This is a genomic window from Rhizobacter sp. Root1238 (assembly GCF_001425825.1).
Taxonomy (GTDB): Bacteria; Pseudomonadota; Gammaproteobacteria; order Burkholderiales; family Burkholderiaceae_C; genus Rhizobacter.
Genome location: NZ_LMDM01000047.1, coordinates 1 through 57,010, shown reverse-complemented (window position 1 = coordinate 57,010; position 57,010 = coordinate 1). Strand labels below are relative to the sequence as shown.

Sequence of the window (57,010 nt, the reverse complement as noted above, 5' to 3'; positions counted from 1 at the left end):
AAAGTGAGCGCCGGAGCTGCCGTCGTCCATCAGTTCGACCTGGCCGCCATGGGCCGTGACGTACTCGTGCACGATGGACAGGCCGATGCCGCTGCCGCGCACCGCGTCGCCCGGCTGGCGTTCGCCGCGGTAGAAAGGCTCGAACACGCGGGCCCGGTCGGCAGCCGCAACGCCCGGGCCCTGGTCGACGATGTCGATGCAGGCACGGCCGGGCACGCGGGTCACGGAAAAACGGATGGTAGCGCCGAGCGGGCTGAAGCGTATCGCGTTCGACAAAAGGTTACCCAGCGCCGTGCCGAGCTTGTCGGCGTCGACCTCGGCGCTCAGCGGTTCGCCCTCGACGACCACCGCGAGCTGGCGGGCCTGCCACTGCAGCCGCTGCTGTGCGACCAGGTTCCTGATCAGCGCGGTCAGCTCGGTCTTGCGGCGCACCAGCTGGCGCGCTTCGAACGCGGCCGCGTTGAAGCGCAGCAGGTCCTCGATCTGGCTCTGCAGCACGTGGGTGTTCTGGCGCAGGATGCGCGCGACCTCGCGCTGGTTCTCGCTGAGCTCGCCGGTGACGCCGTCCTCGAGCAGCGAGACGCCTTCGCGCAGCGCGGCCAGCGGCGTCTTCAGCTCGTGCGAGACATGGCGCAGGAAGCGCGACTTGTCGGAATCGAGTTCGGCCAGCCGCAGCCGCAGCCATTCGAGGCGGCGGCCGAGCAGGCGCACGTCGGTCGGACCCTGGATGTCGATCGGCTGGTCGAGCCGGTTCTCGCCGAGGCTCACCACGGCGCGCTCCAGGCGCTTCAGCGGGCGCGCGAGCCACAGGCCGAAGCCGAGCGCGAGCACGATCGAGATGCCGATCGCCGCGAGGATCTGCCGGCCGAGCTGGGTGCGGCCGACCTCGAGCTCGTTCATCAGCACCTGGTTGCGCGCCTCGGTGGCCAGGCGCACCTGTTCGGCGATCGCGGCGTTGATGGATTCGAGTTCGCGGAACGCGGTGGTGACGGTGACCTCGCGCAGCCGGATCGCCGGCTCGGGGCCGCTCAGCTGGGCCTCGATGTCGGCCTCGGTGGCGCGCCAGTCGGCAGCCAGGTTCGACGGGATGCGGTTGTCGGCCAGCCGGGCGAGTGCCGAGGTGGCGTCGCGCGCGGCCTCTTCGAAGCGCTGGCGCAGCACCGGGTCGTCGAGCACCAGGTACTGGCGCGCGGCGCGCTCCATCGCGACGGTGCGCTCGGCCAGCACCTGCGCATCGGCGGTGTGAGCGACGGCCTGGCGCGCGCCCTCGCTGCTCTGGCGCAGCAGGCCTTCGAGCTGGAACAGGCCGCGCAGCGAGGCCGCGCTGAGCAGCGCGGCGATCAGCAGGAAGGCGACGAGCAGCAGCTGGCGAAAAGAGTAGCGGTTGAGGCTGAACATCAGCGGGGGATTGTGCCCGCCCTGCTCAGTCGAACACCGGCAGCACGTCGTCCTTCAGCGTGCCGCGCACCTGCTCGAAATCCGGCATCACCGAGCGCACGACATCCCAGAAGCGCGGGCTGTGGTTCATCTCGCGCAGGTGCGCCAGCTCGTGCGCAACGACGTAGTCGATGCTGGGCATCGCGAAGTGGATCAGCCGCCAGTTCAGCCGGATGCGGCCGTCGGCGCTCGCGCTGCCCCAGCGCGTCTGCGCCGACGACAGGCTCAGCCGCGTGTAGCGCACGTTCAGCTGCGCCGCGAAATGCCGGCAGCGGTCTTCGAAGATGCGCCGCGCCTGGCGCTGCAGCCAGCTCTGCACCGCATCGCGGATCTGCTCGGGCGCGGCCGTCTGCGGCAGCCCCACATGCAGCGTCAGCCGCGGCACGCCGGGCAGCGCCGCGGCATCGGTGTTCAGGATCGCCCCGGTGGCGCGCGAATCGAGCACGATGATCACCGTCTCGCCGAGGAACGGGATGCCGGTGCCGTCGCGCCAGTCGACCTTGGCCGCCTGCAGCCGCTGCCCGCGCTGCTGCTGCTCGACCAGCTTGCGCAGGATCCAGCCGGCCTTTTCGCGCAGCGCGGCCTCGATGTCCTGCTGGCCGACCCACTTCGGCGCCGCGACGCTCAGGCCTTCGGTGCCGACGACGAAGCCGATGCTGGTGCGGCGCGCACGCCGCAGCGCATAGCCGACCAGGTGATCGTTCAGGCGGATCTCGCGCTGCGCCTGCGGATGGCGGAAGACGGCGGGCTGCAGGCTGGACACCGCAGGAGCGGCGACCGGCGCAGGCGCCGGAGAGACATCGGCCACCGGTGGGCGCAACGGCGTGCGCGGCAGCGAGGGCCAGAGGGAAGGGGATGCCAACGAGAGCGAAGACGACGACACCGGCGGCGGCTCATCAAACAGCGACAGCTGCGATATTTCGGGGCCCGGCACAGGTCGAGTCATGGGCCGCGATTGTAAGAGCGGCTCCTCGACTTTTTGCTACTGCGTCGAATAGGCCTCGGGATCGATGCGCCGCATCTCCGCCTCGATCCAGGTCTCGACCTCGCGCATCAGCTCGTCGGCCTGGCGCCCGGCCGGCGCGATCGGCTTGCCGATCGACACCGTGACCAGGCCCGGCCGGATCAGGAACGACTTGCGCGGCCAGCAGCGCGCCGAGTTGACGGCGATCGGCACCACCGAGGCGCCGGTGGCCACCGCCAGCCGCGTGGCGCCGGTCTTGTAGGTGCCTTGCTGGCCGCGCGCGATGCGCGTGCCCTCGGGGAACATGATCACCCAGTTGCCCTGCGACATGAAGCGCTGGCCCTGCTCGGCCACGCGCGACCAGGCCTCGGTGCGCTTGCTGCGGTCGATGTGCACCATGTCGAGCCGCGCCATCGCCCAGCCGAAGAACGGGATGTACAGCAGCTCGCGCTTGAACACATAACACAGCGGGCGCGGCATCAGCGTCGGGAACGCAAAGGTCTCCCAGGTCGACTGGTGCTTGGGGCACAGGATGGCCGGGCCGTCGGGCAGGTTCTCCATGCCCTGCACCTGGTAGCGCACGCCGCAGATGAAGCGGCAGCCGGTGATCGCGATGCGCAGCCAGAAGGTGGTGAACCAGAACAGCGGCGTGCCGCGCATGAAGATCGACGCGATCAGCGAGAACACCGCCCACGGGATCACGGTGGCGGCCATCCACAGCACGAACAGCAGCGAACGCAGCGCCGCAATGAATTTCGACATCAATCGAGCCTTCCGAATCCGGAGTCGGTCTTGCCGGAGGCGCCGCGCAGCGTGCGCTCCTGCTGGATCATGTATTCGGCGAACGCCGTCAGGTCGTCATGCACCTGCAGGCCGGGCACCTTCTCGTGCAGTTGCGCCAGCTGAGCGTCGTCGAGCGCGCCGCTCTTGCCGGTGCGCACCAGGTGCGGCGGGCAGCCGGCCGCGACCGCCGCTTCGAGGTCGCGCAGCGAATCGCCGACCACCGGCACGTTCTTCAGGTCGACGCCGAAGCGCTCGCCGATCTGCAGGTACAGGCCGGGCAGCGGCTTGCGGCAATCGCACTGGTCCTCGGGCGTGTGCGGGCAGAAGAACACCGCGCTGATGCGCCCGCCGACGCGTGCGAGCTGCACGTTCATCTTCGCGTGCATCAGGTTCAGCGTGGCCATGTCGAACAGCCCGCGGCCGAGGCCCGACTGGTTGGTCGCGACCACCGTCTGCCAGCCGGCATGGTTGAGCCGCGCGATCGCCTCGAGCGTGCCCGGCATCGGCACCCATTCGTCGACCGTCTTGACGAAGTCGTCGCGGTCTTCGTTGATGGTGCCGTCGCGGTCGAGGATGATCAGGTTCATGGCGTCGGACCTCGGGAGGCGTGCTTCGCGCGGCATGGGTCAGGCGGCGAGGCGGGAGAGGTCGGCGACGCGGTTCATCGCGCTGCGCAAGGTGGCGAGCAGGCCAAGCCGGTTCGCGCGAATCTTCGGGTCGTCGGCATTGACCATCACCTGGTCGAAGAAGGCGTCGACCGGCGCCTTCAAGGCCGCCAGCGCCTGCAGCGACGCGGTGAAGTCGCGGCGGTCGAATGCCGGCCGGGCGATCCGTTCGATGTCGACCAGCGCGGCGTGCAGCGCCTTCTCGGCCGGGTCGGCCAGCAACGCCGCGTCGACCTGCTCGATCACCTCGCCGTCGGCCTTCTTCAGGATGTTGCTGACCCGCTTGTTGGCGGCCGCCAGCGATTCGGACTCGGGCAGCGCGGCGAACGCTCGCACGGCGGCCAACTTCTTGCCGACGTCGTCGAGTTCCTTCGGGCGCAGCGACAGCACGGCGTCGACCTGCTGCGCGGTCGCGCCCTGCTCGCGCAGCACGCCGGCCAGGCGCTCGTAGATGAAGTCGCTCAGCGCGGCGCTGGCATCGGTGATCCTGTCGCCGAAAGCCTGCGCCGCATCGTGCAGCAGCGTGTCGAGCGGGAGCGCGAGCTGGCGCTCGGTCAGCAGCCGGATCACGCCCAGCGCATGGCGGCGCAGCGCGAACGGGTCCTTGTCGCCGGTGGGCAGCTGGCCGATGCCGAACAGGCCGACCAGCGTCTCGAGCTTGTCGGCCAGCGCGACGATCTCGCCGACCTGGCCGCGCGGCAGCTCGTCGCCGGCGAAGCGCGGCTTGTAGTGGTCCTCGACCGCCAGCGCCACGTCGTTCGTCTCGCCGTCGTGGCGCGCGTAGTAGCCGCCCATGATCCCTTGCAGCTCGGGGAACTCGCCGACCATGTCGGTCAGCAGGTCGGCCTTGGCGAGCAGTGCGGCGCGGTCGGCCTGCACCGCATCGGCGCCCACCTGCTTCGCGATGCCAGCGGCAATGGCCCGCACCCGCTGCACCCGCTCGCCTTGCGAGCCGAGCTTGCCGTGATAGACCACCTTGTCGAGCCCGCCGACGCGGTCGGCCAGCGACTTCTTGCGATCCTGGTCGAAGAAGAACTTCGCATCGGCCAGCCGCGGGCGCACGACGCGCTCGTTGCCGCCGGTCACCCGGCTCGCATCGGCCGGGCGGATGTTGCTGACGACCAGGAACTGGTTGGTCAGCTTGCCGGCCGCGTCGAGCAGCGGGAAGTACTTCTGGTTGGCCTTCATCGTCAGGATCAGGCATTCCTGCGGCACGTCGAGGAACTCCGGCTCGAAGCGGCACAGCAGCACGTTCGGCCGCTCGACCAGCGCGGTCACCTCGTCGAGCAGCGCGGCATCGTCGATCGGCTGCAGCCCCTGCTGCTTCGCCGCATGGTCGAGCTGGCGAACGATCTCGGCATGGCGGGCCGCGAAGCTCGCGATCACCGCGCCCTGCTCTTCGAGCTGGCGCGCGTAGTGGTCGGCATCCAGCAGCACCACCGGCTCGACCGCCGCCTCGAAGCGGTGGCCGCGCGTCTCGCGGCCCGACGTCAGGCCCAGCGCCTGCAGCGGCACCACGTCGGCGCCGTGCAGCGCGACCAGGCCATGCGCCGGGCGCACGAAGTTCACGCTGCTCCAGCCATCGGCCAGCTGGTACTGCATCACCTTGCGGATTGGCAGGCCGGCCAGCGCTTCATCGAGCGCCTGCTGCAACCCTTCGGCCAGCATCGGGCCCTTGACGAGGCTGTCGTAGAACAGCGCCTCGGCCTTGCCGTCGGGCTGGCGTTTCAGCTGCGGCAGCACCGATGCATCGGCACCGACGCTCGCGAGCTTCTTCAGCAGCGCCGGCGTGGCCTGGCCGTCAGGCGTGAGGCCCACGCTGACCGGCATCAGCTTCAGCGACACCGCGCGGTCGTCGGCCTGCGCGCGCACCGCGCTGACATGGGCGGCCAGCCGGCGCGGCGTCGCGTAGGCGGTCACCGCGGAGTGGTCGGTGGCGAGGCCGCGCGCCTTCAACCCGGCGAACAGCGTCGCGGAGAACGACTCGCCGAAGCGCTTCAGGTCCTTCGGCGGCAGTTCCTCGACGAACAGCTCGACCAGCAGGTTCTTGTGGCTCATCGCTCAGGCCGCCTTCTTCTTGTTCAGTTGCTCGATCACTTCGTCGGCCCAGTCCTTGGGTGCCATCGGGAACCCGAGGCGGGCCCGGCTGTCGAGGTAGGCCTTCGCGACGGCGCGCGCCAGGTTGCGGATGCGGCCGATGTAGGCGGCGCGCTCGGTGACGCTGATCGCACCGCGCGCGTCCAGCAGGTTGAAGGTGTGGCCGGCCTTCAGCACCTGTTCATAGGCCGGCAGCGCGAGCTGCTGCGCCATCAGGTAGGTGGCCTGCTTCTCGTGCGCGGCAAAGGCCTGCAGCAGGAAGTCGACGTCGCTGTGCTCGAAGTTGTAGGTGCTCTGCTCGATCTCGTTCTGCAGGTAGACGTCGCCATAGCTCAGCGTGTCGGTCCACTGCAGGTTGTAGACGTTGTCGACGCCTTGCAGGTACATCGCCAGGCGCTCCAGCCCGTAGGTGATCTCGCCGGTGATCGGCTTGCAGTCGATGCCGCCGACCTGCTGGAAGTAGGTGAACTGCGTGACCTCCATGCCGTTCAGCCAGACCTCCCAGCCGAGCCCCCAGCAGCCGAGCGTCGGGTTCTCCCAGTCGTCCTCGACGAAGCGCACGTCGTTGGCCTTCAGGTCGAAGCCGAGCGTTTCGAGCGAGCCGAGGTACAACTCGAGGATGTTGGCCGGCGCCGGCTTCAGCACGACCTGGTATTGGTAGTAGTGCTGCAGGCGGTTCGGGTTCTGACCGTAGCGGCCGTCCTTCGGGCGGCGGCTGGGCTGCACGTAGGCAGCCTTCCACGGTTCGGGGCCCAGCGCGCGCAGGAAGGTGGCAGTGTGGCTCGTGCCGGCGCCGACCTCCATGTCGTACGGCTGCAGCAGCGCACAGCCCTGGCGGTCCCAGTAGTCTTGCAGGCGCAGGATGATTTGCTGGAAGGTCAGCATAGGGGTTCGAAGATGGAAGATGCGTCACGCCGGGTGAACGCGGAACTGGCGATTCTAGGGGGCGCGTCCTGGGGCTCGTTCGCTCGTTGGTGCGGAAGGCGCGTGCGGGGAGGCTGTGGCGCGCCGTCGGGGGCGGTCCTCGGCCCCCCGGGGGCCGAGGACTTCCCTCCGCTGACTGGCTTCATGGCCCGTCGCCGAAACTCCCTCCGCTCACTTCGTTCGCTGTGGTCAAACAGTCGGCGACAGTCAGTTGGCCCGTCGCCGAAACTCCCTCCGCTCACTTCGTTCGCTGTGGTCAAACAGTCGGCGACAGTCAGTYCACGAAGCGTGCTGCGCACGCGGGCCACGAAYCCAGCCAGCTCCGGCGCCCCCTCCTTATTGGCGCGCCACAGCCTCCCCSCACGCGCCTTCTGCCACCGCCCTGCCTTGGGRAGGTGACAAGCGAACAAGTGAAGGTTGATCCCCGGGTTGCACCCGRGCGCGCCATGCGTGTTTTGTGCGCRTCGAGCCACCGCTTCGGCAAAGGCGCGGGYGGGGGGTGTGGGGAGCGCCAATCAGGACGGGGCGCCGGAGCTGTGCAGTTTGATGGCCCCGCGCGCAGCGCGTTCGTCAACTGACTGTCGCCGACTGTTTGACCACACGTGTGGGGAGCGCCAATCAGGACGGGGCGCCGGAGCTGTGCAGTTTGATGGCCCCGCGCGCAGCGCGTTCGTCAACTGACTGTCGCCGACTGTTTGACCACAACGAACGAAGTGAGTGGAGGGAGTTTCGGCGACGGGCCATCCAACTGCGCAGCGGAGGGGAGTCAGCATCCCGCCAGGGATGGTGACCGCCCCGTCCGGCGCGCCCCACACCCCCCGCCCGCGCCTTTGCTCGCGCCAATCAAAGCCAGCCAGTACCTAAGAACGACGCAGCGGCACAACGATCAGCAACGACAGCAGCGCACCAACGAACAGCGGCCACAGCCACCAACGCGCCGCCCAGCTCGCATACGGCGTCATGCCCTGGCGGCCTTCGACCGGCGCTTCCAGCACCGCCATCGCGAGCGGCGGCAACTGGTGCGTGACCCGCCCGGTGTGGTCGATCACCCCGGTCACGCCGGTGTTGGTCGCACGCAGCATCGGCCGCTGGAACTCGAGCGAGCGCATGCGCGAGATGTTCAGGTGCTGCGCCAGCGCGATGGTGTCGCCGAACCAGCCGATGTTGCTGAGGTTCGCGAACACCGTCGGCGCCCGCTCGGGCTCGCGGAAGTGCGCCGCCAACTCCTCGCCGAACAGGTCTTCGTAGCAGATGTTCGGCGCGATGCGCTGGCCCTTGACTTCGAACGACGGCGCGCCGACCGGCCCGCGGTTGAAGTCGCCGAGCGGGATGTTCATCAGCTCGGTGAACCAGCGGAAACCGGTCGGGATGAACTCGCCGAACGGCACCAGGTGGTGCTTGTCGTAGCGGTAGAAGCCGCCCGGCCACTTCGCGGTCTCGCGCGACAGCCCGACCGCCGAGTTGGTGTAGCCAGCCTCGAAGCTGCCGAGCGGCACGCCGATCAGCGCCGCCCGGTCCCCCCGCTGGAAGCCGGCCGCCAGCGCCGCCCAGTAGCCCTCGGGCAGCTGGTCGGGCAGCAGCGGCACGATGGTCTCGGGCGCGAGCACCAGGTCGCCGCGCGCCGATTGCAAGGTCGTCGCGGCCCAGGCCAGCGCCTGCGGCAGCTTCTCTTCGGCGAACTTCTCGTCCTGCGCGACATTGGATTGAAGCAGCGTCAGCTGCAGGCTGCCATTGCCGCGGGTGAAACTGACCGGCTGCATCGCGGCCAGCCCGCCCACCACCGCGATCGCGGTGATGGCGCCCAGCCCGCCGGGCCCGACGCCGCTGCGAAAGCCGATCACCGCCAGCGCGCCCAGCAGCGCCGCCACCCAGCCGATGCCGTAGACGCCGACCCACGGCGCCAGTTGCGCGAGCGGGCTGTCGACGTGCGAATAGCCCGAGGCCGCCCACGGGAAGCCGGTGAACAGCAGCCCGCGCGCCAGCTCGGCCAGCAACCAGCAGGCGGCGAACACCAGCGTGTCGACGACCAGGTGGTTGCGCCGCAGCACGCCGAACAGCGCCATCGCCGCCGCGAAGTACAGCGCCAGGAAGGCCGACAACGCCAACACCGCGGCACCGGCCATCCAGCCCGGCAGGCCGCCATAGCGGTGCATGCTGATGTAGAGCCAGAACGTGCCGGCCACGAACCAGGCGGTGGCGAACGCCCAGCCGAGCAGCGCCGCCCGGCGCGGCGAGGCCCGGCTGACGCGGAACGCCAGCCCGGCAACCGCCAGCAGCTGCAGCACCCACGCGTGCGTCCAGGTGGCGGCCAGGCTGTGCACCCCGCCGAGCACCAGCACCAGCAGCAGGTCCAGCCCGAGGAACATGGTGTCGGCCGCTCCGGTGTCGCGGTGGGCGCCACGGCGGCCCGAGCCCGGGCGAGGCGCCGGCGCCGGCGGCACCGGCTTACGCACCGTCTTCACCGATGGCGGCCTCGGGCGCGCGCGTCACCTTGAACCAGCGCACCGCGCCACCGCGCGTCAGCATCACCGTGAAGATCAGGCTGCCGACCGTCACCGCCTCGCCGCGGCGCGGCACCCGGCCCAGTTCCTGGGCGACTAGGCCGCCGATGGTGTCGAAATCCTCGAGCGGCAGCATCACGCCGAAATCGTCGTTGACGGCCTCGATCGTCGTGTCGCCGGCCACCCGGTGGCTGCCGTCGGCCAGCGTGTAGATGCCCGATTCGCCGTCTTTCTCGTCGAATTCGTCCTCGATCTCGCCGACGATCTCTTCCAGCACGTCTTCGATCGTGATCAGCCCGGCGGTGTTGCCGAACTCGTCGATCACGATCGCCAGGTGGTTGCGGTTGGAGCGGAAATCGCGCAACAGCTCGTTCAGCCCCTTCGATTCGGGCACGAACACCGCCGGGCGCAGCAGCGTGCGCAGGTTCAGCTCGGGCGCGCGCTGCAGCTTCAGCAGGTCTTTCGCCATCAGCGTGCCGACGATGTTGTCGCGCTGGCCCTCGAAAACCGGAAAACGGGAGTGGCCGGTGTCGATCACCAGCCCCAGCAACTCGTCGTACGGGGCCTCGATGTCGAGCAGGTCCATGCGCGGGGCGGCCACCATCGCGTCGCCGGCAGTCAGGTCGGCCATGCGGATCACGCCCTCGAGCATCATCCGCGACTCGGGCGCGATCAGCTCGCGGTTCTCCGCATCGGCCAGCGTGGAGATCAGCTCGTCCTTGGAGTCGGGGCCGGGGGACATGAACTCCATCAGCCGCTCGAACAGGCCGCGCTTGTCCGGGTGGGCGGGGTGCTTGTCAGCGCCTCTGGAAGATCGACTCGGGTGGGGGTCTGACATCGCGCCGGGGGCGAAGAGTGGGGCAGGGGCAAAAGCTTACTCGAAGCAGGGAGTCACACGGGGTTGACACATCTGATACCTTGAACAAAAGTTTTTCGGCCGCATCTGGCCCGCTTCCTCGTCAAGGACCGACATTCCATGAGCCTCATCCCCGCCACCATCCTGACCGGCTTCCTCGGCTCGGGCAAGACCACGCTGCTGAAGCGCGTGCTGACCGAAGCGCACGGCCAGAAGATCGCCGTGATCGAGAACGAGTTCGGCGACGAGAACATCGACAACGACATCCTGGTGCAGGACACGAAGGAGCAGATCATCCAGCTGAACAACGGCTGCGTCTGCTGCACGATCCGCGAGGACCTGCGCACCACGCTGAACGACCTGGCCGAGAAGCGCCGCAAGGGCGAACTGAGCTTCGACCGCGTCGTGATCGAGACCACCGGCCTGGCCGATCCCGGCCCGGTCGCGCAGACCTTCTTCATGGACGACGAGATCGCCGAGAGCTACCTGCTGGACTCGATCCTGACCCTGGTCGACGCCAAGCACGCCGAATCGCAGCTCGACACCCGCCAGGAGGCGCGCCGGCAGATCGGCTTCGCCGACCAGATCTTCATCAGCAAGACCGACCTGGTCGACGCCCCGGCGGTCGAGGCGCTGATCCACCGCATCAAGCACATGAACCCGCGCGCGCCGCAGCGCAAGGTCCACTTCGGCGAGGTGCCGCTGGCCGAGGTGTTCGACCTGCGCGGCTTCAACCTGAACGCCAAGCTCGACATCGACCCCGATTTCCTGAAGGCCGACGAGCACGACCACCATCACCACCATGGCCACGATCACGACCATGACCACGAGCACGGCGAGCACTGCGACCACCCGCACCACCACGCCCATGACGACGACGTGAAGTCGTTCGTGTTCCGCTCCGACCGGGCGTTCAACCCGGCCAAGCTGGAGGACTTCCTGGGCGCGATCGTGCAGGTCTACGGCCCGAAGATGCTTCGTTACAAGGGCGTGCTGAACATGAAGGGCAGCGACAAGAAGGTGATCTTCCAGGGCGTGCACCAGCTGATGGGCAGCGACCTGGGCCCGGCGTGGGCGAAGGGCGAGAAGAAGACCAGCAAGATGGTGTTCATCGGCCTGGACCTGCCGCGGGAAATCTTTCTGCAAGGGCTGGAGCAGTGTCTCGTGTGATTCCGCCGAAAAACCCGTGGAGCCGGAAAACAACGTGGCTACAATCCGCGGCGCCCAAGTTTGGCTGCGGGGTGATTGCCCACCCCACAGAGCGGGTATAACCGCCGTTGCGAGGAGATCTCAGTGACAAAGACCACGGTCCAGCGAGCAACACCATCCAAGCCAGCCGCCAAGAAGCCGACGACACCGGTCGCCAAGACCCCCGTGAAGCCGGCCGCCAAGGCACCGGCCAAGGCGGCCCCTGCGTCGAAGGCGGCCGCCGCCAAGGCTGCACCGGCCGCCAAACCGGCAGCGAAGGCGGTGCATGCACCGGCTGCCGCGCCGGCCAGGCCGGCCGCCAAGGCCGCTCCGGCGCCTGAGGTGGTGGCGCCGAAGCCGGCGGCCGTGAAGCCGCCGCCCGCTCCCAAGCTTTCCGCCGCCGCCCGGGCTTCGGCTGCGGCATCCTCCCCGGCCCCGATTCCGCCGGCCACGTCCCGTTTTGCAGACCGCTTCGCGCCCCCGAGGCCGCCCACCCGACAGATGAATTCCCTCGTGACCGACATTTCCAAGCACGAACACAAAGCCGATCCGAAGCTCGCCAACGCCTGGAAGACCAAGCCCGGCCACGCGTTGACCGACGAAGAGCTGCAGGCCATGCCTGACAGCGAGTACATGAACGAGAAGCAGCTGGCCTTCTTCAAGGCGCGGCTGCAGCAGCTGAAAGACGACCTGCTCAGCAACGCCGGCGAAACCACCGAGCATCTGCGCGAAGACACCTCGATCGTCCCCGATCCCGCCGATCGCGCCACCATCGAGGAAGAGCACGCGCTCGAGCTGCGCACCCGCGACCGTGAGCGCAAGCTTCTGAAGAAAATCTCACAGTCGCTGGGCCGCATCGAGGCGGGCGACTATGGTTTCTGCGACGAAACTGGCGAACCGATCGGATTGGGGCGCCTGATCGCACGCCCGACCGCTACACTGTCCCTCGAAGCCCAGCAACGGCGCGAGCTGAAGCAGAAGATGTTCGGCGACTGACACCCCTTCGCGCACCCCGTCACCCGACATGTCGGACCAGAAAGACAACACCAGCTTCTTCCGTAAGGTTGTCAAGTTCGTCGCCAACCCGGCCACGGACTGGGCTCAGCTCGGCACGCCCACGGAAGAAGCCCGCGAGAGCGAGTACGCCAAGTCCGAACTGAAGGCGATGATCGAGCGCAAGCGGCGCAACGATTTCGTCCGCAAGCGCGAATTCGACATGCTGCGCAAGGTGCGCCGCGAAGGCCTGACCAGCGAGCAGCTGGCAGCGCTCGGCGGCTCCTCCCGCCTCGACGACTCCGAAGCCCGCATGCAGGACAGCGGCGCGAAGCCGGATGTCGGCGTCAAGGCCAAGATCGACGAGATCGAGCAGCAGATGGTCGGCGACGGCCTCGCATCGCCGTCGCGCCGCCCGCCCTCGTTCTATGAAGCGCCGACGCAGCCCGCAGCGATCGGCTATGCGGCCACCGAGCCCGACACCAGCCGCATCCGTCCCGAGCCGGCGGCCCGCACGAACGGCGCGAACGCCGCCCATGCGGCCCCGGTGAAGCCGGCGCGCCCGCCGGCCGGCGCGCCTGCCACCGTCGTGATGGGCGCCGGGCTGTCGCCGTTGTCGCCGCTGAACCTCGACATCAACGGCAGCGACCTGGGCAGCCCGTATGCGGTCGAGGTGACCGAAGTCGCCCACGACCCCGAGCTCGACGAGGCGGTGATCGCTTTCGCGAACGCCGACTTCGAAAGCTGCGAATCGTCGCTGGCCGCGCTCACCGGCCAGGGCGGCCCGCGCGCCCAGCATGCCGAAACCTGGCTCGCGCTGTTCGACCTGTACCGCGCCATCGGCCAGCACCACAAATTCGAGAGCCTCGCGATCGACTACGCCCAGCAGTTCGGCTGGTCGGCGCCGCAGTGGTTCTCGATGCCGAAGCTGGTGGCCGAAGCCGCCGGCGAAGAACGCCGCCCGAGTTCGCGCATCGACGGCCAGGTCGGCTGGGTGTGCCCGAGCATCGTCGATGCCGACGCGGTCGCGCGGCTGCGCTCGCAGTCGCTGCAGATGCCGCTGCCGTGGGTGTTCGACTGGAGCGCGCTGCAGAGCATCGATGCCGAGGCCTGCGCGCGCATGAGCGAGCTGTTCCGCGGCTGGATCAACGAGCCGCTCGACATGCGCTGGCTCGGCGGCGACCGCCTGATGCAGGTGCTGCAAGACGCCGCCCCCACCGGCGTGCGCGATGCCGACCCGGTGTTCTGGCAGCTGCGCCTCGACGCGCTGCGCATGGCCAACCGCGCCGACCAGTTCGACGAAGCCGCCATCGACTACTGCGTGACCTACGAGGTGTCGCCGCCGTCGTGGGAGAGCGCGAAGTGCCAGGTGCGCATCAGCGGCTCCAACATGAGCACGCAATCGCCGCCGATGTCGGTGGTGAGCGACGTCTCCACCAGCTTCCTCGAGTCGCAGATGCCCGACGAACCGGGCGTGCAGGTCGCGGGGGTCGAGCTGTCCGGCCAGCTGGTCGGCGACATCGGTGCCACGCTGAACAAGATGAACGATGAGCTGGGCAATGCCGAGGTCGTCAACGTCTCCTGCGCGCGCCTGATCCGCGTCGACTTCATCGCGGCCGGCGACCTGCTGAACTGGGTGCTGGCACGGCGCGGCGAGAACCGCTCGGTGACCTTCTCCGAATCGCACCGGCTGGTGGCGCTGTTCTTCGGCGCGATGGGCATCAACGAGCACGCGAAAGTCAAGGTGCGGGTGGTCTGAATCCCGGGTCACAATCTTCGGCTTGAAGCCTGCGGCTTCGCCCGAATCTGAGACCCCATGGACCAATACCACGGCACCACCATCCTGAGCGTGCGGCGCGGCAATGTTGTCGCGCTCGGCGGCGACGGCCAGGTCACGCTGGGCAACGTCGTTGTCAAAGCCACCGCCCGCAAGGTGCGCAAGCTGTACCGCGACCAGGTGCTCGCCGGCTTCGCCGGGGCCACCGCCGACGCCTTCACCCTCTTCGAACGCTTCGAGGCCAAGCTCGAGAAGCACCAGGGTCACCTGGTGCGCGCCGCGATCGAGCTGACCAAGGACTGGCGCACCGACCGCGTGCTGCGCCGCCTGGAAGCGATGCTGGCGGTGGCCGACAAGGAAGCCTCGCTGATCATCACCGGCAACGGCGACGTGCTGGAGCCCGAGAAAGGCATCGTCGCGATCGGCTCCGGCGGTTCCTATGCGCAAGCCGCCGCCATCGCGCTGCTGGAGCACACCGCGTTGCCGCCGCAGGACATCGTCAAGCGCTCGCTCGAGATCGCCGGCGACCTGTGCATCTACACGAACCAGAACCACACGATCGAGACGCTGGGCTGACATGAGCGCGATGACCCCCCAAGAGATCGTGTCCGAGCTGGACAAGCACATCGTCGGCCAGGCCGGCGCCAAGCGCGCGGTCGCGATCGCGCTGCGCAACCGCTGGCGCCGCCAGCAGGTCGACAGCGCGCTGCGCGGCGAGATCACGCCGAAGAACATCCTGATGATCGGCCCGACCGGCGTCGGCAAGACCGAGATCGCGCGCCGGCTGGCCAAGCTGGCCGATGCGCCGTTCATCAAGGTCGAGGCGACCAAGTTCACCGAGGTCGGCTACGTCGGCAAGGACGTCGACACCATCATCCGCGACCTGGTCGACATGGCCGTCAAGCAGGAACGCGAGACGCAGATCAAGCGCCAGCGCGTGCGCGCCGAAGACGCCGCCGAAGACCGGGTGCTCGACATCCTGGTGCCGCCGCCGCGCGCCGCCAGCAGCGATTTCGGCCTGGCACCGCCGACGCCCGCCGCACCGGCCGCCGACAACACCGCCCGCCAGGTGATGCGCAAGCGGCTGCGCGAAGGCGCGCTCGACGACAAGGAGATCGAGATCGAGGTGGCCGACACCAAGCCGACGCTCGACATCATCGGCCCGCCCGGCATGGACGAGATGGCCGAGCAGCTGAAGGGCATGTTCGCGAACCTCGGCAGCGCCAAGCGCAAGCTGCGCAAGCTGAAGATCGGCGAGGCGCTGAAGCTGCTGGTCGACGACGAGGCGGCCAAGCTGGTCAACGAGGACGAGATCAAGACCGCGGCGCTGCACAACACCGAGCAGAACGGCATCGTGTTCCTCGACGAGATCGACAAGGTCGCGTCGCGCCAGGAATCGAGCGGCGCCGACGTGTCGCGCCAGGGCGTGCAGCGCGACCTGCTGCCGCTGGTCGAGGGCACGACGGTGAACACCAAGTACGGCATGGTGAAGACCGACCACATCCTGTTCATCGCGTCGGGCGCGTTCCACCTGAGCAAGCCGAGCGACCTGATCCCCGAGCTGCAGGGGCGATTCCCGATCCGCGTCGAACTCGGCTCGCTGAGCGTCGACGATTTCGAGGCCATCCTGACGCAGACGCACGCGAGCCTGGTCAAGCAATACCAGGCGCTGCTGGCGACCGAAGGCGTCACGCTCGAACTGCGGACCGACGGCATCCGCCGCCTGGCGCAGATCGCGTTCGACGTCAACGAGCGCACCGAGAACATCGGCGCGCGCCGGCTGTCGACGGTGATGGAGCGCCTGCTCGACGAGGTGAGTTTCGACGCGCCGAAGCTGTCGGGCCAGACGGTGTCGATCGGCGCCGCCGAGGTCGACGCGAAGCTCGGCGAGCTGGCGAAGAACGAAGACCTCTCGCGCTACATTCTTTGAGGCTGCGCTACATCCCCTGAGCCTGCGCGGCCGCCTCGCGCCGCCAGGCGCCGGGCGGCCGGCCGGTGATGCGCTTGAAGGCCTTGTTGAAGGCCGGCTCGGAGTCGTAGCCCACCTGGGCCGCGATGCCTGCGAGCGGCGCGTCGCCGGCGCGCATCAGGCAACCGGCGCGGAACATGCGCCAGCGCGTCAGGTACTCGAGCGGCGGTTCGCCGACCTTCTGCTTGAAGCGCAGCGCGAAGGCCGAGCGCGACAGGCCCGCCGCGGCCGCCAGCTCGTCCACCGTCCACGCCCGCGCCAGCTCGTGGTGCATGCGGCGCAGGGCCGCGCCGATGCGGCGGTCGGCCAATGCACTCAACCAGTTCGCGTCGCCGGCCTCGTCGCTCGCGACCGCCTGCGCATGCGACCTGACCGCATGCACGAACAGGATGTCGGCGAGCCGGCTGATCACGGTGCCCGAACCGAGCCCCGGCGTGCCGGTCTCGACGGCCAGCATCTGCAGCGTCGCCTGCAGCAGCCGGCTGCGGTCGTCGTCGAGACGGGCGAGCAGCAGCGCGGGGATCAGCTCGACCAGCGGCGTCGCCGCCAGCGCATCGAATTCGAACCAGCCGGTGATCACGGTGGCCGCCACGCCGCCGCCGCCCAGCGTCACGATGCCGCCGACATGGTCGCGCACCGTCTCGCTGCACGGCCGCGTCGCGGAGCCCGGCGCGTCGCTCAGCACGTAGCGCGAGCCGCGCAGCATCACGAAGCAATCGCCCGCGGCGAGCGCCACCGGGGGGCCGGTACCGTCCAGGCGCAGCAACGCGCTGCCGCGCACGACGAGGCCGAAACGCGCCATGCGGCCGGCCGCGAAATCCAGGCCCCAGGGCGCACTCAGTTCGAGCCGGGCGTACAGCGCGCTGCGGACTCGCATCGCGGCAAAGATGTCGTCGAGAGGATCCATCGCGGCATGGACGAGCGGACAAGAGATCGAGCGTAGCAGGCATTCATCGTCCGCCGCTCGGCTTCGAGAATGGAGGCATCCACCCGCCGGAGCCCTCGATGCGCAGCCTTCACCTCGATGCCGACCACCCTGCTGCTGCGCTGGTCGCGCGCGATGCGCGGAGTGCCCCACTGGGCCCGAACGACCTGCGCGTGCGGGTGCGGGCGGTGTCGCTGAACCGGCGCGACCTGATGATCCGCGCCGGCACCTACCCGGTTCCGCTGACTCCCGGCGTCGTGCCGGTCAGCGACGGCGCGGGCGAGGTGGTCGAGGTGGGCGCTGCGGTGACGCGCATCGCCGTCGGCGACCGCGTGACCAGCCGCTATTTCCCGCAGTGGATCGATGGCCGGCTCAGCCTGGCGCAGGCGATGCAGCAGACCGGCTGCAGCCTGCCCGGGTGGCTGGCCGACGAGGTCGTCGTCGATGAGCAGGCGGTGCTCGCGATGCCACGGCACCTGAGCTTCGACGAGGCGTCCACGCTGCCCTGCGCCGGCCTGACGGCGTGGAACGGCCTGACCGGCGGGCGCCCGGTGCAGGCCGGCAGCACGGTGCTGACGCTGGGCGCCGGCAGCATTGCGGTGTTCGCGATCCAGTTCGCGAAGGCGCTGGGGGCGCGCGTGATCGTGACGACCTCCAGCGACGAGAAGGCCGCGCGGCTGAGCGCGCTCGGCGCGGACGAGGTCGTCGACTACCGGCGTGTCACCGACTGGGACCGCGAGGTGCTGCGCCTGACCGGCGGGCGCGGCGCCGACCACGTGATCGAGGCGGTCGGGCCGGCGACGCTGGAGCGCTCGCTGCGCTGCGCCGCGTGGGACGCCGACATCGGCCTGATGGGCGTGTTCGGCACCGACGACAGCCGCGTCGATCCGCGCGCCTTCAGCGGCCGGCTGCTGACGCTGCGCCGCATCGCGGTCGGCAGCCGCAGCGACTTCGAAGCGATGAACCGGCTGATCGCCACCCATCGGTTGCGGCCGGTGATCGACCGCGTGTTTCCGGTCGAGCAGGCCGAAGCGGCCTACCGGCACCTGGCCGACAACGCCCACCTCGGCAAGGTCGTCATCCGCGTCGCCGGCTGATCACAGCGCCAGCCGGTGCGACTGCAGCTCCAGCAAGCCGTCGAAGATCAGCGTGTCGACCGTCTCGAACGGCAGCTCGACGATCGGCGCGAGTTTCACCGCCGCGCCACCGGTCATGATCAACGCCGGCTCGTGGCCGGTGCGCTCGCGCAGCTTGTGCACCATGCGCTCGATCGCGCCGGCCATCGCATGCGCCCCGCCGCTCATCAGCGCATCGCTGGTGTTGGTCGGGAAATCGACCACCTCGCCGGTCGGCGCCTTCAGGCCGGCGGTGCCCATCTCGAGCGCGCGCAGCATCAACCCGAAGCCCGGCAGGATCATGCCGCCGATGAAGCGGCCGGTCTCGTCCAGCGCATCGACCGTGACCGCGGTGCCGACCATCACCACCAGCGCCGGCCGCGGCGCGCCGGCGGCGCGCACGCGCTGCCAGGCGCCGATCAGCGCGACCCAGCGGTCGGTGCCGAGGCGGTTCGGGTGGTCGTAGCCGTTGGTGACGCCGGCCGCCTGCGCGGTCGAGACGACCCAGCGCGGCTCGACCTGCCAGTGCGCGAGCTGCTCCAGCTGCTCCTCGACCTCGCGCCGGATGCCCTCGCCGGCCACCACGCAGCCCAGCATGCTGCTCGGCGGCGGCAGGCTCTTCCATTCGGTGTCGGCCAGCCGGTCGATGGTCTCGAGGAAGACGGCGCCATGCGCTAGCAGGCGCGCGCCCGGTTGCGGGCTCGCGTAGTGCGCCCACTTGAGCCGGGTGTTGCCGATGTCGATGGCCAGGAACGTCATGGCCGCAAGGGTAACCGCTGCCGCCCGGGCGACAGGCCCGCGGCCGGCAAACCCGGGAAAGTCCCGGGCCGTCGCGCCAGCCGCTTCAGGCCGCCGACGGCGAATTGACGGTGCGCAGCAGCTCGCGCACGCGGGCGATCGTCTGGGCGGCCCAGATGCCCTTGAACGGCTTCGTGATGCGTTGCTCCACTTCGTCGAGCAGTGCTTCGATGTCGTGGCGCGAGCGCGCACGCTTCAGGCGCATCAGCGTCAGCGAGCCGGCCACTGGCGCCTCGGCCTTCACCGCGCGCATCAGGATCGCGCGCGCCTCGTCGAGCGCCGCATCGGCTTCGTCCAGCGGGGCCAGGTCGGAAATCGGCAAGTCGCCGACCATCGAATCGGTGAGCACCGACTCCGGCTGCAGGCTCAGCGACGGCGGCAACGGGCCGGAGACGGTGTCCAGCGGCAGGTCGACGTCGAGCGGCGCCATGCCGGAATTGCCCGGCATCGAGCCAGTGCCCTGCGTGAACATGATCAGGCCCATGGCCACCAGCTCGTCGAAGATCTGGTCCGGCACCCCGGCCTGCACGGCCAGTTGCCGCACCTGGCTCTCGCGCCTGCGCCCATCGACCAGCAGCAAGACCGTGCGATGCCGCTGTCCCAGTTTTCGTTGTCGACTGCCCAACTCGTCGACGCCTTCAGGCGTCTTCACGGGGATATTGATGCTCGGCACGGAACCACTCCTGATGTTCTGCCCTGGCGCTCCCTCTGGCGCCGTACTTCTGAACGGCGCGATTGTGCCGCTGGAATCGGGTCGGGTAGACCATGATTCCCCGCAACCGAGTGCGGCCGCCCGTCGCGAAGTATCGGCGATACACTTGCGATTGACGTATACGTCAATTGCAACGATCGGAGTCCACGTGGCGACCAAGGCAGCGGAAGGGGCGGATTTCCAGTATTCGGACGCAGGCAGCAAGAAGCGCGCCTTCGACCTGTCGGCGATCGATCCCGGCGCGAAGCCGTTTTCGACCGGCGACAAGGCGGCCGACAAGGCGGCGGTCGATGCGCTGGCGCTGGAACTCGACGAACTGCAGAACCTGTTCTATGCCGATCGCCGCTTCAAGCTGCTGGTGGTGCTGCAGGGCACCGACACCAGCGGCAAGGACGGCACGCTGCGCGGCGTGTTCGGCCAGATGAGCGCGCTCGGCGTGCAGACGGTGGGCTGGAAGGCGCCGACCGAACCGGAGCGCGACCACGACTACCTGTGGCGCATCCACCAGAAGGTGCCGGGCGCGGGCGAGGTGATGGTCTTCAACCGCAGCCACTACGAAGACGTGCTGGTGCCGGTGGTCAACGGCTGGATCACGCCGCAGCAGACGCGCCAGCGCTACGCCCACATCAACGACTTCGAGCGCATGCTGACCGAGACCGGCACCGTGGTGCTGAAGTTCATGCTGCACATCTCGAAGGACGAGCAGCGCGAGCGGCTGCAGCAGCGGCTCGACGACCCGACGAAGAACTGGAAGTTCGCACCCGCCGACCTGACCGTGCGCAAGCAGTGGAAGGCCTACCAGCAGGCGTATGCCGACGCGATCTCGGCCACAGGCACCCGCTGGGCGCCGTGGACCGTGGTGCCGGCCGATTCGAAGACGCACCGCAACCTGATGATCGCGACGCTGGTGAAGCGCGCGCTGGTCGGCCTGAAGCTGCGCTACCCGCCGGCCAGCGACGACCTCGCGAAGCTGCGCATCAGCTGACGACGACGGGCCGCAGAGCCTGCGCTGCACGACAACGGAGACATGCATGACTGATCTGTCCGCCGAGTTCAAGGCGCTGGCCGCCTACCGGCCCGCGCACAAGGTGCGCTTCGTGACCGCCGCGAGCCTGTTCGACGGGCACGACGCGGCGATCAACATCATGCGGCGCATCCTGCAGGGCATGGGCGCCGAGGTGATCCACCTGGGGCACAACCGCTCGGTCGACGAGGTCGTCACCGCGGCGCTGCAGGAAGACGTGCAGGGCATCGCGATCAGCAGCTACCAGGGCGGCCACGTCGAGTACTTCAAGTACATGGTCGACCTGCTGCGCGAGCGCGGCGGCGCGCACATCCAGGTGTTCGGCGGCGGCGGCGGCGTGATCGTGCCGGCCGAGATCGCCGAGCTGCAGCGCTACGGCGTCAGCCGCATCTACAGCCCGGAAGACGGCCAGCGCATGGGCCTGCAGGGGATGATCGGCGAGATGGTGATGCGCTGCGACGTCGACCTGTCGCCGCATGCACCGGCCACGCTGGCGGCGATCCAGGGCCGCGGCGAGCCGCAGCGGCGCGCGCTCGCGCAGCTGATCACCGCGCTCGAGAACGGCCAGGTCGGCGACGCGCTGAAGGCCGAGCTGCATGCCGTCGCGAAGCGCAACGCGACGCCGGTGCTCGGCATCACCGGCACCGGCGGCGCCGGCAAGAGCTCGCTGACCGACGAGCTGATCCGCCGGCTGCGCCTGGACCAGCACGATGCGCTGCACGTCGCGGTGATCAGCATCGACCCGTCGCGCCGCAAGAGCGGCGGTGCGCTGCTCGGGGACCGCATCCGCATGAACGCGATCGCGCCGTGGCGCGCCGGGCAGCGGGTCTTCATGCGCAGTCTCGCGACGCGCGACTTCGGCAGCGAGATCAGCCAGGCGCTGCCCGACGTGCTGGCCGCCTGCCGCGCCGCCGGCTTCGACCTGGTGATCGTCGAGACCTCGGGCATCGGCCAGGGCGACGCGGCGATCGTGCCGCTGGTCGACGTGCCGATGTACGTGATGACGCCGGAGTTCGGCGCCGCGAGCCAGCTCGAGAAGATCGACATGCTCGACTTCGCCGAGTTCGTCGCGATCAACAAGTTCGACCGCAAGGGCGCCGCCGATGCGCTGCGCGATGTCGCCAAGCAGGTGCAGCGCAACCGCGAGGCCTGGGGCACGAAGCCCGACGAGATGCCGGTGTTCGGCACGATGGCCAGCCGATTCAACGACGACGGCGTGACCGCGCTGTACCAGGCGTTGCTGCCGCGGCTGGCGACCCTCGGCATGCCGGTGCGCGAAGGCGTGCTGCCGCCGGCCGCGACGCGCCACAGCACGCACCAGGTGCCGATCGTGCCGGGCGCGCGGGTGCGCTACCTGGCCGAGATCAGCGACACGGTGCGCGGCTACAAGCAGCAGGCGCGGGCGCAGGCGCGCGTCGCGCGCGAGGTGCAGCAGTTGCGCGGCGCGGCCCGCATGCTGCTGGAGACCGAGGCCGGCCAGCCGCATGCAAGCGCCGCGTCGCAGCTCGCCGACCAGCGCGAACAGCAGCTCGATGCCGCCTCGCGCAAGCTGCTCGTGCAATGGCCGCAGCTGCAGGCCGCCTATGCCGGCGACGAGTACGTCGTGAAGATCCGCGACAAGGAGATCCGCACCGCGCTGACCACGCAGAGCCTGTCCGGCACCAAGGTGCGCAAGGTCGCGCTGCCGGGCTACGAAGACCACGGCGAGATCCTGAAGTGGCTGCTGCTCGACAACGTGCCCGGCAGCTTTCCGTACAGCGCCGGCACCTTCGCGTTCAAGCGCGAGGGCGAGGACCCGACGCGCATGTTCGCCGGCGAAGGCGACGCCTTCCGCACCAACCGGCGCTTCAAGCTGCTGTCCGAAGGCATGCCGGCGAAGCGGCTGTCGACCGCGTTCGACAGCGTCACGCTGTACGGCAACGACCCGGCGCTGCGGCCCGACATCTACGGCAAGGTCGGCAACTCCGGCGTCAGCATCGCGACGCTGGACGACATGAAGGTGCTGTACGGCGGCTTCGACCTGTGCAACCCGGCCACCAGCGTCAGCATGACGATCAACGGGCCGGCGCCGACGATCCTCGCGATGTTCATGAACACCGCGATCGACCAGCAGCTGGAACGCTTCCAGGCCGACAACGGCCGCGAGCCGAGCGACGACGAGCTGCACAAGATCCGCGCGTGGGTGCTGCAGAACGTGCGCGGCACGGTGCAGGCCGACATCCTGAAGGAAGACCAGGGGCAGAACACCTGCATCTTCTCGACCGAGTTCAGCCTGAAGGTGATGGGCGACATCGCCGAATACTTCGTGCACCACCAGGTGCGCAACTTCTATTCGGTGAGCATCAGCGGCTACCACATCGCCGAAGCCGGCGCGAACCCGATCAGCCAGCTGGCGTTCACGCTGAGCAACGGCTTCACGTTCGTCGAGGCCTACCTCGTGCGCGGCATGCATGTCGACGATTTCGCGCCGAACCTGAGCTTCTTCTTCAGCAACGGCATGGACCCGGAATACACCGTGCTCGGCCGCGTCGCGCGGCGCATCTGGGCGGTGGCGATGCGCGACCGCTACGGCGCCAACGAGCGCAGCCAGAAGCTGAAGTACCACGTGCAGACCTCGGGCCGCTCGCTGCATGCGCAGGAGATCCAGTTCAACGACATCCGCACGACGCTGCAGGCGCTGATCGCGGTCTACGACAACTGCAACTCGCTGCACACCAACGCGTTCGACGAGGCGATCACGACGCCGACCGAAGACAGCGTGCGCCGCGCGATGGCGATCCAGCTGATCATCAACCGCGAATGGGGGCTGGCGAAGAACGAGAACCCGAACCAGGGCGCGTTCATCATCGACGAGCTCACCGAGCTGGTCGAAGAGGCGGTGCTGGCCGAGTTCGAGAAGCTCGCCGAGCGCGGCGGCGTGCTGGGGGCGATGGAGACCGGCTACCAGCGCGGCCAGATCCAGGAAGAGAGCATGCACTACGAGATGCTCAAGCACACCGGCGAGTACCCGATCGTCGGCGTCAACACCTTCCGCAACCCGCACGGCGACCCGGTGCCCGAGCACATCGAGCTGGCGCGCTCGACCGACGACGAGAAGCAGTCGCAGCTGGCGCGGCTCGCGGACTTCCATGCACGCCATGCGGATGCGGCACCGGCGATGCTGGCGCGGCTGCAGCAGGCGGTGATCGCCAACGGCAACGTGTTCGAGGTGCTGATGGACGCGGTGCACTGCTGCTCGCTGGGGCAGATCACCGCGGCGCTGTTCGAGGTGGGGGGTCAGTACCGGCGCAGCATGTAGGCGGCGTCAGAACTTGGCTCCGTCAACCAGGCCATCTGGATTTGAAGCTGGACAGACAACAGTTGCCGTCACCGGATCAAAACATCTGCTGTCACGCGTCCCGGGAAAGGCCTCGATCAGAAGATTGCACATGTCGACGTTTCCACTGAAGACGGCCATCCAGATGCTGAAGAATCCATAGCCTTTTGCAGTGCGCACGGCCCCTCTCTTCACGGCGGCATTTCCAGGGTCGGCGTCAACGTCAGCCTTCGCCTCCAGAGCGATCGCCCAAACCTCCATGCGCTGCGAAACACGGTCAATCGCCACCAACTTGCCGTTCTGGTCGAACACCTCTGATATGCGCCTTTCGAGTCCTGTCAATGCCAAGGTTCTGCGCGCCATGTCCTCCAGACCAGCGGCAGTCACTGCGGGTGAAGGTCGCACGCGACCGTCCTTCACGTATTCGAAGGCCGCGAAGGTGTGATCACGATCCGGCAGAAGGACATCGGCCAACACGACATCCTTGTCCTTCTTCGTCGAGTTGCAGTTCACACAGGCCAGCAGGAAGTTGATCCAGGCACCTGCCAGATGAGCATACGCAGCCAGACCCTTCGGCTGGATGTGCTCGACAGCCAGTGACGTGGGAATGCGCCGCTCACAGTAGCTGCAATAGGCACCAAGACGGGAGAGAAGAATCGGCTGTGCCTTCGCATAGTCGTCGAAGTCGACAGGCTGCGGCGACGGGCCACGGCAAATCGTCCTCATGCATTAGCCCCCCAGCTTGGCAGCACGCTTCATTTCCAGGAACGCCTGAAAAGCCGGGTTGTCCGCATAGGGTCCAATTCCCTGGGACAGTCGGTCTTTGAAAGCTTCCAGCTTGTCTTCGGGCGAGCGCGCGGCTTCTTCGAGCGCTTCAAGATAGTTCCTGGCCACGCCTTTCATCTCGCCATAGCGGTTGCTGGTCTGCGGATTCTCGACATTCATGATGCCGCGGGCAATGTCTTCGACCGACATGTTGTCCAGTTGCGCGGCCGATTGCCCATCGAGCACCAGAAGCTCTTCTCCCGTCCTCAGAGATTGGATCAGGAACGGCGAGTGCGTCGTGCAGATGAATTGCAGCATCGGGAAGGTCCGCCGCAGATCCTCGATGATCCGTCGCTGCCAGATCGGATGAAGATGCAGGTCGAGTTCGTCGATCAGGACGATGCCGGGCGTGTAGTCCAACGCATGGTCGGCCAGTTGCGGATTCAACATGACCGCCTTGATCGCCAGATCGGCAACGATGGCCAGCACGTTGCGATAGCCGTCGCTCAGCTCGTCGAACGAGTTCTTCGACCCATTGCGATGATTGAACATCAACGTGTTCGATGCCACCTCGAAGCGCACGGACTCGGCCTCCGGCAGCATTTTCTCGATCGTTCGATAGACCAGCGCAAGCGCCACGGACGCTTCACCGCGATCGATCTCGGTACGGCGTTCGACGCCCATCCATCGGATCAGGTCGTCCGGATTGCAACGCTTGTCCACCGACATGCGGTAGCCATAGAAGGGCTCGGCAAGACGCATCGACTCCGCCAGCAACCTGTCCAAGTCGTCGGCATCCCCAGACAGCTCTGCGGGCTGTTTTCCGCGATGCTTGCTCAAGGCCTTGTGGTCCGAATCGCGAACTGTCTCCCACAGCCGGCCTGCGCCGAAGTAGCGGATCAACGGAAGCACGCGCGGCGTCTGCGCCATGACGGCCTGCGCCAAGGTCTCCGCCACCTTTTTCAGGTCGGCCGACCCCGTGCGCGTGGTGCGCCCGCGGGGCCGCTCGAGGGAACGGCTCCACTCGACGGAACGCTCCCACGGATTGGGCTTGTTCGCTTCGCCGGACGGCGGGTACCTCACGCTACCGTCTTCCTGACGGTTGATGACCGCAATCTGCACGACTCCACTGGCGTCGACCCGCACCGGATACTGCGGCAATTCACGGTAGCGCGAGGCGACCACCTCTCTCAGGACGCGAACATCGCGCTCCCGGATGTTGCGCGAATCGTGTCCGCCGAAGCCGAGCAACCAGGAGCCCATCGCGATGGCCGCCGCTTCCATGAACGACGTCTTCCCCGCACCGTTCTCGCCGATGACCAGATTGAACTGCGGGTGCAGACGAAACTCGCGGTCCTCGAAGCAGCGAAAGTTTTTCAACCGCAGAGTGTCAAGCCGCATGGCAGAGGTCTCGTTTCAGGCGGTGAATCAAGGAAGGTACCGGACAGGCACTGTACCGGAGCCTCACAGCACACGCAGCCACCGGCAAGCGTCAAAACAGCGAGATCGACCTGTCCTCCCCAATCACGATCACCCCGTCTATCCCCTCTCGCCCTGCCGTCATCCCCCCTGGCGGATCACCGGCGCCACCGCGCTGTGCTCGCTGGCCCTGGCCTGGAGGTTGTCTTCATCAGGCCACCACGCGATCGTCTTGCCATCGACACGCCCGCCGAGCAGCGCGGCTTCCAGGTGGCTGCGACCGGGTGCGACGGAATGCTTGGCTGGCCGTCTCCGACGTCAATGCCGACGACCTCGCCCGCGTGCCGGAGGCGCTGACGGCCGGCGACGACACACCCCACTGAGGATCCGTCAGCGTGGGGATGCCGCCACGCCGCGAAAACGTTGACAATCCGATGCCATGAAAGCGCCCGACAGCCGCCGATCGACGTCCACTGCGCTCGCCACCGCGCGTCGCGCGTGGCGGCTGCTGTACAGCGATTCGCGCCGCTGCATCGCGCTGGCCGACCAGGCGCTCGAGCGCAGCCTCGCGCACGGCGACCTCGCCGCCGAAGGCTGGGCCCGGCTGGTGCGCGGGCTGCACCTGATCTGGTATTCGACCCCGCTCGACGCCGCCGGCGAACTCGCCGAGGCCGACCGCTGCTTCGACGCCACGCACGACCGCGCCGGCCACCTGCTGGCCGAGGTCGGCATCGCTCGTTGCCTGTGGCGCGAGGGCAAGTACCGCGAATCGCTGGCACGCGCGCTGCCGCTGCGCGCCGAAGGCCTCGCGGTGCTGAAGCACGACGAGCTCGGCCTGCTGCTGAACGTGATCGCCGGCTGCTATGCGTCGCTCGGCCAGTCGGAACAGGCCTTCGCGTACATGTTCCAGGCGCTCAACGAATCGCGCCCGGCGCGCGGCAACGGCTTCGAGGTGGTGCTGTACTGCAACCTCGCGCACGAGCTGATCCAGCTCGGCGACTACCATCAGGCGCTCAGCTACGTCGAGGAAGGCATCGCGCGCTACGCGCAGCTCGACAACCCGCGGCTCCTCAGCGTGCTGCTGATCAACCGGGTGATCTGCCTGACCAACCTCGAACGCGCCGCCGATGCGCTGGGCGACGTCGAGCGGCTGCTCGCGCTGCCGACCGATGCCAGCGGGCGCGGCAGCACCAACCCGAACTTCGAGACGATGGCGATCGCCGCGCTGCGCGCCGGCAACACCGCGCTCGGCGCCGAGCTGATCGAGCGCGCGTCGCAGGACAAGTGCGGCATCAAGGTGCCCGACGAGCGCATCACGCTGGTCGTCGCCACCGCCGAGGTGATGGCCGCGCGCGACCTGCTGCCGCAGGCCGCCGCGCTGCTCGCGCAGGCCCAGCCGGCGGTGCTGAACACCGCGGCCGAAGGCCTCAGCCTGCGCGTGCGCTGCCTGTTCCACCAGGCGATGGCCGACATCCACGAGCGGCTCGGCAATGCGGCGCAGGCGCTGGCCTCGCTGCGCCTGTGGCAGGCGCTGCACGTCGAGCGCGCGCAGCTGGCCTCGCGGGCGCGCTACCAGGCGGCATCGCTGCAGACCGAACTGCGCCGGCTGCAGCAGAACCTCGACGAGATCGAGGCACGGCGGCGCAGCACCGAGCGCGCGAAGGCCGAACTGGAGGCCATCAACCAGCAGCTGTCGCAGAAGATCGACGAGGTCGAGGCGCTGCAGGCCGAACTGCGCCAGCAGGCCACGCGTGACTTCCTGACCGGCCTCTTCAACCGCCGCCACCTGAACGACGTGCTGCCGCAGATGCTGCTGCTCGCGCAGCGCGAGCAGCAGCCACTGGCGGCCGCGATCATCGACCTGGACCATTTCAAGTCAGTCAACGACCGGCATGGCCACGTCGCCGGCGACAAGCTGCTGGCCGCGTTCGGCGCGCTGCTGATCGCGCACGGGCGGCGCAGCGACATCGCGTTCCGCTTCGGCGGCGAGGAGTTCTGCCTGCTGATGCCGCGCACCGACGCGGCGGCCGCGCAGCGCAAGGTCGAGGCGCTGCTCGGTGCGTGGCGCAGCGAGGAGTTCCAGTTCGACACCGGCACGCTGCGCGGCAACACCTTCTCGGCCGGCGTCGCCGATTCGCTCGCCGAGCTGGCGGCGATGGAGCAGCTGCTGAAGACCGCCGACGACCGGCTGCTCGAGGCCAAGCGCAGCGGGCGCAACCAGGTGCTGGCGGCGGACTCGCCGGCGCAGCCGGTCGAGGCCTGAGATCGCGTTGAGCCGTTTGCCCTGGGCTCGAACGGGGCGTCAGAAGCTGCCGGGATCGCCGGGGAACACCACCGGCGATTCGTAGCCGTCGGCCGACACCGCCGAGACGCCGAAGAACCAGTCGTCGATCACGACGTTCTTCAGCACCAGCTGCGTTGCATCGCCCGCGACGTAGCGGCTGTGCTGCCACTGCGGCGCGGTCGTCTCGCGCCACCACACGCGCCAGCCGGCCACGCCGGGCTGCGCCTGCCACTGGATCGTGGTGTCCGGCGTCACCGCGCCGGAGATCGACACGCCCTTCGGCGGCTGCGGCGCATTCGCCATCGCCGCCAGCGTCACCGCGTTCAGCCGCGTCACCTGCGCGAGGTACGGGAAGTCGACGCCGTCGATCGTGTCGCCGTACGCGATGCCGCCTTCGGTGCGCAGGGCCTGGTGCTGGCGGGTGTAGTCCTCGTGCGCCTCGGTCACGCGCACCGCCGGGATGCCCGCATCGAGGAACGGCACCTGGTCGCCGCCGCGGCCGTAGCGGTCGGTGCGGTAGACCATCTGCACGCGCAGGTTGGTCACATAGCGCTGCGACAGCGTCGCGATGAAGCGGGCGACGTTGCGCGACGGCGAATCGAGCTCGCCGCCGTTGTAGCGGCGCTTGCCGGCCTGCGCGGGCGTCTCGACCGCCTTGGTCCCCTCGGAGAACACCCGCACCGTGCCGTTGTCGTGCACGCCGTCCTGGCCGTGGCTGTTGCCGACGATGTCGTTGTTCAGGTCGGCCTGCACCTGCCAGCCTTCGACCTTGGCATGGTCGACCAGCACCTTGCCGCCGTACAGGCCCTGCTCCTCGCCCGACAGCGCGGCATAGACGACGGTCGCCCGCAGCCTGTGCTTCGACAGCACGCGCGCCGCCTCCATCAGCGCGGCGACACCGGAGGCATCGTCGTTCGCGCCGGGCGCGTCGCTGGTCGCGTCCATCACGTCGCCGACGCGCGAATCGAGGTGCCCGGTGATCACGATCACGCGCTGCGGGTCGGTGCTGCCGCGCTGCACCGCGACGATGTCCATCACCTCGGTGGGCTGCGGCAGGCGCGGGCCGGTGAAGGTCTGCGACGGCGTCGCGACCTGCAGGCAGCCGCCGCAGTCGCGCGAGATCGCGGCGAAGCGCGACTGCACCCAGCGGCGTGCGGCGCCGATGCCGCGCGTCGGCGACGCGGTGTCCGACGCGGTGTGGCGGGTGCCGAACCCGACCAGGTGCGTGATGGTGCCGCGCAGCTCGTCGGCGCTGACCGCGGCGGCGATCTCGCGCAGGGCAGGCTGGTCGGGGAACGGCGCCGGCGCCGCATCGGGCGCCGCCCGCGCAAGGCCCGCGATCGACAACAACAGCAGCAGCAAGCTCGGACGGATCAGGTTCATCGTGGCATCCATGGCAGGGGGAGCGGGGATCATCCACGCATTCTCACCATTCCACGTCGCGGAAGAGTCCCATGCGGACCGCGGCGATTCCGCGCAGCACCGCGGTGGCCTATCGTGAAGTCTTCGCAGACCGACGGATCCTTGCCATGAACCACGCTCCCCTGTTCCATGCCGGCGAACTGGCCGTGCAGCAGCGCGCCGGCACGCGTGCGCTGGTCGACGGCTTCGCGCCGCAGATGGTCCGAGATGCGATGAGCCTGCAGCACCAGCAATTCTTCGCACAGCTGCCAACGCTGTTCGTCGGCAGCCTCGACACGCTGCGCCGGCCGTGGGCCTCGGTGCTGGCGGGCACGCCCGGCTTTGTCGACGCGCTGGACGCACGGCAGCTGCGCATCCGCGCACCGCGCGATGCGGCCGACCCGCTGTCGCAGCACCTGGCCGTCGGCGACCCGATCGGCCTGCTGGGCCTGGAGCCGCAGACCCGGCGACGCAACCGGCTGAACGGCACCGTGACGCAGGTCGATGCCCGGCACATCGACGTTCACGTCGACCAGAGCTTCGGCAACTGCCCGCAGTACATCCAGGCGCGCGAGCCCCGGCCGGTGGAGGCCGCGGCATTGCCGGCGCGGCCGGAGGACATGGCGCTGAGCGCCGAAGCGGCGGCGCTGGTGCAGGCGGCCGACACCTTGTTCATCGCGTCGGCCTCGCCGCATGCGCGCGGCAACGCCGGGTCCGATGGCGTCGACGTCTCGCACCGCGGCGGGCGGCCGGGCTTCGTGCGGGTCGACACGGTCGGCGGGCACAGCGTGCTGACGCTGCCCGATTTTCGCGGCAACCGCCTGTTCAACACGCTGGGCAACATCGCCGCGCACCCGCATGCGGGGCTGCTGTTCGTCGACTACGCGCGTGGCGACCTGCTGCAGCTGACGGGGGATGCCGAGCTGGTCTGGGACGGGCCCGAGCTGCGCGCCTTCGACGGCGCGCAGCGGCTGCTGAAGGTGCGCGTCGAGGCCGGCGTGTGGCGGCCGGGGGCGCTGCCGCTGCGCTGGTCGCCGGCGCAGCCGGCATCGCAACTGGCCCAGACCGGCGCCTGGCGCTAGCCGCCGCCGGTGACGATGCCGCGGAAGGTCAGCTGCGCGAGGCGCGCATCGAGGGCCTGCTGCGCCGGCTGAAGCGCATCGTCGCGGTCGCGCGGGTCCGGTTCGGCACGATCGGCCTGCGCGTCGACCGGGCCGTCGAGCGAAGCCGATCGCTGCGCCGGCGGCGTTGCCGGTCGGGGCAGCGGCGACGCCATGTCGCGAACGCCGGCATCGAACAAGGTCGCGACCTCGTTCGGCAAGGGCATCGGGACAGCCTCATCGCCAGGCGCCTGCTGGACCGGCGGCGGGTCCTCGCCGCGAGGCGCTCGGGCCGGTGGCGCTTGCGTCTGCGGCGTCTGCGGCATCTGCGACATCCGCACCGTCTGCGGACGGGACGGCGGCGGCGGGCATGAGCTCATCTCGCGCACGCCCGCTTCGAAGGCCGCAGCAACCTGCTGCGGTACGGTCATCGGGCCGGCCGGCGGCTGCGCCACCGGCGGCCGCGGCCCCCATGGCAGCGCCGGCGGCGGGCCTTCGTCGAGCCGCCACTCGTCATCGGCCACCCCCTCCCACACCGGGATCGGCGCCGCCTCGCGCGGCGAGTCATCCGCACCCACGGCCGGGTGCGCCGGTGGCCATGCCATCTGCTGCAGGCCGATGTCAAAGGCGGCCGCGGCCTCGCTCGACATCGTCGACCCGGCGACCGCTCCCCGCGAGACCGGCTGCGATGTCCTCGTCTTCGGCGGCTGCGGTGCCGGCGGCGGCTCTGCTGCCGGCAGCGGCATGTCGGCATCGGGCGCCGCAGCGTTCGTCGACCCGCGTCCCCAGGACTCGCCGGCCATGGCTTGTTGCACCGATGCCCGCAGCATGGCGTGCGGCAACGGCGGCGCGTCCGGCTGCCCCGGCGGCTCCAGCCACCCGGGGTCGAACCCGGTCGCCGGCACCGGCGGCGCTTCGACCGGCTCCTCCGGCACGCTTCGCGTGTCCAGCTGGTAGCGGTGGGCCGCGGCGGTGCGCTGCGCAGTCCGCACCGCCGCGACGCGCCGACGCTCGTCCCAGGAATGGCTCATGCCGTGCCCCCCTCGTTGATCGCCGCATCCGGATCGGGTTCGAAATCGACCGGCTGCTCCTCGCGCCGGTTGTAGTCGATCAATACCGCCAGTTCGTCGACCTCCACGCCGGGGGCCTTCAGCGCCATGTAGTGCAGGCCTTCCTTGTCGCTCGGCCGGCGCACCGGCATGCGGCGGAAACCGATGCGCATCAATGCCCGCATTGAACGCGTGTTGTCGACATAGACTGTTGTGATCAGGCAGTCGACCCCATGCGCCAGCGCGTGCCGGCACAGCATCCGGCCGGCCTGCACCGCGAAGCCCCGGCCCTGGAAGTCGACGCCGATCCAGAAGTAGAAGAAGCCCGCGCGCGCCCATTGGTACAGCCCGGTGTGGCCCACGAAGCCATGCTCGGCATGCATCACCGCATAGTCGATGCGGCTCGCCTCCAGGCGCCGCGCGTCGACCCACTGCGCCGCATTGCAGGTGGCATCGATCGGATCGAAGCCGGACATCACCGCGATCTGCGGGTCGCGGAACTGGTGCCCGAGCGCCGGGGCATGGCTGCTGTCCAGCGGCTCCAGCACCAGCCCGCCGGGATCGCGGGCAATGCAGCGCAGCCAGCCGTCTTCGGCGGTGTCCCACGCCGCCAGCCGCTCGTGCAGGCGGCGCTGCACATCGAGCGCCAGCGGATCGGCGGGAAGAATCGCGAGCGCCTCGGCGACATGCCGCACCGCGGACGCGAGGTCGCCGCTGCACGACTCGCACCACGCGAGCTGTGCCAGGTCGGGCGCGGTCCGCCCATGCACCGCCAGGCCGCGCAGCCAGACGCGGCGCGCGAACCCCCACTCGGCGATGCGCATCGCCGACAGCGCGACATCGCGGAACAGCGGCGGTCCATGCGGCGACGGCAGGTGCTGGCCCCACACGCAGCGCAGCGCCTCGGCCCAGGCTTCCCGGTCGACCCCGCCGCGGCCCAGCCAGCGCAGGTGCAGGTCGGGGCAGGCGGCCGCGAAGACGCGCGGGTCGTGCTGGGCCCGGCGCAACACCACCAGCCCGGCCGACGCGCCCGAATCGCGCAGCGCGCAGCGCATCACGCGGGCGAGCGCTGCGCCGTCGCCGCAGTCGCCGCGCGCCAGCGGTGCGACCCAGCGCTCCAGCGCCGCGCGCGAGCTGCCGGCGCCACCGGCCACCGCCTGCACCACCTCGGCCTCGCCGACCGCACGGTGCCATGCCAGCGCCTGCTGCCCGGCCAGGTGGGCGCCCAGCAGCGCGAAATCGGTCGGCAGCAGCCGGTCGCGCCGGAAGGTGGACAGCACGCTGTCGAAACCGCCGAGCCGCACGCCGCGGTCGTTCGCGAAGCCGCGCGCCGTCGACAGCACCAGGTAGCCGCCCGGACACAGCGCGGCCACCTGCGCCAGCGCATCGATGGCCCCGACCGGCAGGCACACCGGCGCGCTGTTCAGCCCGGCCACATGCGATTGCACCAGCGCACGCAGCGCCGGCGTCAGCGTGTTCTCGTCGACCGGGCGCCAGCGCTGGTCCTCGGGTTCGTCGCGCCTCTCCATCAACTCCTGCGGCGAGGCCTCCAGCAGCCGCCCGTAGTGGGTCGCGAGCAGCCGTTGCGGCAGGTGGCGGAACCGGTCGTGCGCCAGCACCACCACCGGGTTCATGCTGGCCCAGCGTCGCGGCTCGCCCATCGGCAGCAGGCACGGCGCGTCGCCGCCCCCGGGCTGCCACAGCATCGGCACCAGCAGGCCGGGGTCGAGCAGGCTGCAGAGCTCGGGCTCGTGATGCCAGGCACCGGCCACCGCCGCGTCCTCGACGCAGGCCAGGTAGCGCAGCCGCGGCTCGAAGCCCAGCCGCCAGCGCACGCGCTGCACCAGCGCCTGGATCATCTGCCGGGCCGAGCCGCCGTCGCCGGGCATCCAGTCGACGACATCCAGCGGGGCGCGTGGATCGATGCGTCCGGCGCGGTGCTGGTCGTCCCAGTACGAGACGATCATTTCGGCCCACGCGCTCGCCATCAGCGTGTCGAAGGCCGACGGCGTGTGGCCGTGCGCGGCGCGGCGTGCGACCGCGGCGGAAGACGGGCTGGCAGAGGAGAGAACGGGATGGGCGACCATGGCGCGAACCTCAGCGGGAGACGGTCGGTTGAACGGCTTGTTGAACGACCGGTTGAACGACCGGCAGGCCTTCCGCAGCCGACTGGATGATGCGAGGCGTGATCAGGAACAGCCGCTCGCGCTTTTCGACATCGCCGTTCTTCTGGCGCAGCAGCAGCATCAACACGTCGAAGACTTTCGGCTCGGCATGCAGGCGGCGGCCGGCATGAGTCAACTGGCGGGTCGCCGGATCGACCTCGTTCTCGCCGAACCGGTACTGCGGGGTGTTCAAGGACGCTGCACTCGCTGGGGATCACATGACAAGGCACGGGACACCGGCGAGAGAGTTCATCCATCCGTACCGGCCCCAACGGCAGTTGTAGCGAACGATCGTCGAGAAACTGTGGATTTGCGGCCCGCGGCCGTCAGCCGAGTCGTTCGATCAGTGACATTGCACCGGCCGGCGCGCGTTCCTTGGCGCCGTTGATGAAGAAGATGAACACGTCGCGGGGCGTGCCGGTGGCCGGCGGTGCCGGTTCGACGCGCGGCAGGCCGCCGGGCTCGTCGCCGGCCGCCCAGCAGCGGGCGCAGCCGGCGATCGCGTCGAGGGCCGCCGGCTCGTAGCCGGTGGGCACCTCGGCGCGGGCCGACATCAGCCGGGCGTACAGGAAATCGCCGGTCAGGTCGGCGAAGGACGGGTAGTCGGCGGAATGCGTGAACACCGTCGCGACCCGGTGTCGGCGTGCCAGCGCGAGGTACTCCGGGCTGCGGAAGCTGTCGTGCCGCACGTCCATCACGTGACGCAGCGGGCGGCCGTCGACGTTGGCCGGCAGCAGTTCCAGGAAGGCCTCGAAATCCGCCGCATCGAAGCGCTTGGTCGGCGCGAACTGCCAGACCACCGGCCCGAGCTTGGCGCGCAGTTCAGACAGGCCGCTGCCGATGAAGCGCTGGATCGAATCGCCGGCTTCGGCCAGCACGCGCCGGTTGGTGCAGAAGCGCGAGGCCTTCAGCGAGAACATGAAACCGTCGGGCGTCTCGTCGTGCCACTTCGCGAACGTGGCCGGCTTCATCGTGCTGTAGTAGGTACCGTTGACCTCGATCGCGGTCACCTGGCGGCTCGCGTACTCGAGCTCGCGCGCCTGCGGCCAGCCGGCCGGGAAGAAGTTGTCGCGCCAGGGTTCGAAGGTCCAGCCACCGATCCCGACGCGGATGAGCTTGTCTGTCGCCATGCGCACGTGCTCCCGGAAAAAAGGGAAGCGCGATGATGGCCTCAAACGCCGGCTGGCGCCAGACCCGCCGCTTGCCGTGCGCGCCTACACGCGGTGGAGCTGTCCGCCTTCCCACTTCACGCGGTCGCCGACGCGCAGGTCGTCGATGCGCTGGAAGTCGTAGCTCTGCACGCTGCCGTTGTCGAAGCGCACGCTGACCCGGTAGACCTCGTCGTCGCGGCGGTTGCGCCGCTCGATCTGGTTGCCGACGACGCCGCCGGCCACCGCGCCGACCCCGGTGGCCGCGACACGGCCGGTGCCGGAGCCGATCTGGTTGCCGACGACCGCGCCGAGCACGGCCCCCAGCACCGCGCCGCCGCCGGAGGTGTGGCCGCTGCCGGTGGACACCAGTTCGATGTCGCGCACGCGGCCGTATTCGCCGTACACCGGCGCGGCGATCGGCGCGTCGGCCACCGGGCGGCGTTCTTCGCGCGGCGCGGATCCACAAGCCACCAGCGTGGCGGCCAACGCAACGGAAGCGAGTGTGGGCAGGGAACGAGCGTTCATCGTCGACTCCTTTGGTGGAACGTCGACTGCATCGTCCGCGCGACCCGCCGCGACGCGAATCGGCCAACAGGACAGCGGCTGGTCGGTCCAGCGGCGAACCGCCTGTAGTCGTTGCCCGACAGGCTCAGCCGGCGCGGAAGGCTTTGCGGTACTGCGACGGGGAGGTCGCGAGGCGGGTCGCGAACAGCTGGCGCAGCGACAGCGCCGAGCCGAAGCCGGCTTCGGCGGCCACCGCCTCGATCGGCTTCGTGCTGGTCTCCAGCAAGCGCTGCGCGCGTGCGAGGCGCTGGTTCTGCAGCCACTGCAGCACCGTCGTGCCGGTGGCCTGGCGGAAGTGCCGCGTGAAGCTGCGCCGGCTCATCGCCGCGCGCGCGGCCAGCGCGTCGAGGCTGTGGGCTTCGTCGAGCCGCGCGAGCGCCCAGCCCATCACCGCGGCCAGCCGCTCGTCGGCGCCGCTGCGCGGCAGCGGTTGCTCGACGTACTGCGCCTGCCCGCCCTGCCGGTGCGGCGCGACCACCATGCGGCGCGCCACGCGCGCCGCCACGTCGGCTCCGGCGATGCCGCGCAGCAGGTGCAGGCAGCAGTCGATGCCGGCGGCCGTGCCGGCCGAGGTCAGCACATCGCCGTCGTCGACGTACAGCACGTCGGCCTTCACGTCGACCTGCGGGAAGCGGCGCGCGAACTCGCCCGCCAGGTGCCAGTGCGTGGTCGCCGGCCGGCCGTCGAGCAGGCCGGCCTCGGCGAGCACGAAGGCGCCGACGCACAGGCCGACGATGCGCGCGCCGCGGGCATGCGCGCGGCGCAGCGCCTGCAGCAGGACCGGCGGCACCGGCTCGGCGGTGTCGCGCCACGACGGCACGATCACCGTCTGCGCCTGCGCGAGCGCGGTCAAGCGGTGCGTCGCGGCGATCGTGAAGCCGGCCGTGGTGCGCAGCGGGCCGGCCTCGCTCGCGCAGACCTGCAGGCGGAACGGCGGCATGCCGGGGCCGGCCATGTCGGGGCCGAACACCATGCAGGGCACCGACAGGTGGAAGGGGCTGATGCCGTCGAACGCGACCACCGCTACGCGGTGGACCGGCTCGGGCGCGGTTCGGGACGACATGGCCCGATCTTATCGAAAGAGGTGTTTCGGGCCACTGTCGCATCGCACGCCGCGGCGAAAGAATGTGCTCCATCGACGGCACGGTGCCGTTGCCCCGAAGGAAGAATCGATGACCTCCACCACCACCCCCCGCCGCGCGCTTGTCGTGATCGACGTCCAGAACGAATACGTCAACGGCAAGCTGCGCATCGAGCACCCGCCGGTCGCGCAAAGCCTCGCGCAGGTCGGCCGCGCGATGGATGCGGCGCGTGCGGCCGGCATTCCGGTGGTCGTCGTGCAGCACACCGAGGCCGCGGGCGCGCCGCTGTTCGCCGCCGGCTCCGACGGCTGGGCGCTGCACGAGGTGGTGGCCGGCCGGCCGCGCGATCACTGGGTCGAGAAGCACTGGCCGAGCGTCTTCACCGACACCGGCTTCGCGCAGTGGCTGGCGCAGCGCGGCATCGACACGCTGACCATCGCCGGCTACATGACGCACAACTGCAATGCGTCGACGGTGTTCGAGGCCACGCACCGCGGCTTCGCGGTGGAGCTGCTGTCGGACGCGAGCGGCGCGCTGCCCTATGCGAATGCGGCCGGCCGGGCCAGCGCCGAAGAGATCCACCGGGTGTTCAGCGTGGTGTTCCACAGCCGCTTCGCCGCGGTGACCGGCACCGACGACTGGATCGGCGCGGTGCAGGCCGGCCGGGCGATCGCGCGCGACAACATCCCGGCGTCGAACGCGCGGGCGCTCGCGACCTGAGCGAAGGGGCCGGCTCAGTCGACCGGCCGCCGCCACACCGCCAGCAGCGCCTTGAACTTGGTCCAGGCCGACAGCCGCTCGTCGGACAGCGCGTCGAGGAAATCCGACAGCCCCTTCGACTTGGCCATCGTGTAGAACGTCAGCACCGTCGTCGCGACGAACACGATGCCGAACAGCCACAGCTTGCGCGAGACAGGCGCATCGGCCTCGGCCAGCAGGTTCATGCCGAGGAAGCCGGTCGTGACGGTGCCGATCAGCCCGAGGATCGTGACCACCGTCAGCCGCACGACGGTGTTGGCCTGGCGGCGCAGGCTGTCGGCATCGAGGTAGCCGTTCATGTCGGCGATGCGCTCCTTGACCTCGGCATAGAGGGCGTCGAGCCCGAGGTGCGTCGAGCACATCTGGAACAGCGCGCGCACCTGCGCCTGGTCGGACACCGAATGGAACCAGTAGCGGTGCGTGAAGCGCAGGAAGGATTCGAAGCTCGCGCGGATCGCCCGCTTGAAGCGCCGTACGCTGGAAGGCTGGCCGATGTCGAGCTGCTTCAGCGCCTCGACCAGCGTGTCGGAGAACATCAGCAGCGCCGCCTTCTGGAAGTGCGCGATCAGGAACAGCAGGAAGTGCTGGTGGCGGAACTGCGCCAGCACGCCGCGGTCGCGGCAGTTGTAGAAGGTGGAGCGCGCATCGCCGACGACGATCAGCGAATGCCCGCTGCACAGGTAGCGGGTGCGCGGCGCCATGCCGGCGTCGATCCAGAAGCGGTCGTAGCAGAAGCGCTGTTCGAAGTCGGTGGCGCGGCCCTGCAGCGTCGATTCGAGGTACGGCAACGCGGTCTCGGCCTCGCTGCCGCCGATCACCAGGCCGAGGCGGATGAAGTCGCCGCGCGTCAGCCGCGCCGGCTCGTCGACCGCGATGAAGCCCATCACCGGCATGCGGTGGTATTCGATCTGGCGATAACGCAGCAGCCCGGGCTCGCCCGAATGGTCGCTGACCAGCGGCTGCAGCATGAAGGCCCAGTGCGACGCGATGCGCGGCGCGCGGTGCTCGGCGACGTGCGCGAGGAAGGCCTCGCGCTGGCCGGAGTCGGAACGTGCCAGCACCTGGCCGTCGGCGCCCAGCCATTCGACGCCGTGCATGCCGTGCAGCGGCGTGCCTTCGGCGTCCCAGCCCGCCGGGTAGCCGCGGCCGAAGCGGTACAGCAGGTCCTGCGCCTGCGCGAGGCTCAGGTCGCTGATGCCGACCTCGAGGTTCAGCATCACGATGTCGATGTCGTAGAAGAAGTACAGGTCGGCGTGCACGACTTCCAGCGTCAGCGGCGCGTCGCCGGGACGCGGCACCACGCGCACTGCCTTCACGTCGTGGCGGCGGAACACCCGCATCGGCGAGGCGCCGTCGCCGTGCACGCTGCCGCGCCGCGCGCGGCCCTCGCCGTACAGGAAGCGCTGCACGTAGGGCAGGAAACTGACGAACTCGTTGTAGTGGCGCTCGTGGAAGCGGGTCGCGTCGCCGGTGTACTCGTCGACCTCTTCGCGCCACGGCGAACCGGGCAGGTCGCGCAGCAGCTCCCATGGCCTGGCATGGCGGGCCGCAGCCCCTTCGGGCGGAATCAGCCGCAGCGGCCACAACAGGATCTGGCGCAGGTGGCGCACCGGCTGCGAGGCGGAGGCCTCGGCGTCCACCGAGGTGGCGATGGCGTCGACGTCGGAACTGCCCATGGACGTCTCCGGCCGTCAGCGCAGCACCTGCGCCGCCAGCGCGGCAACGGCCAGCAACAGCACGGCACACGCGCCGATCAGCAGCTTGCTGCGCAGGCGCAGCACCTCGATCGCTTCGACGACCTTCGCGTTGTGCTCGGCCAGCGATTCGAGCAGCGCCGCGGCGGCCTGCTGCTGCTCGCCCATGCGGGCCACGGCGGTTTCGAGCCGCTCGATGCGTTGCGACGGCGATTCGGCCGGCTCGCCCGCCGACGGCTGCGACGCCGCAGGTTCGGCCTGGGTGCGGCTGAACACCTTGCGCGCACCCTTGACGAGGCCTGGCGCAGCCTCGATCACGTCTCCCCAGGGAATGACCTTGAGCGCGCTGATCCAGCTGATGGCCACGGGCGGACTCCTGAAGGCCGCGCCGCGGCGGCCATCGCGCAGTGTAAGCACGCCGGCGCGTGCAGCGCCGGCGGGGGCGGGGATGCCCGGCTCAGGCGCGGCGGATCTGGTTGCCGTCGACGCGCACGCGGTCGCCGACCTGCAGCCCGGTGCTGCCGGTCTGCTCGAAGGTGCGCTGCTCGCCGTTGTCGAGCGTCACGTGCACGCGGTAGCCGACCACCTTCTCCGAACGGTTCTTCTCGATCTTGTGGCCGACGACCGCTCCGCCGACGGCGCCGGCCACGGTCGCGACGTCGCGGCCGGTGCCGTTGCCGACCTGGTGGCCCAGCACGCCGCCGAGCACGCCGCCGGCGACGGCACCGACGCCGCTCGGCTTCGAGGTTGCGGTGATCGGCTCGATGCTGCTGACCTGGCCGAGGCGGTCGCTGCGCACCGGTGCCGGTGCCGGCGCGGGGGCGGCAGCGCGGTAGGTCGGTGCGGGCGCCGGCACGGCCTGCACCGGTGCCGGCGCGGGTGTCGTGGACGGGGCGGGCGCCGGGGCCGCGGCCACCGGTTCGCCGTTCTGCGGACCGCAGGCGGTGACGACCATCGCAGCGCACAGCGCGCTCACGACCACGCCAGGGGTGTACCAGCTCTTCGCGTTCATGCTGCTTCCTTTCGTTGCCGGCACCGGCCGGTTGATGCGGCGTGATGGTCGCGCCGTGGCGAGCGGGAAGCTGTCGCCGCGTGCCGCATCCCGGCGCAGGAAGCCTGCGTCCGCGGCTGTAGGGCAACGCCGACGCGCGCGAGGACGGTGAGAAGATGTTGCGACTGTAGGCACGCTCCTACGTCGATTCGCAGCCTCGGCCGATGGCTGCAGGCCAGACTGCACGCGACGATCTCGCCATGCTCCCCCACTCCGTGGGAGCGCTCGCCGAGGAGCAGTGACGATGGCAAGCGATGCAGACTGGATGGAAGACGTGCGGCGATGGGCCTTGGGCGAACCGCGTCCGCACGCAGCGGTGGCAGAGCCGTCCGACCTGCAGCCTCCCGGCTTGCCGGACGACCTCGGCTACGAAGCCGCGCACCCGGCGCTGCAGGCCCGTCACTGGCCCGACGCCCTGCCCTTCAAATCATGAGCGCCGTGTTGCTCTGGAACCGCCTGCCGGCCAGGTGGCGGACCGAGAACGCGCTGATCCTGGCGGCGCTGGCCTTGTCGATGGTCTTCCTGGTCTCGTTCTGCAGCGTCGTCTCGAGCGTGGTGCGCAGTGCCGAGCAGCGGCATGTGCAGCCCTTCGGGCAAGCGCCCGGGCAGACGCCCGAGCAGGCCGCGCGGGCCGTGACTCCGGACGATTCACCCAGCTAGGGCGACCGGGCCAGGGCCGCCGGGCTAGAACAGCTCGACGTCCCCGATGATGGAGTCGTCTTCGAGCGCGCCGCTGGCCACCAGCGCCGCATGGCTGCGCACCTGGTTGCGGCCATGGCCCTTCGCGTAGTACACCGCCTTGTCGGCCCGCTCGAACGCGCCGCTCGGGGTGTCGCCCGGCTTGACCTCGGTGAAACCGATGCTGATCGTGATGCGCCCGACCTGCGGGAACGCATAGGCCTCGGTGTTCTGCCGCATGCGCTCCAGTGCCATCGCGGTGTCTTCCTCGCGCGCGCAGCGCATCAGCACGACGAACTCCTCGCCGCCGAAGCGGTACAGCCGGTCGTGGAAGCGGAAGCTGCTGCGCATCAGCCGCGACAGCAGCAGCAGCACTTCGTCGCCGATCAGGTGGCCGTAGTTGTCGTTGACCGACTTGAAGTGGTCGATGTCGATCACGCCGAGCCAGTAGTGCTGGTGCGATGACGGCGGCGCGCGCCGCGTGTCGGCATGCGACACCAGCGCCGGCGTGTTGGTCGCCTTCAGGAAGCTCTCGTCGAAGGTCTTGCGGTTCAGCAGGCCGGTCAGCGTGTCGCGCTCGCTGTAGTCGAGCAGGCCTTCGAAGTTGCGGTAGATGCGCAGGATGCTGCAGACCAGCCGCTGCGATTCGTCGCTCATCGGCGCCTCGGTCTCGACTTCGAGCACCCCGACGACCTCGCGGTCGGTGCTGACCGCGAAGATGGTCAGGTTCGGCGTGCCGGGCACCGCCTGCACCGTCTGCCCGTTCATCGCCTGCAGCCGCGCCGGGAAGGCGTCGATCTCGGGCAGGCTGTCGACATCGGCCCACACCGGGTCGGCCCGCGCCACGGCATCGTGCTGGCCCAGGTGGGCCCGTGTCAGCCAGCGCTCCTGCCCCTGGTCGCCGACGCTGCGGTAGATCGCCACCGACAGGGGGCGCAGCAGGTCGCGCAGTGCGCCCACCAGGGTCACGTCGAGAATGTCGCGGTCGCGGAAACCGGTCAGCTCGGCGAGGTGGTCGACCAGCTCGGACATCGGATGTTCTCGTGTGAGCGCATGGTCGCCAGATTACGCCAACGTGACATCGGCCGTGTAGCGCCCGATCAAAGCCAGCAGGTCTTCTTCGGAATACGGCTTGCCCAGGTAGTGGTCGACCCCCAGCTCGGCCGCGTAGTCGCGGTGCTTCTGCGCGATCCGCGAGGTGATCATGATCACCGGCAGGTCGCGCAGGCGCGCATCGCCACGGATGTTGCGCACCAGGTCGAAGCCGTCCATGCGCGGCATCTCGATGTCGCTCAGCACCACCTGCGGCAGGTCTTCGGCCAGCCGCTCCAGCGCGTCGATGCCGTCCTTGGCGAGCTGCACGCGGTAGCCTTCGCGCACCAGCAGGCGCTGCGTGACGCGGCGCACCGTCAGCGAATCGTCGACCACCAGCACCAGCGGCGCCAGGCGCTGCGGCGCTTCGGCGGCCGCCGCTGCCTCGATGATCTGCGCCTGCGTCGGCGCCTGGCGTGCCGCCAGCGTCGCGGCACGGGCCGCATCGCCATACAGCGTGGCCAGCGCCACCGGGTTGTAGATCAGCGCGACCGCACCGGAAGCCAGCAGCGTCATGCCCGCGAGACCCGGCAGGCGCGACAGCTGCGGCCCGAGGTTCTTCACGACCACTTCCTGGTTGCCCAGCACTTCGTCGACGTGCAGCGCGATGCGCTGCTGCGCGCTGCGCACCACCACCACCGGCCGCATGCGGGTCACTTCCTGGCTGATGGCCGTCTGCTGCAGCAGCGCGCCGAGCCAGAAGAACAGCAGCGAACGGTCGCCGACCGTGAAGGTGCCGCTGGCGTAGGCGTGCTCCAGCTCGTCGAGCTTGGCGCGGCGCACGATCTCGATCAGCGTGGCCGGCACGGCCACCACGGTGTTGCCGCAGCGCAGCATCACGACCTGCGTCACCGCCGTCGTCAGCGGCAGCAGCAGCTTGAAGCTGGTGCCCTGGCCGACCGAGGTCGCGGTTTCGATCCGGCCGCCCATCGCGTTCACTTCGGAGCGGACCACGTCCATGCCGACCCCGCGGCCGGCCAGCTCGGTCACCTGGTCGGCGGTCGAGAAGCCCGGCGTGAAGATCAGGTTGGCCAGCTCGGCATCGCTGTGCGATTCGCCGGGCTTGATCAGGCCCATCGCCTCGCCCTTGTCGCGGATGCGCATCAGGTTCAGGCCGGCGCCGTCGTCGCGGAATTCGACGCCGACTTCGTTGCCTTCCTGGTGCAGCGACACGACGATGCTGCCGGCCGCTTCCTTGCCGATGCCGGTGCGGACCTCGGGACGCTCGATGCCGTGCGTCACGCAGTTGCGCAACAGGTGCTCGAAGGCCGGCGTCATGCGGTCCAGCACGCCGCGGTCGATTTCGATCGAGCCGCCGACGATGTCCAGGCGCACCTGCTTGCCGGTTTCCTTCGCCGCCTGGCGCACCACGCGGTACAGGCGGTCGGAGGCGCTTTCGAACTCGACCATCCTGGTGCGCAGCAGGTCGTCCTGCAGGTCGCGCGTCAGGCGGGCCTGGGCTGCCAGTTCGTCTTCGGTGGTTTCCAGCGTGCGGTGCAGCGTGCGCTGCACGGTGGCCACGTCGTTCACCGACTCGGCCATCATCCGCGTCAGTTCCTGGAAGCGCGTGAAGCGGTCGAACTCCAGCGGGTCGAAGGACTGGGCCTGCGCCTTGGCCTGCTCCAGCCGCGAGCTCATCTGCGTCTCGGCCTGCAGCTCGATGTCGCGCAGCTGGCCGCGCAGGCGTTCCAGGTTGTCCGTCAGGTCGGACAGCGAGCCGCGGATGTTGCCGACCTCGGCCTCGATCCGCGAGCGCGTGATGCTCACCTCGCCGGCCTGGTTGACCAGGCGCTCGAGCAGCGGCCCGCGCACGCGCACTGCAGAGTGCGTCGGCGAGATCGCCTGTTCGACCGCGACGGCCACCGCCGCCGGGTTGGCGGCAAAGCGCGACCAGTCGATGTCGCCACCGGCGGTGTTCGACTGGGCGGCAACGCGTGCCGGGGTCAGCACTTGCGGGGCGGCAGGCGGCGGGGTCACCGGCGCGGCGATCGGGGCCGCGACGGGCGCAGCCACCGGAGCCGCCACCGGCGCAGCGGCCTGGACCGGCGCCGGGACCAACGGCGGGGCGGCCGGTGTCGTCGGTGCCAGCGGCTCGATGAACGGTGCGGCTTCGGCGACCGGGGTAGCCGCCACCACCGGCGGGGCCACCGGTGCAGCGACCGGGGCCGCCACGGGCGGTGCGGTGACGACTGGCGCCACCACCGGCGGTGCGATCGTCATCGGCGCGAGCGCCACCGGCGGTGCGACCGGCGGACGGGCCACCGGTGCGGGCGGCGGGGCGACCGGCGCCGCGGCCGCTTCGGCATACGCCTGGGCGTCGCGCGAACGCAGTATCTCGAAGGTGTGGGCCAGGCCGTCGGCCCGGCCTTGCAGCGCCTCGACGTCCTGCGTGGTCGCCGGCGTCGCCTGCTGCAGCAGGTGCTCGATGCGGGTTTCGAGCCGGTGGGCCATTTCACCCAGCCGCATCGCGCCGGCCAGGCGGGCACCGCCCTTCAGCGTGTGCAGCGTGCGCATGCAGGCCGCGGCGGCCGCGTTGTCGGTCGGGCGGCGCGACCATTCGCGCAGCTTGGTCGCCAGCTCGGGGATCAGCTCCTCGCCCTCTTCCTCGAAGATCGGGAACAGCTCGGCATCGACCGCATCGATCGCGTCGATGTCGTCGTCATCGTCGTCAACCTCGTCGTCGACGTCGACGCGCACCGGCGTCGAGCGCTGCGGCTCGGCGGCCAGCGGCGAGAACGCCTTCAGCTCGGGCAGGCCGAGGCCGGCGAAGTTGGTGTCGTTGCTGCCGAACGAGCCTGCGGCCGCGGCCGCCAGCGCTTCGGGATCGATCACCTCGGCGACGGCCGGCAGCTCGGGCGCCAGCAGCATCGGCTCGCTGAGCGCGATCTCGGGCGCCGGCTCGGCGACTTCGGCCAGCGGCTCGAGGTCGTCGAACGACACATCGATCTCGTCGAAGCCCGCTTCCGGCTGCGGCGCCGGGATGTCGTCGATCGACGGCTGTGCCGCGTCGGCCGCCGCATTGGCGGCCTCGAGGCGGCGGGCCGAGCTGATCTCGTGCTCGGCCAGGCGCTCCAGCAGCTCCGGCGCGGCAGGCTTCAGGAAGCCGGCGGCGAACTGGTGCAGCAGGCGGCGCACTTCTTCGGCCGAATCGACGAACAAGCGGCCTTCGTCGGTCGTGCCGACGCCGATCGCCTGCGAACGCATCAGCGCGTGCTCGAGCAGCCGCGACAGGTGCGACAGCTCGCTGAATCCGACGGTGGCCGAACTGCCGGCCAGCGAATGCGCGAGCGCGATCGGCATTTCGCCGACCGGGCGGTGCAGTTCCATCGCCCATTCGGCGACCTCGGTCGTCAGGCGGCGCGACAGCTCGTCGGCTTCGTTCAGGTAGATGTTGAACAGCGGGATGCCGATGCGCAGCGGGCCGACGATCTTGACCTGGTCATCGTCGGACAGCGGCGCTGCCGCGGACGCGTCGACCGGCTCGGCGGCCGCCGCCACGGCGGGCGTCGGCGAAAGTTCGGACACCAGCGGTGCGGCTTCGACGGCCGGCTCGCTGCCGAAGAAATCGTCGCCCAGGTCGAGCTCGATCAGCTCGACCGATTCGGCGGACAGCAGTTGCGGCTCGACGCTGTCGGCGACCGGCATCGGCTCCAGCGCCGCATCGACCGGCGCGGATGCGCCGAGCTGGTCGAGCATCGAGGTGTCGGGCAGGTCGAAGCTCGGCAGGTCGAACCCGGGCAGCTCGGCGGCCGGCGCGACGATGGGCGCGGCCGGGGCTTCGTCGAACGCGCCCAGGTCGAGGTCGAACGACAGGTCGGCCAGCGGCAACGGCGTGGATGCCACAGGGGCGGCGGGCGCCGGCACCACCGGGGCGGCAGCGACCGGTGGCGGCGCCACCGGACGTGCGGCCACCGGCGGCAGCGCCGACAGCGGCGCCGGCTTCGACACCGGCGCGGTGACCACCGGCGTCGCGGCGGCCGGCTTGGCAGCTGCGCCGTCGCCGAACGACAGCGACATCAGCGACACCGGCGAGGCGGCACCGACCTTGATCGGCGGCACCGGGTCGCCGCGCCCGAGGGCATCGGCGGCGGTCTTCACCGTCGCGGCATGGAAACCGGAGACGTTCTGCGCGGCGATCGCGTCGACCCACTTCGCAAAGTAGGCGAGCGCTTCGTTGGAGAAATTCAGCAGCGTCGGATCGGCGGCCTTCTGGCCGGCCAGCCAGGTGTTGTAGACCTGCTCGCAGGCCCACGCGGCATCGCCGAAATCCTTCAGCCCGACCATGCGCGAGCTGCCCTTCAGCGTGTGGAACGCGCGGCGCACGGTGGTCTGCTGTTCGACGTCGGCACTGGCATGCGCCAGGCTCTTCAACGCCGTCCCGGCGGTCTCGATCACCTCGCGCGCTTCCTCGAGGAAGATCTCGCGCATCTCGGGATCGTCGCCGAGGTCGGTGGCCGTGCCGGCCGGCGCGGCCGACAGGGCCGGCTGCACCTTGGCCGGCGCGGCTTCGGGCATGTCGAGCACCGGGTCGGTGGCGGTGTGGACGAAATCGGACAGCGCTTCGGACAGCTGTTCGCGCGCGGCCGCCACCTCTTCGGTGTTGTGCGAATGCGCGATCGCGTCCTTCGCGTGCTCGACCGCGGCGACCAGCTCGGGCTGGGCGGCGGCCTGCGCTTCGTGCGACAGGCGGTCGAGGTCGCGCGTGACTTCGTCGAGCGGCACGTGGTCGCTCGCGGCGGTCAGCGACAGCGACTGGGCCTGCTCGATCAGGCGCGGCTCGACCGGTGTCGGCGCCTGCGCCTGCGCCAGCGCGAGGTTGGACGCCTGGCGCGCCGCGGCGCTGCGGCCCATCAGCGGGCTCAGCGTGCCGGACTTGGCATCGAACACGAACAGCGACTTCGCCATCTGCGGCTGCACGCTGAGCATGTCGATCAGGAAGCCGAGCGCCCCCAGGTTGCCGGCGAGGCGATCGAAGGTGCCCGACTGGACGACCTGCTGCGGGTCGACCTCGGTCGTGATCATGCCGTCGACGTCTTCGCGCATGCGCAGCACCGCATGCGACGCCTGGTCCATGCCCAGCACCGACAGCACGCCGCGCATCGCGGACAGCTGGTTCGGCACCGGCATCAGCAGCTCGCGCTGCGTCGGGTTGCGGAAGAACTGGTCGATCGACTTCTCGGCCTCGGACAGCGAGGCGCGCAGTTCCTGCACGACGCTGCCCATGGTCTGGCGGTCGGAGACGCGGCGGTACAGCTCCTCCATCCACGCTTCGAGCGGGTCGGGGGTGTTGCCGGCGCGCACCGAGGCGATGCGCTGCGCGAGCCGGCGCACGCGGGCGGCCTGCTCGGGGTGGTCGAAATCGGCATCCTCGAGCGAGGCTTCGAGGTACAGCACGCTGGTCGCGACTTCCATCGCGAGCGCGGCTTCGGGGGCGGCGTTGGCCTGCTGCGTCTGCACGACGGCCTGCTGGATCTCGTCGGCCAGCAGCTCGCCGCTCGGGTACAGGCGCTTGACCGAATCGCCGACCAGCGAGAACTGCTCGGCCAGCCCGCTCATGCGGTGCATTTCGCCGCCGGCCACCGACGACCAGGCGTCCTTGGCGGTCGCGACGCGCTTGCGCGCCTGCAGGATCAGCGCCGGGTCGAAGCGACCGAGGCGACTGGTGTCGTAGTCGACCGGCAGGTGCTGCGCGAGGCCGTAGGCCACGCGGACGGCGGCCAGGCGCGGTGTCTTGCGGCCGTCGCCGGGCGAGGTGCTTTGCGCGCAGAAGAACAGCAGGTCCTGCGCGAGGCGCTCGGAGACGTCGGGCTGGCCGCGTTCGAGCGTGCGCAGTTGCGCGAGCAGCCGCGAGGCCACGCGCTTGGTGTGCACGTCGCCCTTCAGCAGGCCGTTGGCCTGGCCTTCGAAGAAGGCGGCGGCGAGCTTCCACAGCGTGGAATGGGTCAGGTCGGACGCCTGCGCGCCGAGGCCGGCGCAGATGTCGCTCATGCGCTGCACCGCCGGCATCGGCTCGCCGCGCATGATCAGCAGCAGCTGGCGTTCCATCAGCCCGCGGGCGATCGAATCGGGGGCGCGCGGCTTCACCGTGGTGTCGGTGGGCAGCTCGCGCCAGCGCCAGTCGATGTTCCACAGGTCGGCGGGGTGCACGCGTTCGGCACCGGCCAGCGTCTGCACGGCCTGGTACTGCGGGAACAGCGCGAGCGGCGACACCGGCTTGTCGGCCAGCAGGCGCTGCAGGTAGTCGAGCAGCGCGAACGATGCGCGCTCGATGGTGTCGACCTCGGCCGACGTGAGCTTCTGCGGCTTCGCGACGAAGCGCAGCACCGCCGCCTCGCTGGCGGCCAGCAGGCGTGCGACGGCCGGCAGGCCGACCAGTTCGAGCGCACCGACGCCCTGGTGGATCTGTTGCCGTGCGGTGCGCAGCACCGACGGATCGACGGAGTCGACGTCGGAGCCGCTGTTCGCCTCGGCTTCCTTCACATAGCGGCGCAGCGCCTTGTGGGCCGTGTCCAGGGACTTGCGCAGTTCTTCGTGAACCCACGCGAGCGCGCTGAGGTCGTCTGTGGTCTCACTCATGGTGTCGCTCATCGTCGCGTTGGGGGCGGTGGCAATCCATCTGCCTGTGTGGGGTGAAGGGCTGCGGCCCGATCAGGGCCGCAGGCGACACACTAGCTCAACCGATCTTGAACCGTGCAACCGATTGCTTCAGTTCCTCGGCCGTGCGGGACAGTTCGCGCACCATCTGTGCGGTCGAACGGGTACCTTCACCGGTCTGCTCGGTCACCGCGAAAATGTGCTGGATGTTCGCTGCCACCACGTTGGCCGATTCGGCTTCTCGCGATGCCTGGCTCGAAATGTGCGCAATCAGGTCGGCAAGCTGGCGCGACACGCGGTCGATGTCGCCCAGTGCGTTACCTGCCGCGTCGGACAGTCGGGTTCCTTCGACCACGCCCTGCGTCGAGCGCTCCATGGCCGCCGCAGCATCCTGGGTGTCGGTCTGAATGGTCTTCACCAGGGCCGCGATCTGCCGCGTGGCGTCGCCGGAGCGTTCTGCCAGCCGCTGCACTTCTTCCGCAACCACCGAGAAGCCCCGGCCCGCTTCACCGGCCGATGCGGCCTGGATGGCGGCGTTCAGTGCCAGCACGTTGGTCTGTTCGGTAATGTCCGAAATCAGTTCGGTGATTTCGCCAATCTCCTGCGACGACTCGCCCAGCCGCTTGATCCGCTTGGAGGTTTCCTGGATCTGGTCGCGGATCGAGTTCATGCCGCCGATGGTGTTCTGCACCGCAGTCAGGCCGGTCTCGGCAGCCTGCAGCGATTGACGCGCCACCTGGGCCGTCTGCTGCGCCTGGCTCGACACGTCGTTGATTCGGCCTGCCATCTGCAGCACCGACTCGCCGGTTTCGCGAATCTCGCGCAGCTGCTCGTCGGAGGCGGCCAGCAGTTCGGTCGACGTGGCTTCCACCTGCTGCGTCGTTTCGGTCACCCGACCCACCGTGCCCTGCACCTGCGACACCAGCGTGCGCAGCTCTTCCACCGTGTAGTTCACCGAGTCGGCGATGGCGCCCGTGATGTCTTCCGTCACGGTGGCCTGCTGCGTCAGGTCGCCTTCAGCAACCGTCTGCAATTCGTTCATCAGCCGCAGAATGGCCGCCTGGTTCGCGTCGTTGACGCGCTTGGCTTCCTGTTCCTGGCGTTCGGCTTCGAGTCGCTGGTTCTCGGCGAGCGCGGCACGTTGCGCCTGGTCTCGCACATACAGCTGCAGGAAGCCCGCGCCGCCGAGGGCCAGCACGACGGCCGACAGCACCAGCAGGCCCAGGTTCACGACGTTGAAGCCGGTGACGGTGGACAGGCGGTCCTGCACCGTTTCGAGGCCCTTGCGCAGCGGTTCGCTGTCGCCAATGATCGCGGACTGCGCTTCACGGGCCGACACCAGGCCCTGCAGGTTGCCCAGAATCGAGCTGGCCTGGGTGCGCGTCTCTTCGTATTGCTTCAGCAGCGCGGTCAGGCGCTCCTTGGTCTGCGGATCCTTGGTGCCCGGCAGGCGCAGTTCGGCATTGCCGTTCGACAGGCCGTCGGCGATTTCGCGGAACGAGTTCAGGTCCTTGCCCAGCAGGAACACGGCCTCGGGGCTCACGCCTTCCATCGTCAGGAATTCGTTGGCCGACTTGCCGATGCGCTGGGTCAGCATCACGAGCTGGCCGACGGCCGACAGCTCGGCCGGCGAGGCTTCCTGCTGCAGCTTCAGCGACGACACCGTCTCGGCGATTTCCAGCAGGTCCGACGACTGGCGGTTGATCGCGCGAAGCGCCTGGCCGACCTGCGTCAGGATCTTCTGCTGTTGCAGCACGGTGTTCGCGTTCTTCTCGGCGCGGTCGACCAGCGGCAGCAGCGGTTCCAGCGTGTCCTGCACGACGCCCGGCGCCGCATCGACGTTCGCATCGCCCTTCGCCAGGCCGCGCACGTTGCGCGCCAGCACCTCGGTACTTTCCTTCACTTCCGGGAAGGCCTGCGCGCTGCCGATCAAGGCCTGCGACACCGACTTCGCCAGACGCTGCGACTGCATCAGCGCCTGACCGGAGTAACCCACCTGGGCGGCGCCCTTGTTGGCCTGGTTCAGCGAGCTGATCGTCATGCCGACCAGGCCGACCAGGCCGATCAGCACCATGGCACCCAGCAGACGCTGCTGCTGCCCGACCGGCCGGTTGCCGATCAGCGGCACGCCGGTGCCCGACATCAGCGCGGCGTTGTCGCCGCTGGGCAGCCGGGTTTCGGAGAAGTCTGCGATCTCGGACGGCGCGGCCTCCGAGATGATCGACGAGTCGAGGTTCACCGTGTTGGCGCCGCCGTCAGGCCGCCCATCGTCGTGCAGGTCGAGGCCGGCCACGTCGTCCAGCGCAACGGCACCGTCGGCGCCATATGCGTCGTCACGGCCTTTGCCCTTGCCTTTGATTTTGTTCAGGAAGCTCATAGGTGCCTCGTTGCGTCGTCTTGGGTAATGCAGTCAGGAGGGCCGGCGCGGGGTGCGCCTCAGCCTGCGATCTTCAGGAAAGCGGCCTCGGTGGCCAGCTGTGCCAGGTTCAGTTCGCGCCAGAGGCGGTTGCCTTCGTCGCGGTAATGCGTGCCGACGAAGGCCGGCTTGGCCTGCCCGTCGTCGGGTTCGGGCTTCAGCTGCGTCAGGTTGCGCAGGCCGGCGAGCCGGTCCACCAGCACCGCGCAGTTGATGTTCAGTTCGGTGTTGAACGCGACGAACCAGGACTGCTCGCGCACCGGCTCGTTGCCGCGCACGCCCAGGAAGCCTGCCAGGTCGACGACCCCGTGCAGCCGGCCGCGCAGGTTGGCCACGCCCATGAACCAGCGGCTCGTGTACGGCACCGGCATCGCCGGCGCGAACGGGAAAATTTCGCCGGCTTCCTGCAGCGGGAACAGGAACCCGTGACTGCCGCACTCGACGGCCAGCCAGGCGCTGCCGCGCTCTTGCGTACGCGCCGCCTGCAGCCTTTCGGCCAGGCGACTTTGCAGCTCGCGCAATGCTTCCTTGTTGGCCATTCAGTTCTCTGCCTGCGGGGCGACGTGTGACGGTGAGGTGATGGAAACGGGTCCGATGGCGTTCAGTCGAACGCGCGGATCTTGGACACCAGCTCGTCGGCGTCGACGGGCTTGACGATGTAGTCGCGAGCGCCCTGGCGCATGCCCCACACCTTGTCGGTTTCCTGGTTCTTGCTGGTGCACATGATCACCGGCACGTCGGTGAAGCGCGGGTCGCGCGTGATCGCACGGGTCAGCTGGAAGCCGTTCTGCCCCGGCATCACGACGTCCATCAGGATCAGGTCGGGCTTCTCTTCGCCCAGCCGGCGCATCGCGTCTTCGCCGTTCTCGGCAGTTCGCACCGCGTAGCCGCGCTTGGTCAGCAGCTCCGACAGGTAGTGCAGTTCGGTCTTCGAATCGTCGACCAACAGAATCTTCTGAATCGCCATCGTCTTACTCCTTCAACTCTTTGCAGGGCAGCACGGAAGGCCGCGTTAGACGCGGGCCGGCCGGTGCTGTGCCACGGCTTGCAACAACTGGTCTTTGGTGAACGGCTTCGTGAGGTAGTCCTCCGAGCCGACCATCCGGCCGCGTGCCTTGTCGAACAGGCCGTCCTTGGAGGACAGCATGATCACCGGCACGTCGGCGAATCTGGCGTTGCGCTTGATGATCGCGCAGGTCTGGTACCCGTCCAGGCGCGGCATCAGGATGTCGCAGAAAATCAGGTCGGGCGAGTGATCGTTGACCTTGGACAGCGCGTCGAAACCGTCCTCCGCGAGCAGCACGGTATGGCCGCCCTGCTTCAGGAAGATCTCCGCGCTGCGGCGAATCGTGTTGCTGTCGTCGATCACCAGCACCTTGATGCCTGCGATGGCTTCATTGCTCACCGAGAATCCCCTCAATGACTGAAAGCGGCCGCGGCACTTGCCCGGCACGCCATGTAAGAGCCCCAGCGACCATCAGATCTGGACCATTTCGAAATCTTCCTTGCGCGCGCCGCATTCCGGGCAGGTCCAGTTCATGGGAACTGCTTCCCATGCGGTGCCCGGTGCAATACCGTGTTCGGGATCTCCTGCCGCTTCGTCGTATATCCAGCCGCAGATCAGGCACATCCAGGTTCGGGTACCGCTGAGGTCATTGCTCACTTTGTTTTTGTCGCATCACTACAATGAGAAAAGATTGTAGCGACGCAGATTGACAAAAATACATTGATTTCTAGGCACCTACGCCACATTCCTCACATTTTTCTAGAAGTCAGTGCCGGCACCCGCGGCTCGTCTTCACCTTTCCCGACGGACTTCCAATGACCCCAGACGCCCCCTCCGCGGACCCCCAGGCCGACCCGAACCAGGAAGCGCCCGCCCCTGCCTGCGTGATGACCTTCAACGCGAGCGACCCGAGCGGCGCCGGCGGCCTGGCCGGCGATGTCGCGACGATCGCGGCGATGGGCGCGCATGCGCTGCCGGTCGTCACGTCGATCGTGCTGCGCGACACCGCCGAGGTGTTCGACCACAGCGCGATCGACGCGGACGTCGTCGTCGAGCAGGCGCGCAGCATCCTCGAGGATGTCAGCATCGCCGCGTGGAAGGTCGGTTTCCTCGGGTCCGCCGAGGGCGTCAGCGCGGTGGCCGAGGTGCTGTCCGACTACCCCGAGGTGCCGCTGGTGGCCTACATGCCGAACCTGTCGTGGCTCGAGGAAGACGACCAGCAGGCCTACCTCGACGCGTTCCGCGAACTGGTGCTGCCGCAGACCGAGGTGCTGGTCGGCGCCCACCAGACGCTGACCGATTTCCTGCTGCCCGAATGGAGCAGCGAGCGGCCGGCCTCGCCACGCGAGCTGGCGGTGGCTGCGGCACAGCACGGCACGCGCTTCGTGCTGGTCACCAGCGTGCCGCTGCCCGACCAGTTCATGGACAACGTGCTGGCCTCGCCGCAGGGCGCGATCACCGGCGAGAAGTTCGAGCGCTTCGAGGTCAGCTTCGTCGGCGCAGGCGACACGCTGTCGTCGGCGCTGGCGGCGTTGCTGGCCGCCGGCAGCGAGCTGCATGCGGCGGTCGGCGAATCGCTCGCCTTCCTCGACCAGGCGCTCGATGCCGGTTTCCGCCCCGGCATGGGCAACGTGATCCCCGACCGCTTCTTCTGGGCGCTGCCGCCCGGCGAGGAAGAAGGTGAAGAAGGCACGACGGGCACCGAGGGTGCCGCCAACGACGACGAGGCCCCGAAAGACCCGCGACATGTCCACTGACCAGAAGAGCAACGAAGCCCTGTTCGAACGCGCCCGCCGCGTGATCCCCGGCGGCGTCAATTCGCCGGTGCGGGCGTTCAAGGCGGTCGGCGGCACGCCGCGCTTCATCGCGCGCGCGCAAGGCGCTTACATGTTCGATGCCGAAGGCAGGCGCTACATCGACTACATCGGCTCGTGGGGCCCGATGATCCTCGGCCACGGCCACCCGGCGGTGCTCGAGGCGGTGCAGAAGGCCGCGCTCGACGGCTTCTCGTTCGGCGCCCCCACCGAGCGCGAGATCGAGCTCGCCGAAGAGATCCTGAAGCTGGTGCCGAGCGTCGAGCAGGTCCGCCTGGTCAGCTCCGGCACCGAGGCCGCGATGAGCGCGATCCGCCTCGCGCGCGGCGCCACCGGGCGCAACCGCATCGTCAAGTTCGAAGGCTGCTACCACGGCCATGCCGATGCGCTGCTGGTGAAGGCCGGCTCGGGCCTCGCCACCTTCGGCAACCCGACCAGCGCCGGCGTGCCGGCCGAGGTGGTGCAGCACACGATGGTGCTCGAATACAACCACCTGGCGCAGCTCGAAGAGGCCTTCAGCCTGCACGGCGCCGACATCGCCTGCGTGATGATCGAGCCGATCGCCGGCAACATGAACTTCGTGCGCACGCAGCTGCCGTTCATGAAGCGGCTGCGCGAGCTGTGCACGCAGCATGGCGCGCTGCTGGTCTTCGACGAGGTGATGACCGGCTTCCGCGTCGGCCTGCATGGCGCGCAAGGCCTGTACGCGCGCGCACTGCCGGGCTTCGAGCCCGACCTCAGCGTGTTCGGCAAGGTGATCGGCGGCGGCATGCCGCTGGCGGCCTTCGGCGGCAAGCGCGCGGTGATGGAGCAGCTCGCGCCGCTCGGTTCGGTCTACCAGGCCGGCACGCTGTCGGGCAACCCGGTGGCCACCGCCTGTGGGCTGGCAACGCTGCGCGAGATCCAGCGCCCCGGCTTCTTCGAGGCGCTGTCGGCGCGCACCCGCAGCCTGGTCGACGGTCTCGCCGCGGTCGCGCGCGACAACGGCGTGCCGTGGTCGACCGACTGCGAAGGCGGCATGTTCGGCTTCTTCCTTGCCGACGCGCTGCCGCAGAACTACGCCACCGTGATGGCCACCGACAAGGAGCGCTTCAACCGCTTCTTCCACGGCCTGCTGGACCACGGCGTGTACATTGCCCCGGCGCTGTACGAAGCCGGCTTCGTCAGTGCCGCGCACACGGCCGACGACATTGCCGAGACGCTGGCCGCGGCACGATCCGTGCTCCGCTGAACCTGCAGGGCAGCCACCGCTGCCCGTCTTCCCGACGCCCTCCATGCACATCCACATCCTCGGCATCTGCGGCACTTTCATGGGCGGCATCGCCGCGCTCGCGCGCGAGGGCGGCCACCGGGTCACCGGCTGCGACGCCGGCGTCTACCCGCCGATGAGCGACCAGCTGCGCGCACTCGGCATCGAGCTGATCGAAGGCTGGGGCGCCGACCAGCTGAAGCTCGCACCCGACCTGTTCGTCGTCGGCAACGTGGTCTCGCGCGGCAACGAGCTGATGGAGGCCATCCTCGATGCCGGCCTGCCGTATACCAGCGGGCCGCAATGGCTGGCCGAGAACGTGCTGCAGGGCCGCCATGTGCTGGCCGTGGCCGGCACGCACGGCAAGACCAGCACCACCTCGATGCTGGCCTGGGTGCTGGAGCAGGCCGGGCTGAAGCCGGGCTTCCTGGTGGGTGGGGTGCCGCAGAACTTCGGGGTGTCTGCCAGGTTGGGCGAAGGCAGGAGCTTCGTGATCGAGGCCGACGAATACGACACCGCGTTCTTCGACAAGCGCAGCAAGTTCGTGCACTACCGGCCGCGCACCGCGGTGCTGAACAACCTCGAGTTCGACCACGCCGACATCTTCCCGGACCTGGGGGCGATCGAGACCCAGTTCCACCACCTGGTGCGCACGGTGCCGGCGGCCGGGCGGCTGGTCGTCAATGCGCGCGAGGAGTCGCTGCAGCGGGTGCTGGCGCGCGGCTGCTGGAGCGAGGTGGTGCGCTTCGGCGCCCGCAAGGAAACGCCGGGGGCGTTGCGCGCGCGTGGCGAGCCGCATGTGTTCGACGTGCTGCGCGGCAGCCTGAAGATCGCGCATGTCGAATGGCCGCTGCTCGGCGAGCACAACCAGTTGAATGCGCTGGCGGCGATTGCTGCCGCCGAGCATGTGGGCGTCGCGCCGGAGGTTGCCGCGAAGGCGCTCGCGAGTTTCCAGAACGTGCGCCGGCGCATGGAACTGCGCGGCGAGGCCGGCGGCGTGAAGGTCTACGACGATTTCGCGCACCACCCGACGGCGATCCGCACCACGGTCAACGGGCTGCGCCGCAAGGTCGGGCTCGACCGCATCCTCGCGGTGCTGGAGCCGCGTTCGAACACGATGAAGCTCGGCACGATGAAGGCCCAGCTGCCGTGGTCGCTCGAGGAGGCCGACCTGTCGTTCTGCTACCAGGGCAACCTGGGCTGGGATGCGCGCGAGGCGCTGGCGCCGATGGGCGACAAGGCCATCGTGTGCGACACCATCGACGCGCTGGTGACCGCGGTGCGCCGGGCCGCGAAGCCCGGCGACCATGTGCTGTGCATGAGCAACGGCGGGTTCGGCGGGGTGCACGACAAGCTGCTGGCGGCGCTCGCGGGTTAGTTCTGCGCGAGCAAAGGCGCGGGCGGGGGGTGTGGGGCGCGCCGGACGGGGCGGTCATCATCCCTGGCGGGATGCTGACTCCCCTCCGCTGCGCAGTTGGATGGCCCGTCGCCGAAACTCCCTCCGCTCGCTGCGCTCGCTGTGGTCAAACAGTCGGCGACAGTCAGTTGACGAACGCGCTGCGCGCGGGGCCATCAAACTGCACAGCTCCGGCGCCCCGTCCTGATTGGCGCTCCCCCCTGATTGGCGCTCCCC

General features: G+C 69.4%; 46 protein-coding genes (1 of these 46 cut by a window edge). 16 read left to right on the top strand and 30 right to left on the bottom strand.

The window, feature by feature from the left end:
- The 8 genes from ASC98_RS24325 to ASC98_RS24290 all read right to left on the bottom strand — a co-directional run.
- Window positions 1-1,398, bottom strand: partial view of a sensor histidine kinase KdpD gene (locus tag ASC98_RS24325; RefSeq protein ID WP_056816907.1) — the 5' portion only. It extends 27 nt beyond the left edge of the window; the window shows 1,398 of its 1,425 coding nt (coding positions 1-1,398); the start codon lies at window positions 1,396-1,398; its stop codon lies off the left edge, out of view.
- Window positions 1,399-1,423: 25 nt separating this feature from the next.
- A complete protein-coding gene (locus ASC98_RS24320) occupies window positions 1,424-2,383 on the bottom strand; it encodes a SprT family zinc-dependent metalloprotease (RefSeq protein WP_082542239.1) in 960 nt (319 codons plus the stop codon).
- Window positions 2,384-2,419: 36 nt separating this feature from the next.
- Complete coding sequence (locus tag ASC98_RS24315; protein ID WP_056816904.1) at window positions 2,420-3,163, bottom strand: 1-acyl-sn-glycerol-3-phosphate acyltransferase; 744 nt, start codon at window positions 3,161-3,163, stop codon at window positions 2,420-2,422.
- Complete coding sequence (gene gmhB, locus ASC98_RS24310; RefSeq protein WP_082542240.1) at window positions 3,163-3,771, bottom strand: D-glycero-beta-D-manno-heptose 1,7-bisphosphate 7-phosphatase; 609 nt, start codon at window positions 3,769-3,771, stop codon at window positions 3,163-3,165. The genes ASC98_RS24315 and gmhB overlap by 1 nt, the downstream gene beginning before the upstream one ends.
- 39 nt (window positions 3,772-3,810) lie before the next feature.
- Window positions 3,811-5,907: a glycine--tRNA ligase subunit beta gene (gene glyS, locus ASC98_RS24305; protein WP_056816897.1), complete on the bottom strand. Its 2,097-nt coding sequence runs from the start codon at window positions 5,905-5,907 to the stop codon at window positions 3,811-3,813.
- Between the two features lie 3 nt (window positions 5,908-5,910).
- Complete coding sequence (glyQ, locus tag ASC98_RS24300; protein ID WP_056816894.1) at window positions 5,911-6,831, bottom strand: glycine--tRNA ligase subunit alpha; 921 nt, start codon at window positions 6,829-6,831, stop codon at window positions 5,911-5,913.
- An 899-nt stretch (window positions 6,832-7,730) separates the two neighbouring features.
- A complete protein-coding gene (gene lnt, locus ASC98_RS24295) occupies window positions 7,731-9,332 on the bottom strand; it encodes an apolipoprotein N-acyltransferase (RefSeq protein ID WP_235581378.1) in 1,602 nt (533 codons plus the stop codon).
- A complete protein-coding gene (locus ASC98_RS24290; protein WP_056816891.1) occupies window positions 9,316-10,209 on the bottom strand; it encodes an HlyC/CorC family transporter in 894 nt (297 codons plus the stop codon). Before ASC98_RS24290 ends, lnt begins: the two co-directional genes overlap by 17 nt.
- A gap of 138 nt (window positions 10,210-10,347) precedes the next feature.
- Here ASC98_RS24290 and ASC98_RS24285 point away from each other — a divergent pair, with 138 nt between their 5' ends.
- From ASC98_RS24285 to hslU, 5 genes are all read left to right on the top strand, one after another.
- A complete protein-coding gene (locus tag ASC98_RS24285) occupies window positions 10,348-11,397 on the top strand; it encodes a GTP-binding protein (protein WP_056816889.1) in 1,050 nt (349 codons plus the stop codon).
- A gap of 123 nt (window positions 11,398-11,520) precedes the next feature.
- Window positions 11,521-12,411 carry an RNA polymerase-binding protein DksA gene (gene dksA / locus ASC98_RS29825; protein ID WP_082542241.1) on the top strand — a complete coding sequence of 297 codons (891 nt, stop codon included), beginning with the start codon at window positions 11,521-11,523 and terminating at the stop codon, window positions 12,409-12,411.
- Window positions 12,412-12,439: 28 nt separating this feature from the next.
- On the top strand, window positions 12,440-14,167 hold the full coding sequence (locus ASC98_RS24270; protein ID WP_056816880.1) for a hypothetical protein: 1,728 nt from the start codon (window positions 12,440-12,442) through the stop codon (window positions 14,165-14,167).
- Window positions 14,168-14,224: 57 nt separating this feature from the next.
- The gene (gene hslV / locus ASC98_RS24265) at window positions 14,225-14,761 is read left to right on the top strand and encodes an ATP-dependent protease subunit HslV (RefSeq protein WP_056816877.1); all 537 of its coding nucleotides are present in this window, start codon (window positions 14,225-14,227) and stop codon (window positions 14,759-14,761) included.
- A gap of 1 nt (window position 14,762) precedes the next feature.
- Window positions 14,763-16,115 (top strand): ATP-dependent protease ATPase subunit HslU, encoded by a 1,353-nt coding sequence (gene hslU / locus ASC98_RS24260; RefSeq protein ID WP_056816873.1) that lies wholly within the window; start codon window positions 14,763-14,765, stop codon window positions 16,113-16,115.
- A gap of 7 nt (window positions 16,116-16,122) precedes the next feature.
- On the opposite strand, the gene ASC98_RS24255 is transcribed toward hslU, so the two are convergent.
- Window positions 16,123-17,061 carry an AraC family transcriptional regulator gene (locus tag ASC98_RS24255; RefSeq protein WP_056816870.1) on the bottom strand — a complete coding sequence of 313 codons (939 nt, stop codon included), beginning with the start codon at window positions 17,059-17,061 and terminating at the stop codon, window positions 16,123-16,125.
- Between the two features lie 98 nt (window positions 17,062-17,159).
- On the opposite strand from ASC98_RS24255, the gene ASC98_RS24250 reads away from it, so the two are divergent.
- The gene (locus ASC98_RS24250) at window positions 17,160-18,176 is read left to right on the top strand and encodes an NAD(P)-dependent alcohol dehydrogenase (protein WP_082542242.1); all 1,017 of its coding nucleotides are present in this window, start codon (window positions 17,160-17,162) and stop codon (window positions 18,174-18,176) included.
- Here the strand turns inward: ASC98_RS24250 and ASC98_RS24245 are convergent, their stop codons facing one another.
- Both ASC98_RS24245 and ASC98_RS24240 read right to left on the bottom strand, forming a co-directional pair.
- A complete protein-coding gene (locus ASC98_RS24245; protein ID WP_056816867.1) occupies window positions 18,177-18,953 on the bottom strand; it encodes a type III pantothenate kinase in 777 nt (258 codons plus the stop codon).
- Between the two features lie 85 nt (window positions 18,954-19,038).
- Window positions 19,039-19,644: a hypothetical protein gene (locus ASC98_RS24240; RefSeq protein ID WP_157604844.1), complete on the bottom strand. Its 606-nt coding sequence runs from the start codon at window positions 19,642-19,644 to the stop codon at window positions 19,039-19,041.
- Window positions 19,645-19,852: 208 nt separating this feature from the next.
- Here ASC98_RS24240 and ASC98_RS24235 point away from each other — a divergent pair, with 208 nt between their 5' ends.
- Together ASC98_RS24235 and icmF are read left to right on the top strand one after the other, a co-directional pair.
- Window positions 19,853-20,689 carry a PPK2 family polyphosphate kinase gene (locus ASC98_RS24235; RefSeq protein ID WP_056816863.1) on the top strand — a complete coding sequence of 279 codons (837 nt, stop codon included), beginning with the start codon at window positions 19,853-19,855 and terminating at the stop codon, window positions 20,687-20,689.
- A 46-nt stretch (window positions 20,690-20,735) separates the two neighbouring features.
- Entirely contained in the window at window positions 20,736-24,026 is a 3,291-nt protein-coding gene (gene icmF / locus ASC98_RS24230) for a fused isobutyryl-CoA mutase/GTPase IcmF (protein WP_056816861.1), read from the top strand.
- A gap of 6 nt (window positions 24,027-24,032) precedes the next feature.
- Here the strand turns inward: icmF and ASC98_RS24225 are convergent, their stop codons facing one another.
- Both ASC98_RS24225 and ASC98_RS24220 read right to left on the bottom strand, forming a co-directional pair.
- Window positions 24,033-24,770 carry an HNH endonuclease gene (locus tag ASC98_RS24225; RefSeq protein WP_056816858.1) on the bottom strand — a complete coding sequence of 246 codons (738 nt, stop codon included), beginning with the start codon at window positions 24,768-24,770 and terminating at the stop codon, window positions 24,033-24,035.
- A 3-nt stretch (window positions 24,771-24,773) separates the two neighbouring features.
- Window positions 24,774-26,210, bottom strand: coding sequence for an AAA family ATPase (locus ASC98_RS24220; protein WP_056816855.1), 1,437 nt, complete (start codon window positions 26,208-26,210; stop codon window positions 24,774-24,776).
- Window positions 26,211-26,667: 457 nt separating this feature from the next.
- On the opposite strand from ASC98_RS24220, the gene ASC98_RS24215 reads away from it, so the two are divergent.
- Window positions 26,668-28,491, top strand: a complete 1,824-nt coding sequence (locus ASC98_RS24215; protein ID WP_056816852.1) for a diguanylate cyclase — start codon at window positions 26,668-26,670, stop codon at window positions 28,489-28,491.
- A 39-nt stretch (window positions 28,492-28,530) separates the two neighbouring features.
- On the opposite strand, the gene ASC98_RS24210 is transcribed toward ASC98_RS24215, so the two are convergent.
- Window positions 28,531-29,895: a M28 family metallopeptidase gene (locus tag ASC98_RS24210; protein ID WP_056817439.1), complete on the bottom strand. Its 1,365-nt coding sequence runs from the start codon at window positions 29,893-29,895 to the stop codon at window positions 28,531-28,533.
- Between the two features lie 146 nt (window positions 29,896-30,041).
- On the opposite strand from ASC98_RS24210, the gene ASC98_RS24205 reads away from it, so the two are divergent.
- Window positions 30,042-30,995 (top strand): pyridoxamine 5'-phosphate oxidase family protein, encoded by a 954-nt coding sequence (locus tag ASC98_RS24205; RefSeq protein ID WP_056817435.1) that lies wholly within the window; start codon window positions 30,042-30,044, stop codon window positions 30,993-30,995.
- Here ASC98_RS24205 and ASC98_RS24200 read toward each other — a convergent pair.
- From ASC98_RS24200 to ASC98_RS24175, 6 genes are all read right to left on the bottom strand, one after another.
- Complete coding sequence (locus ASC98_RS24200) at window positions 30,992-32,044, bottom strand: hypothetical protein (protein ID WP_056816849.1); 1,053 nt, start codon at window positions 32,042-32,044, stop codon at window positions 30,992-30,994. The genes ASC98_RS24205 and ASC98_RS24200 overlap by 4 nt on opposite strands.
- Complete coding sequence (locus ASC98_RS24195; RefSeq protein ID WP_056816846.1) at window positions 32,041-34,149, bottom strand: GNAT family N-acetyltransferase; 2,109 nt, start codon at window positions 34,147-34,149, stop codon at window positions 32,041-32,043. The genes ASC98_RS24200 and ASC98_RS24195 overlap by 4 nt, the downstream gene beginning before the upstream one ends.
- Before the next feature lie 10 nt (window positions 34,150-34,159).
- Window positions 34,160-34,420, bottom strand: coding sequence for a hypothetical protein (locus ASC98_RS24190; RefSeq protein ID WP_056816843.1), 261 nt, complete (start codon window positions 34,418-34,420; stop codon window positions 34,160-34,162).
- Window positions 34,421-34,553: 133 nt separating this feature from the next.
- Window positions 34,554-35,357, bottom strand: a complete 804-nt coding sequence (locus ASC98_RS24185) for a DUF72 domain-containing protein (protein ID WP_056816839.1) — start codon at window positions 35,355-35,357, stop codon at window positions 34,554-34,556.
- An 84-nt stretch (window positions 35,358-35,441) separates the two neighbouring features.
- Window positions 35,442-35,903 carry a glycine zipper 2TM domain-containing protein gene (locus ASC98_RS24180; protein WP_056816836.1) on the bottom strand — a complete coding sequence of 154 codons (462 nt, stop codon included), beginning with the start codon at window positions 35,901-35,903 and terminating at the stop codon, window positions 35,442-35,444.
- A 124-nt stretch (window positions 35,904-36,027) separates the two neighbouring features.
- Window positions 36,028-37,005, bottom strand: coding sequence for a GlxA family transcriptional regulator (locus tag ASC98_RS24175; RefSeq protein ID WP_056816833.1), 978 nt, complete (start codon window positions 37,003-37,005; stop codon window positions 36,028-36,030).
- 109 nt (window positions 37,006-37,114) lie between these two features.
- Between ASC98_RS24175 and ASC98_RS24170 the strand changes: the two genes are divergently transcribed.
- Window positions 37,115-37,744: a cysteine hydrolase family protein gene (locus ASC98_RS24170; RefSeq protein ID WP_056816830.1), complete on the top strand. Its 630-nt coding sequence runs from the start codon at window positions 37,115-37,117 to the stop codon at window positions 37,742-37,744.
- 14 nt (window positions 37,745-37,758) lie between these two features.
- On the opposite strand, the gene ASC98_RS24165 is transcribed toward ASC98_RS24170, so the two are convergent.
- From ASC98_RS24165 to ASC98_RS24155, 3 genes are all read right to left on the bottom strand, one after another.
- On the bottom strand, window positions 37,759-39,459 hold the full coding sequence (locus ASC98_RS24165) for a hypothetical protein (RefSeq protein WP_056816828.1): 1,701 nt from the start codon (window positions 39,457-39,459) through the stop codon (window positions 37,759-37,761).
- A gap of 15 nt (window positions 39,460-39,474) precedes the next feature.
- Window positions 39,475-39,843 carry a hypothetical protein gene (locus ASC98_RS24160; protein WP_056816825.1) on the bottom strand — a complete coding sequence of 123 codons (369 nt, stop codon included), beginning with the start codon at window positions 39,841-39,843 and terminating at the stop codon, window positions 39,475-39,477.
- A 91-nt stretch (window positions 39,844-39,934) separates the two neighbouring features.
- The gene (locus tag ASC98_RS24155) at window positions 39,935-40,489 is read right to left on the bottom strand and encodes a glycine zipper 2TM domain-containing protein (protein ID WP_056816823.1); all 555 of its coding nucleotides are present in this window, start codon (window positions 40,487-40,489) and stop codon (window positions 39,935-39,937) included.
- A gap of 283 nt (window positions 40,490-40,772) precedes the next feature.
- Here ASC98_RS24155 and ASC98_RS30825 point away from each other — a divergent pair, with 283 nt between their 5' ends.
- Both ASC98_RS30825 and ASC98_RS24150 read left to right on the top strand, forming a co-directional pair.
- Window positions 40,773-40,961, top strand: a complete 189-nt coding sequence (locus tag ASC98_RS30825) for a hypothetical protein (protein ID WP_157598235.1) — start codon at window positions 40,773-40,775, stop codon at window positions 40,959-40,961.
- Complete coding sequence (locus tag ASC98_RS24150; protein ID WP_056816821.1) at window positions 40,958-41,188, top strand: hypothetical protein; 231 nt, start codon at window positions 40,958-40,960, stop codon at window positions 41,186-41,188. The genes ASC98_RS30825 and ASC98_RS24150 overlap by 4 nt, the downstream gene beginning before the upstream one ends.
- Before the next feature lie 24 nt (window positions 41,189-41,212).
- Here ASC98_RS24150 and ASC98_RS24145 read toward each other — a convergent pair whose 3' ends face one another.
- The 7 genes from ASC98_RS24145 to ASC98_RS29820 all read right to left on the bottom strand — a co-directional run bounded on the left by ASC98_RS24145 (window position 41,213) and on the right by ASC98_RS29820 (window position 52,938).
- Complete coding sequence (locus ASC98_RS24145) at window positions 41,213-42,238, bottom strand: GGDEF domain-containing protein (protein WP_056816817.1); 1,026 nt, start codon at window positions 42,236-42,238, stop codon at window positions 41,213-41,215.
- 33 nt (window positions 42,239-42,271) lie between these two features.
- Window positions 42,272-48,874, bottom strand: a complete 6,603-nt coding sequence (locus ASC98_RS24140; RefSeq protein WP_235581377.1) for an Hpt domain-containing protein — start codon at window positions 48,872-48,874, stop codon at window positions 42,272-42,274.
- A 97-nt stretch (window positions 48,875-48,971) separates the two neighbouring features.
- Window positions 48,972-51,269 carry a methyl-accepting chemotaxis protein gene (locus tag ASC98_RS24135; RefSeq protein ID WP_056816811.1) on the bottom strand — a complete coding sequence of 766 codons (2,298 nt, stop codon included), beginning with the start codon at window positions 51,267-51,269 and terminating at the stop codon, window positions 48,972-48,974.
- A 59-nt stretch (window positions 51,270-51,328) separates the two neighbouring features.
- A complete protein-coding gene (locus tag ASC98_RS24130; RefSeq protein WP_056816806.1) occupies window positions 51,329-51,847 on the bottom strand; it encodes a chemotaxis protein CheW in 519 nt (172 codons plus the stop codon).
- A gap of 62 nt (window positions 51,848-51,909) precedes the next feature.
- Entirely contained in the window at window positions 51,910-52,275 is a 366-nt protein-coding gene (locus ASC98_RS24125) for a response regulator transcription factor (RefSeq protein WP_047509914.1), read from the bottom strand.
- Between the two features lie 45 nt (window positions 52,276-52,320).
- Entirely contained in the window at window positions 52,321-52,713 is a 393-nt protein-coding gene (locus ASC98_RS24120) for a PleD family two-component system response regulator (RefSeq protein WP_056816804.1), read from the bottom strand.
- A gap of 72 nt (window positions 52,714-52,785) precedes the next feature.
- A complete protein-coding gene (locus tag ASC98_RS29820; protein WP_073463028.1) occupies window positions 52,786-52,938 on the bottom strand; it encodes a rubredoxin in 153 nt (50 codons plus the stop codon).
- Window positions 52,939-53,129: 191 nt separating this feature from the next.
- Between ASC98_RS29820 and ASC98_RS24115 the strand changes: the two genes are divergently transcribed.
- The 3 genes from ASC98_RS24115 to mpl are packed head-to-tail and all read left to right on the top strand — an operon-like array spanning window position 53,130 to window position 56,755.
- Entirely contained in the window at window positions 53,130-54,071 is a 942-nt protein-coding gene (locus ASC98_RS24115) for a bifunctional hydroxymethylpyrimidine kinase/phosphomethylpyrimidine kinase (protein WP_056816801.1), read from the top strand.
- Complete coding sequence (gene hemL / locus ASC98_RS24110) at window positions 54,061-55,359, top strand: glutamate-1-semialdehyde 2,1-aminomutase (RefSeq protein WP_056816798.1); 1,299 nt, start codon at window positions 54,061-54,063, stop codon at window positions 55,357-55,359. Before ASC98_RS24115 ends, hemL begins: the two co-directional genes overlap by 11 nt.
- Window positions 55,360-55,402: 43 nt before the next feature.
- Entirely contained in the window at window positions 55,403-56,755 is a 1,353-nt protein-coding gene (mpl, locus tag ASC98_RS24105) for a UDP-N-acetylmuramate:L-alanyl-gamma-D-glutamyl-meso-diaminopimelate ligase (protein ID WP_056816796.1), read from the top strand.
- Window positions 56,756-57,010: the final 255 nt, after the last annotated feature.

What these genes read in the sequence shown, in the direction of transcription:
- ASC98_RS24320 (WP_082542239.1), bottom strand. Translation starts at nt 2,383, where the DNA reads ATGACTCGACCTGTGCCGGGCCCCGAAATATCGCAGCTGTCGCTGTTT.
- ASC98_RS24315 (WP_056816904.1), bottom strand. Translation starts at nt 3,163, where the DNA reads ATGTCGAAATTCATTGCGGCGCTGCGTTCGCTGCTGTTCGTGCTGTGG.
- gmhB (WP_082542240.1), bottom strand. Translation starts at nt 3,771, where the DNA reads ATGAACCTGATCATCCTCGACCGCGACGGCACCATCAACGAAGACCGC.
- glyS (WP_056816897.1), bottom strand. Translation starts at nt 5,907, where the DNA reads ATGAGCCACAAGAACCTGCTGGTCGAGCTGTTCGTCGAGGAACTGCCG.
- glyQ (WP_056816894.1), bottom strand. Translation starts at nt 6,831, where the DNA reads ATGCTGACCTTCCAGCAAATCATCCTGCGCCTGCAAGACTACTGGGAC.
- ASC98_RS24290 (WP_056816891.1), bottom strand. Translation starts at nt 10,209, where the DNA reads ATGTCAGACCCCCACCCGAGTCGATCTTCCAGAGGCGCTGACAAGCAC.
- ASC98_RS24285 (WP_056816889.1), top strand. Translation starts at nt 10,348, where the DNA reads ATGAGCCTCATCCCCGCCACCATCCTGACCGGCTTCCTCGGCTCGGGC.
- ASC98_RS24270 (WP_056816880.1), top strand. Translation starts at nt 12,440, where the DNA reads ATGTCGGACCAGAAAGACAACACCAGCTTCTTCCGTAAGGTTGTCAAG.
- hslV (WP_056816877.1), top strand. Translation starts at nt 14,225, where the DNA reads ATGGACCAATACCACGGCACCACCATCCTGAGCGTGCGGCGCGGCAAT.
- hslU (WP_056816873.1), top strand. Translation starts at nt 14,763, where the DNA reads ATGAGCGCGATGACCCCCCAAGAGATCGTGTCCGAGCTGGACAAGCAC.
- ASC98_RS24255 (WP_056816870.1), bottom strand. Translation starts at nt 17,061, where the DNA reads ATGGATCCTCTCGACGACATCTTTGCCGCGATGCGAGTCCGCAGCGCG.
- ASC98_RS24250 (WP_082542242.1), top strand. Translation starts at nt 17,160, where the DNA reads ATGCGCAGCCTTCACCTCGATGCCGACCACCCTGCTGCTGCGCTGGTC.
- ASC98_RS24245 (WP_056816867.1), bottom strand. Translation starts at nt 18,953, where the DNA reads ATGACGTTCCTGGCCATCGACATCGGCAACACCCGGCTCAAGTGGGCG.
- icmF (WP_056816861.1), top strand. Translation starts at nt 20,736, where the DNA reads ATGACTGATCTGTCCGCCGAGTTCAAGGCGCTGGCCGCCTACCGGCCC.
- ASC98_RS24225 (WP_056816858.1), bottom strand. Translation starts at nt 24,770, where the DNA reads ATGAGGACGATTTGCCGTGGCCCGTCGCCGCAGCCTGTCGACTTCGAC.
- ASC98_RS24220 (WP_056816855.1), bottom strand. Translation starts at nt 26,210, where the DNA reads ATGCGGCTTGACACTCTGCGGTTGAAAAACTTTCGCTGCTTCGAGGAC.
- ASC98_RS24215 (WP_056816852.1), top strand. Translation starts at nt 26,668, where the DNA reads ATGAAAGCGCCCGACAGCCGCCGATCGACGTCCACTGCGCTCGCCACC.
- ASC98_RS24210 (WP_056817439.1), bottom strand. Translation starts at nt 29,895, where the DNA reads ATGAACCTGATCCGTCCGAGCTTGCTGCTGCTGTTGTTGTCGATCGCG.
- ASC98_RS24205 (WP_056817435.1), top strand. Translation starts at nt 30,042, where the DNA reads ATGAACCACGCTCCCCTGTTCCATGCCGGCGAACTGGCCGTGCAGCAG.
- ASC98_RS24200 (WP_056816849.1), bottom strand. Translation starts at nt 32,044, where the DNA reads ATGAGCCATTCCTGGGACGAGCGTCGGCGCGTCGCGGCGGTGCGGACT.
- ASC98_RS24195 (WP_056816846.1), bottom strand. Translation starts at nt 34,149, where the DNA reads ATGGTCGCCCATCCCGTTCTCTCCTCTGCCAGCCCGTCTTCCGCCGCG.
- ASC98_RS24185 (WP_056816839.1), bottom strand. Translation starts at nt 35,357, where the DNA reads ATGGCGACAGACAAGCTCATCCGCGTCGGGATCGGTGGCTGGACCTTC.
- ASC98_RS24180 (WP_056816836.1), bottom strand. Translation starts at nt 35,903, where the DNA reads ATGAACGCTCGTTCCCTGCCCACACTCGCTTCCGTTGCGTTGGCCGCC.
- ASC98_RS24175 (WP_056816833.1), bottom strand. Translation starts at nt 37,005, where the DNA reads ATGTCGTCCCGAACCGCGCCCGAGCCGGTCCACCGCGTAGCGGTGGTC.
- ASC98_RS24170 (WP_056816830.1), top strand. Translation starts at nt 37,115, where the DNA reads ATGACCTCCACCACCACCCCCCGCCGCGCGCTTGTCGTGATCGACGTC.
- ASC98_RS24165 (WP_056816828.1), bottom strand. Translation starts at nt 39,459, where the DNA reads ATGGGCAGTTCCGACGTCGACGCCATCGCCACCTCGGTGGACGCCGAG.
- ASC98_RS24155 (WP_056816823.1), bottom strand. Translation starts at nt 40,489, where the DNA reads ATGAACGCGAAGAGCTGGTACACCCCTGGCGTGGTCGTGAGCGCGCTG.
- ASC98_RS30825 (WP_157598235.1), top strand. Translation starts at nt 40,773, where the DNA reads ATGGCAAGCGATGCAGACTGGATGGAAGACGTGCGGCGATGGGCCTTG.
- ASC98_RS24150 (WP_056816821.1), top strand. Translation starts at nt 40,958, where the DNA reads ATGAGCGCCGTGTTGCTCTGGAACCGCCTGCCGGCCAGGTGGCGGACC.
- ASC98_RS24145 (WP_056816817.1), bottom strand. Translation starts at nt 42,238, where the DNA reads ATGTCCGAGCTGGTCGACCACCTCGCCGAGCTGACCGGTTTCCGCGAC.
- ASC98_RS24140 (WP_235581377.1), bottom strand. Translation starts at nt 48,874, where the DNA reads ATGAGTGAGACCACAGACGACCTCAGCGCGCTCGCGTGGGTTCACGAA.
- ASC98_RS24135 (WP_056816811.1), bottom strand. Translation starts at nt 51,269, where the DNA reads ATGAGCTTCCTGAACAAAATCAAAGGCAAGGGCAAAGGCCGTGACGAC.
- ASC98_RS24130 (WP_056816806.1), bottom strand. Translation starts at nt 51,847, where the DNA reads ATGGCCAACAAGGAAGCATTGCGCGAGCTGCAAAGTCGCCTGGCCGAA.
- ASC98_RS24125 (WP_047509914.1), bottom strand. Translation starts at nt 52,275, where the DNA reads ATGGCGATTCAGAAGATTCTGTTGGTCGACGATTCGAAGACCGAACTG.
- ASC98_RS29820 (WP_073463028.1), bottom strand. Translation starts at nt 52,938, where the DNA reads ATGTGCCTGATCTGCGGCTGGATATACGACGAAGCGGCAGGAGATCCC.
- ASC98_RS24115 (WP_056816801.1), top strand. Translation starts at nt 53,130, where the DNA reads ATGACCCCAGACGCCCCCTCCGCGGACCCCCAGGCCGACCCGAACCAG.
- hemL (WP_056816798.1), top strand. Translation starts at nt 54,061, where the DNA reads ATGTCCACTGACCAGAAGAGCAACGAAGCCCTGTTCGAACGCGCCCGC.
- mpl (WP_056816796.1), top strand. Translation starts at nt 55,403, where the DNA reads ATGCACATCCACATCCTCGGCATCTGCGGCACTTTCATGGGCGGCATC.